Below are 57671 nucleotides of genomic sequence, written 5' to 3' on the forward strand. Positions count from 1 at the left end.
CCGAGGGCAGGGTTTTCCCAGACTTATTCACAGGTCCATCCACAGGGCTTGACCGCCGTCACCTGCGGTAAAGCGTCCGGGGAGTTGACCCGGCCGTGGAAGGCCCTATAGAATTGCCGGTTCTATTCGTCTCCATTCATGCAGAGGGCCCCATGGCCACCAAGCGTACTTTCCAACCCAGCAACCTCAAGCGAGCACGCGACCATGGCTTCCGCGCACGTATGGCAACCGCCGACGGCCGCAAGATCCTGGCTCGCCGCCGCGCCAAGGGCCGCAAGCGCCTGAGCGCTTGATTGCTGCGCCGCTCCCTGCGGCCGAGGCAGTCCCTAACGTGAACGCATCGAACCCGTGCAGGCGATTTCCTCGCTCTGCGCGGGTTCGTACGCGTGCGCAATATACGGTCGTTTTCGACACTGCACGTCGTACCTCGGACCCGTTGCTCAGCCTGCACTGGCGGACCGGCGATACGCCGCCGCGCCTGGGCATGGCGGTGTCGCGCAAGGTCGATACGCGTGCGGTGGGCCGTAACCGGATCAAACGCGTGTTGCGCGATGCCATGCGCCATCTGCTGCCCGAGCTTGCCGGCGGCGATTACGTGATTGTGGCGCGCTCGGCAGCCGCAAAAGCGAGCAATCCACAGATTCGCGACGCCTTCGTGCGTCTGCTGCGCCGTGCCGGCGCATTGCCCCTGCCTGCCGCGCCCGGCACAATGCCGCCCGCCAGGACGATGCACCCATCCTCCCTTTCCCCGACAGAGCCGGAACCCAGTTCCGACTGAGCGAGTTGCTGCCCGATGAACCAGACCCGTGTTTTCCTGATTTTTGCCTGGCTGATGGTCGCGGCGTTGCTGTGGATGGAGTGGGGCAAGGACAAGACGGCCGCCAACGCGCCGGCCGTCGCGACGGCCCAGTCGGTGCCGGCTGCGCGCGATCTGGACGCAGCCGCGCCGACGGCCAATGTGCCGTCGGCACAGGCCATTCCGCAGGCGGGCGTGCCCGGCGCGGTACCCGCGACCAGTACCACGGCCGCGACGCCGGCCGCTGCCGGTGCTGCGCCGGTGATCACCCTGACCTCGGACGTGCTGCGCCTGAAGCTGGACGGCCGCAGCGTGCTGGATGCCGAGCTGCTGCAGTTTCCGCAGACCAAGGACGGCTCCGCGCCGGTCAGCCTGCTGACCGAAGATGCCGCGCATCCGTATAACGCCACCAGCGGCTGGGCCAGCGAGCATTCGCCGGTACCGGGCGTGGGCGGCTTCCGCGCCGAACAGCCGGGCACCGCGTTCGAACTGGCCAAGGGCCAGAACACCCTGGTGGTGCCGTTCGTGTGGAATGGCCCCAACGGGGTGTCGATCCGCCGCACCTTCACCCTGGAACGCGGTCGCTACGCGATCTCGATCAAGGACGAGGTGATCAACAAGAGCGGTGCGCCGTGGAACGGCTACGTGTTCCGCAAGCTGAGCCGTGTGCCGACCATCCTCAGCCGCGGCATGACCAACCCGGATTCCTTCAGCTTCAACGGAGCGACCTGGTACAGCCCGCAGGAAGGCTACGAGCGTCGCGCGTTCAAGGACTACATGGACGATGGCGGCCTCAATCGCCAGATCACCGGCGGCTGGGTGGCGCTGCTGCAGCACCACTTCTTTACCGCGTGGATTCCGCAGAAGGACCAGGCCTCGCTGTATGTGCTGAACCAGGACGGCCCGCGTGACGTGGCCGAGCTGCGTGGCCCGGCCTTCACCGTGGCGCCGGGTCAGACCGCGACCACCGAGGCACGCCTGTGGGTCGGCCCGAAGCTGGTCAGCCTGATCGCCAAGGAAGACGTGAAGGGGCTGGACCGGGTGGTCGACTACAGCCGCTTCTCAATCATGGCCATCATCGGCCAGGGCCTGTTCTGGGTGCTGAGCCATCTGCACAGCTTCCTGCACAACTGGGGTTGGGCCATCATCGGCCTGGTGGTGCTGCTGCGTCTGGCGCTGTATCCGCTGTCGGCTGCGCAGTACAAGTCCGGCGCCAAGATGCGCCGCTTCCAGCCGCGCCTGGCGCAGCTGAAGGAGCGCTACGGCGACGATCGCGTCAAGTATCAGCAGGCGACGATGGAGCTGTTCAAGAAGGAAAAGATCAACCCGATGGGCGGCTGCCTGCCGCTGCTGATCCAGATGCCGATCTTCTTCGCGCTGTACTGGGTGCTGGTGGAATCGGTGGAACTGCGTCAGGCGCCGTGGCTGGGCTGGATCCAGGACCTGACCGCGCGCGATCCGTACTTCATCCTGCCGGTGCTCAACATCGCCATCATGTGGGCCACGCAGAAGCTGACCCCGACCCCGGGCATGGACCCGATGCAGGCCAAGATGATGCAGTTCATGCCGCTGGTGTTCGGCGTCATGATGGCCTTCATGCCGGCCGGCCTGGTGCTGTACTGGGTGGTCAACGGCGGGCTGGGTCTGCTGATTCAGTGGTGGATGATCCGCCAGCACGGCGAGAAGCCGAGCAAGATCATCCAGGCCAACGCCAAGTAAGCGCAGTTGCACAGAGCCCGCCGCAAGGCGGGCTTTGTGCATATGCGCCTGCAAGCCGCGTCTTTGACCACACGCCTTACCATCTGCCTATGTCTTCTTCGCCATCGACCATTGTTGCCATCGCCAGCGCCGCCGGAACCGGAGGCATCGGCATCGTGCGTCTGTCCGGGCCGCAGGCCGCGCAGATCGCCGCCGAGTTGGGTGTCCCGAATCTGCAACCACGGCATGCGAGATACGCACGCTTTCGCGATGCGCAGGGCGCGGTGATCGACGATGGCATCGCCTTGTGGTTTCCGGCGCCGCACAGCTTCACCGGCGAAGCGGTGGTGGAGTTGCAGAGCCATGGCAGCCCGGTGCTGCTGCGGCAGCTGGTGAACCGTTGCATTGCGCTGGGTGCGCGGCAGGCACGCGCGGGCGAGTTCAGCGAGCGCGCCTTTCTCAACGGCAAACTCGATCTGGCGCAGGCCGAAGCGATCGCCGATCTGATCGCCGCCGGCGATCTGCGCGCGGCACGTGCTGCACGTAGATCATTGGATGGTGTGTTTTCGCAGCGTGTCGATGCGGTCAACGACGGCCTCACCCGCCTGCGTATCCATGTGGAAGCGGCGATCGACTTTGCCGACGAGCCGCTGGATACGTTGGGCGGGGCGCAGGTGCGCGATGGATTGACCCAGGCACGCGGCCTGCTCGCGCAGTTGCTGCGCGATGCCGAACGCGGGCGCAAGTTGCGCGACGGCCTGCATGCGGTGCTGATCGGCCCGCCCAATGCAGGCAAGAGTTCGTTGCTCAATGCGCTGGCCGGCAGTGAGCGCGCCATCGTCACCGATGTCGCCGGCACCACGCGCGACACCTTGCAGGAAGCCATCCAGCTCGATGGCTTCGAACTCACCCTGGTCGACACCGCCGGCCTGCGCGAGGGCGGCGATGCGATCGAACGCGAGGGCATGCGTCGCGCACGCGTGGAACTGCAGCGCGCCGATCTGGCGCTGGTGGTGCTGGATGCACGCGACCCGCAGGCCGCACGCGATGCGATCGGCGATGCCATCAATGCGGTGCCGCGTCAGCTGTGGATCCACAATAAATGCGATCTGCTGGCCGAACCCGCAGCGCTCGATCGCAATGCGATCGCGGTATCGGCAGTGACCAGGCAGGGGCTGGAGCAGTTACACGCCCGGTTGCATGAGCTCGCACTGGGCGATGGAATGGAAAGCGTGGAAGGCGAATTCTCCGCACGCACGCGGCATGTCGAGGCACTGCGTCGTGCCGAACAACATGCAGACGCGGCGGATCTGGAGCTGGGGTTCGAACAACTCGAACTGGCCGCCGAAGAACTGCGTCTGGCACAGGAAGCCCTCGGCGAGATTACCGGCAAGCTGAGCGCCGACGAATTGCTGGGCAAGATCTTTTCGAGTTTTTGTATCGGCAAATAAACCACTGACCTGCCGCGACGCATGAAGATCCGATGCAGACGCTCGCTGTCAGTGTTCTGCATCAGGGACCAGTAGCGGTGACAAGCGCAAAGCTCGTACAGCACGGTCACATGCTGTGATATCGAAATTCAGAACCCGCGCCTGCGCCGCAAAACGAATCACATCACACCCGGCAGTACCGTCTGCAGCGCCGCGTTCTCGGCATCGCACGCCGGCGATGCCGCGGCAGCGGCAGGCTGCTTCGCACGCGACTTGTCGATCTCGCGGCGTGCGGCGCTGAGATCCTTCTGGAACTCGGCATTGTCGTGCAACGCGGCGACGGTGGCGGCGCCCATGATGCGGCCCTGGAGGACATCGCTCTGCCAGTGCACGTTGCAGACCAGGCGGCTGTCGCCGAAGGCGCGGCCGCGGGCGAGCAGGGCGTCGCGTTGTGCGGGGGCCAGCTCGGCCAGGATCAGGCCCCAGCTCCAGCCGATCGCGGTGTGGCCGGAGGGGTAGGAGCCGTTCTTGCGCAGCGCCGCGTCGTCGTCTGGTGTGCACAGCGGCTGGTCGTTGCGCATGAACGGGCGTGGCCGCTGGTAACGGGCCTTCGCTGCGCTGGTGCTGGTGCTGGCGTCGCGCATGCTGCGTTCGAGCAGACGCAGCAGGTGCGGGGTATGAGCCTGGTCGATCTGGATGCCGAGCGCGCAACTGAAGTGATTGGCGGCCGCCGGGAACGTCAGCGCAGCGTCCTGTGTGGCCAGGTCCCAGCGCGGTGTGCCGCGCAGGGTGAGCATGGAGGTGGCGATGGCTTGATCGTTGGCGAGCGCGGCGCTGCCGTCCTGCGGCGGTGGCGGTACCAGGCGCAGGCTGTCGGGCACCTGTGCTTTTTCCAGGTAGCCATGTGCATCGGTGGCGATCACCGAGCCCGTGGGAGCCACCTTGTCGCGCGCGCTTGCACTGCCGCATCCCACCACTGCCAACACCGCGATGGCGACGCTGGTCAGCGTCCGGGAACAAGCGCGAGCAATGCGATCGGACATGGAGCAACCCTCGGACAACACAGATGGATGAGGTCGCAGATTACGACGCGCAGATGACATCTGCATGCCAGCGCGGCGCAGCGCTGGCGCGGCATGCGCAGCGACTGTCGCGGCACTGTCACGTGGCAGTCGCATCGACGCAAGACAGCTGTCGCACGCTTGCCGTCATCTTTTGACTCGTCCCCTGCCGCTCATGCCCAAGACCCATCTCTTAAGTGCCGCCGTCCTTACCGCCCTCGTGCTGTCGCCGGCCGCCCATGCCGCCGATCCCGACGTGACTGCCGACACCGGCACGACCGTGCAGCAACTCGACGCGGTCTCGGTAATCGGCCAGGGCGAAACGCGTCAGGTGCAGCGCATCACCCAGCAGGACATCCCGGTGTTGCCGCCGGGTACCAGCATCCAGAAGCTGCTCAACCGCATGCCGGGCGTGAACGTGCAATCCAACGATGCCTTCGGTGCCAACGAGGAGTCGCAGACGATCAGCCTGCGCGGCTTCAACGGCACGCGCCTGGGCTATACGCTCGACGGCCTGCCGCTGGGCGACAACGCCTACGGCAACTACAACGGCCTCAACATCAGCCGCGCCCTGATTGCGGAAAACTTCGGCGGCGTGGAGCTGGCCTCGGGCATCGGCGCGCTGGGCACCGCATCCACCAGCAACCTGGGCGGCACGATCCAGTACTACTCGGCCGATCCATCCAGCGTGTTCGGCGGGCAGCTGTCGCAGACGGTGGGCTCGGACGCCAATCGCCGCACCTTCCTGCGTGTGGACACCGGCGACTACAACGGCTTTTCGGCGTATCTGTCCGGCATCAATGCCGAAGCCGACATGTGGGCGCGCCCGGACTCGCCGACCACCACGCGGCAGTTCAATGCCAAGGGCGTGTACCAGTTCGACGGCGGCAAGCTGACCGCGTTCGCCGACACCTCGCGGACCTCGCAGGCGGACTATGCGTATCTGTCCAAGAGCGGCATGGCACGCGGCCTGGGCTGGGACTGGAACCTGTACGCACCGGACTGGAACCGTGCGTTGGCCGCGGCGTACTGCGCACCGGCCACGCGCAATGCGGCGCGCTGCGGTTTCAGCGGTGGCGTGGACAATGTCGACGATGCCTATTACCAGAGCCGTGCGTTGCGCGACGACGATCTGTTCTATGTGGCCGGCGACTTCCAGCCCAACGATGCGATCAGCCTGCACACCCAGGTCTATCACCACGAAAACAAGGGGCAAGGCCACTGGTGGTCGCCGGGTCAGGCGTCCAATCCGGGCACGCCGCAGGCATTGCCGATCTCCATCCGCAGCACCAATTACTGGATCAACCGTACCGGCGGCATCGCGTCGCTCGGCTGGAACCTGGGCGCGCATCACCTCGAAGCCGGGCTATGGTACGAGCGCAATCACCACGATGTGGAGCGCAATTTCTACTGGATCGACGGGCCGGTCAGCGACGACAAGTTCCTGCAGGATCCAGACCGCCGGCTGTTCTCGCAGAACTACATCATCACCACGCGGCAGTTCTACGTGCAGGGCAACTTCAAGTTCCTCGACGAGCGCCTGAGCGTGGATCTGGGCATCAAGAGCCCGAGCACCGAAATGACCGCGCGCGAGACGCCGGGGCTGGCGGTGGAAGCACCGGTGGCGACCGGCGCGATCAAGGCCAGCGAGTCGGTGCTGCCGCAGGTCGGTCTGGGCTATCGCCTGGCCGAAGGGCAGGAAGTGTTCGCCTCGTATGCGGAAAACATCGCCGCGTTCCAGGGTGGCGGCGCTGGTGGTCCGTTGCTGGTGACGCAGGCCTCGTTCGATGCCAGTGTCGGGACCCTGGAGCCGGAGAAGTCGCGCACCGTGGAAGCCGGTTACCGCTTCGTGCGTGATCGCTTCGAAGCCTCGCTGGTCGGTTACGACGTGACCTTCGACAACCGGTTGCTCTCGCTCAACCCCTGCGCCAGCATCCAGCAGGGCACCACGCCGGCCTGCACCACGCGCTTCTTCAACGTGGGCTCGGTGAGCAGCCGCGGCGGTGAACTGACCGTGATCTGGAAGCCGACCAGCTACCTGCAGTGGTACAACTCGGCCTCGATCAACCGCTCGACCTACGACGACAACTACGTGCAGAACGGGGTGATCATTCCGACCGCCGGCAAGACCACCGTCGATACGCCCAAGCGCATGTTCGCCAGCGAAATCGCGTTCAACTACGCCAACTGGAACATCAATCTGCGCGGCAAGTACACCGGCCAGCGCTACTACACCTACACCAACGATCAGGGCTTTGGCGGCTACACCTCGTTCGACGCGGGCGCCGGGTACGATTTCGGCCAGGCCGGTGTGCTGCAGGGGCTCAAGCTCTCGCTCAACGTCACCAACCTCACCGACAAGCGGTACGCCTCCAACCTCACCGCGTTCGCCAACAGCGATCCGACTGGCCGCCAGCTGGCCTTCCATGCCAGCGCGCCGCGGCAGGTGTTTTTGACGCTGGATGCCAAGTTCTGAGGGCGGGAATTGGGAATTGGGATTCGGGAATCGTAACAGCGAGTCTTGTGGCTGCTGATTGATTTCCGGTGGCGATCGACGTGGATGGTTTTAGAGTGGTTGGCAAGACCTAGCGAGTGATTGTCGGGCGGGTGCGGACGATGCGGAGGAAGCGGGATGTACGGTCGTACACCCCGCCTCGATCATCGACCAAGCTCGCTTGGCAATGACGTAGTGGGTGTTGATGGCTGCTTCTTCGTTGGAGAAAGGCATGATGCAGTTCCACCGTATCTGGCTGTTGGGGGCGATGATGGTCGGCATGAGCGGGTCCGCGTTGGCAGAGGCGCCGTTGGCGAAGACGGTGCAGATCTTTGCGCACCGTGGCGCCAGCGCATTGCGCCCGGAACACACCTTGGCCGCGTATGCCAGGGCGATCGTCGATGGGGCCGATTTTGTCGAGCCGGACCTGGTGTCCACCAAGGATGGCGTGCTGGTGGCGCGCCATGAGAACGAGATCGGCGGCACTACCGATGTGGCCAGCCACCCGGAGTTCGCCTCGCGCAAGACCCGCAAGACCATCGATGGTCAGGCGATGGAAGGCTGGTTCACCGAAGATTTCACGCTAGCCGAGTTGAAGACGCTGCGCGCGCGCGAGCGTTTGCCGCAGTTGCGCGGCACGCGTTGGGATGGGCAGTTTCAGATCGTCAGCTTCGACGAGATCATCGATTTTGTCGCCGCCGAATCGGCGGCGACCGGGCGCAGCATCGGGCTGATTCCGGAGATCAAGCACCCGAGCTATTTCGGTGGGCTGCATCTGGCGATGGAAGACAAGGTGCTGGCGAGCCTGCGTGCGCATGCCTATACGCAGACCGCGCCGGTGGTGATCCAGTCGTTCGAGAGCGGCAACCTGCGTTACTTGCGCGGCAAAATCGGGCGTAGCAGCAATGTTCGCTTGCTGCAGTTGCTGGGCGGTGCGCAGATGGCGCTGCCCGATGCGGGCGTAGGCAACGCGCCGCGCACCTACGGGCAGATGATCACGCGCGAGGGGCTGAAGCAAGTCGCCAGCTATGCCGATGCGATCGGCCCGGACATCCGCAGCATCATTCCGTTGGATGCGCAGCAACGCCTGGGTACGCCGACCAGCCTGGTGCACGACGCGCATGCGGCAGGATTGCAGGTGCAGCCGTATACGTTCCGCCCGGAGAATTACTTTCTGGCCGCCAATAACCGCAGCAGCGGTGCGGTGACCGAGCGTAACGAGGCCGGTGCATTGGCCGAGTTGAAGGCGTATCTGGATGCCGGCATCGATGCGTTCTTTGCCGACGATCCGGGCCTGGCGCGGCGTGCGTTGAACGCGCATGCAACGCGTTAAACGCATCTGCGGTCCGTAGGAGCGCGCTTGCGCGCGATGAAGCGTTCCCGATGACGCCCCATCGCGCGCAAGCGCGCTCCTACGTTCCCGGTGGCCGCTCGCGCGGCGGGAAGTGCAGCACCATGTTGTGCGAGCCGTCTTCCTGGCGTTGCCACAGCACCGGCACCTGGCGTGGCGGCGGCGGTTCCAGCACGTCGTGCTCGCCATCGCTCACTTCCCACGCAGCCTCCTCGTCCTCGTCCTCCCAGCTGTAGCGCGGCCTGGCCTGTTGCGGGTCGCGCAGGCGCAGCAGCAACGCGGCGATCAGGCCGGCGACCGCGCCACCCAGATGCGATTGCCAGGACACGCCGGCTTCGTGCGGCAAGATGGTCAGCAACATGCCGCCGTAGAACAGGAAGGCGATCATGCTGGTGGCGATCGCCGGGCGGTCGCGGCGCAGCAGGCCCAGCACGAACACCAGGAACATCAGCCCGTGGGTGACGCCGCTGGCGCCAAGATGCCGGCTGCCGGGCTCGCCCAGCAACCACGCGCCCAGCCCCGAACCCAGCCACAGCAACGGCAACGCCAGGGCGGTGGCACGCGGATACACGCTGCCGGCCAGCGTGCCCAGGATCAGTAGCGCGGCGGCGTTGGCGCCCAGATGCGCGAGCGAGCCATGCAGCAGCGGTGCGGTGAGGATGCCGGGCAGGCCGTCGGCCTGCAGCGGTGCCACCGCCCAGGCGCGCCAGTCGAACATGCCCTGGGCGGCGAACACCGCCACCAGCAGCAGCACGGCGGCCAGGCTGAAGTTGAAGGCACGCAAGACCCGGGAACGATCCAGGCGGTCTTGCGAGGGGGCGTCGGCGGCGGCAACAGGAGGCGGTGTCATACCTTCACGGATGGCGTCTCGCCACTTTTTTACAAGCTATCCGCCTCGGGATAAGCAGGCCCGACGACGGGATAATCCAGTCCCGCCGCCGATCATTGGCGCAGCGGCTCGCGTGGCATCACGCAGGCGGCTGAGGCGCGACACCGAACATGCCGCAGCATTCAGCCCTTACCAGTTTGGCCTGGGCACGCCCCCAGCGACCTGGAGCCTGAATCCTGGCGGCCTTGAGAGGGGACTGAACGGTGTGGATACCTCGGTCGTAGGGCGGACGATCTGCGGCTTGGCTGCAGGGCCCTTGTCCGCCCACCCTCGCGGGACACGCCGTGAATCCGTCCATGGAGGCTCTTACGCGGCATCCATGCCGCGTAAGGTCCCGCGACGGTGAGCGGGCAAGGACCATTCGGGAGAGTCGGTGTGCGTAGTTGCCAGCAATGCACGTGTAGCTACCGTTCCGATTCCCGATTCCCGATTCCCGAATCCCCGCCCCTCAGTGCCTGGCCGGCTTGGGCGGTCGCAGCAGGCTCAGCACGATGGTGAAGACCAGGATCACGATCACCGCCGCCAGCGAGACCAGCACCGGGATCTTGTACAGATCGATGATCATCATCTTGGTGCCGATGAACACCAGGATCACCGCCAGGCCGTACGGCAGCAGGTGGAAGCGGTCGGCCATGCCGGCCAGCAGGAAGAACATCGCGCGCAGGCCCAGCACCGCGAACACGTTGGAGGTCAGCACGATGAACGGGTCGGTGGTGATCGCAAAGATCGCCGGAATGCTGTCCACTGCGAAGATCACATCGATCACCGCAATCAGGATCAACACCACGAACAGCGGCGTAAACCAGCGCTTGCCGTCCTTGATCACGCTCAGCGCATGGCCGTCGTACTGCGGGCTCAGGCGCAGATGGCCGCGCATCCAGCGCAGCACCGGGTTGGCTTCCAGGTCCGGCTCCTTGCCGGCGGAGAACCACATCTTGATGCCGGTCAGCAGCAGGAACGCGCCGAACACGTACAGCAGCCAGTGGAACTTGGTCAGCAGCACGGAGCCTGCAAAGATCATGATCGCGCGCAGCACGATCGCGCCCAGCACGCCGATGATCAGCACGCGCTGGCGCTGTTCCTCGGGCACGCCGAAGTAGGTCATCACCATCAGGAACACGAAGATGTTGTCGACCGCCAGCGATTTTTCGACCAGGTAGCCGGTCAGGAACTCCAGCCCGATGCGGTCGGCCGCCGCGTCGCCCATGCTGCCCTGCAGGTACCACCACAGGCCGGCGTTGAAGGCCAGCGCCAGCAGCACCCAGCCGATGCTCCACCAGGTGGCTTCCTTGAAGGTGACCTTGTGGGCACCGCCGTGGCGCATCAGCACCAGATCGACCAACAGCGCCACGATCACCACGATCGCGAAGCCGCCCCATAACCAGACATTGCCAATGGTTTGCATAAAAGAATCCCGAAAGTGAAACGACCTGGACAGCCGGTGGGCTGAGGCCTTGTGACACGGAAATCGTGGATTCCGGGTGACGGACCTTCGCCTGCGCGGCGAAGGTCTCGCTCACAACCGGCCTGGCCGGTTGCCGTTGCACCGGAGCCTGGCTGGCAGGACTCGTCATGACGGCGACAACGCTGGGAGCTACTCCCCTTCTGCGCCCGATTCTGCGTGGCCGGGGCAGGCACGTCAATCCAGCCGGATACAATGGGCGGATGAATACTCCAGTCCCCGTCGTCCGACTCAAGAATGCCTGGCGCTCCAGCCACCCGTGGATCTTCCAGAAATTGGTGGAAAAGCCCGCCGCCAAGCCCAAACCCGGCACCATCGTCGATGTGGTCGGCGTGGACGGGGAGTGGGTCGGCCGCGGCTTCTACAACGGCCACTCGCGCATCGCCGTGCGCATCCTGGAAACCGACCAGTCGGTGCCGGTGGATGCGGGCTGGTTCTCGCGCAAGATCGCCGCAGCGGTGAGTCTGCGCCGCGACTGGCTCAAGCTCGACGCGGTGTCCGATGCCTGGCGCGTGGTGCACAGCGAAGGCGACGGCCTGTCCGGCCTGGTGGTGGACCGCTATGGCGACCTGGTGGTGGTGGAGTTCTTTGCCGCCGGCATGTTCCGCCACCGCGAATGGATCTACGACGCGTTGCGCGAGCAGTTCCCGGGCTGCCGCTTCCACAGCTTTGCCGACGAACACGTGCAGAAGCAGGAAAGCTTCGATTTCCACGGCAACACCACCACCGAAGCGTCGGTGATCACCGAGTACGGCATCAGGTTCCGCGCCGACCCGGCCGGTGCGCACAAGACCGGCTTCTTCGCCGACCAGCGCGAGAACCGCCAGTGGCTGAGTGAGCAGGTCGAAGGCAAGAGCGTGCTGGACCTGTGCTGCAACACCGGCGGCTTTGCGGTGTATGCGGCCGCGCGCGGGGCGGCCGAGGTGCTGGGCGTGGACATCGACGAGGACGTGATCGCCATCGCCAAGGGCAACGCCAAGCTCAACAACGTGCGGCCGAAGTTCGTGCAGGCCGACATCTTCCCGTGGCTGCGCGATGCGTCCAATCGCGGCGAGCAGTTCGATGTGGTGATCCTGGACCCGGCCAAGATGACCCGCGACCGCGAGCAGGTGATCCCGGCGCTGAAGAAGTACCTGGACATGAACAAACTGGCGCTGGGCGTGGTCAAGCCCGGCGGCCTGTTCGCCACCTTCTCGTGCACCGGGCTGGTGGCCGAGCAGGAATTCCTGGACATGCTGCGGCGCGCCTCGTATTTCTCCGGGCGCACCATCCAGATCCTGAAGGTGGCCGGTGCCGGTCCGGACCATCCGTTCATGGCGCACGTACAGGAATCGCGCTACCTGAAGGCTGTTTTCTGCCGCGTGATCTAGCGCGGCGATCAATCCGTGGAGCGGCCAGTCGATGACACCGGACGATGAGGAACGCAAGGCGCTGACCCGGTTGCTGCGCGAGATCGAGCGGCCCCATGCCAGCCTGCTGGCCAGCAACTGGCCGGTGTTCGGCGTGTGGTTGCTGTTTGCCGGCGCCTTCATGTACCTGTTCCAGACCGGCAGCGGCTCGCCATTGCATCCGTTGCTGCTGGCGCTGGGCTCGACCTGCCTGGGCGTGCTCGGTGCATGGGTCGTGCTGCGCTCGGTATGGGCGCGGCAGTGGCTGCATCTGCGCGAGCACATCGATGTCGAGAGCGTGCGCACACGCCTGGCCGAACTGGGCGACTGAGTCCGCGCCTGACGCCGCACGCGAGCGTCAGGCGAGCATGGTCGCGATGGGCAGCGCGTGCATTCCTGCAGGCGGCTGCGACCTTTGCGTGGCCTGCGACCCTTGGATTGCTGATGCGGCGGCGTGTGAGCCGCCCGGCAGCCGTGCTGCACTGTGCGGCCATCCCTGGCCTGGGCCTTGTCGATCAGCGCTTGCTGTCGGCTCCGGTGCGCCCCATCACCAGCCGCCGGGCGCGCGGTGATTTCCAGCACGGCCTGGCGCAGGTCGGCAACGAACTCGGGATTGCGCATGGTCTGGCCATCGGCGTAGCCGTAGAACACGCCCTGCGTGGGCGTGGTGCCTTCGCGCAGTTCGAGATCACCGCGCACCTGCGTGGTGCCGGACACGTTGACCGCACCGAAGGCGCCTGGCCCCATGAAGACGGTACTGGCCTGCGCATCGGCGCCGGTCGTCGCGCCGGGATGCCACACGCTCAGGCCGCCAGGTACCGCGGTGCCCTGCACGGCGCCGCCCATCACCGTGGCAGCGCGCCCGTGTGCGCGGCGCGCCTGCATAACCCAAAGCAGTCAGGTCATTGCCAACGGCCATTTCGTTGGCCGCATCCGACCGGACATTGTCGATTTTCGGCGCGCGCTGCGCGGGTAGTGCCATCGCAGCGGGCCACCCGTCGAAGGGCATGGCGGAGTTGCGCCGCTGACGCATCGTGACTTCAAGAGCAGGTCCTTCGCTCGAATCCCCCGGAGAACGCAATGACTTCCTCACCTCGACGTGCGGGCACGTCAGCGGCCGCGTCCTAAATGCCGGCCATCGATTCCCAGCGCGCCGCCTGGCTGGCGACGCAGGTGCTGCCGCACGAGCCGGCGCTGCGGCGCTGGCTGCGCAAGCACGCCCCCGGCAACGTCGATTGCGATGATGTCATCCAGGAGACCTACGCCATTCTGGCCGGGCTGGGCGAGGTGGGTCATATCGCCAATCCGCGCGCCTATCTGTTCACCGCCGCGCAGTCGGTGCTGCTGCAGCAGGTGCGCCGCGCCAGGATCGTGTCGATCGAGAGCGTGGCGGAAATCGAGCGCCTGGACATCACACAGGACGAGCGCTCACCCGAGCGCCACGCCATTGCCGGTCAGGAGCTGCGCCGCATTGGCGAAGCGCTGGCGGCACTGCCGGACAAATGCCGCCAGGTGTTTCTGCTGCGCAAGGTCGATGGCCTGTCGCAGCGCGAGATCGCCGCGCGGCTCGGAATCAGCGAGAACACCGTGGAAAAACACATCGTGAAGGGATTGCGGCTGCTGATGGCGCGGATGGGCCGCACGCCTGCATCCGCACCGGCCGCCAGCCACGCGGCGCCGGCCACGCGCCTGGCCGATCCGCAGCGCGGCAGCTGAGCATGCGCAGCATCGACGACATTGCCGCCGCCTGGGTGGGACGCGAAGACGGCGACCGGCTCACGCCGGCCGAGCGGATGCAGCGCGACCGCTGGCTGGCCGAAGACGTGCGCCATCGCGGCGCCTATGCACGTGCGCACGCGGTGCACCTGCATTTCGATCGCGCGCGTGCGTTGGGGCAGGGCTTTGGCGCGGAAGCGACGCGTTCACGGCGCACGCATCGACGCGGCAGGTGGCTGGCCGCACTTGCCGCCTGTGTAATCGCTGCGGCCACCGGCATGCTGGCATTGCAGCAGGCCGTCCCCGACAACGGCGCGCCCGGCAGCGGCCATCACCTCACACGCATCGGCGAGGTGTTGCGTCTGCCGTTGGCAGACGGCTCGGCGGTGACGCTGAACTCCGGCTCGGAAGTGGTGGTGGAGTTCAGCGCCAACCGTCGCCAGATCCAGTTGCTGCGTGGCGAGGCCTTGTTCGATGTGGCCAAGGACCGTCATCGCCCGTTCGTGGTGATGGCGGCCGGCTCGGAAGTGCGCGCGGTCGGCACCAGTTTCAGCGTGCGTCGGCGGCAGGACGATGCCGTCAAGGTCGTCGTGCGCGAAGGCACCGTCGAAGTGGAGGCGGACCGGCGCGCACCGCAGCGGGTGAACGCCAACATGCTGGCCATGGTCAGCCCGACGCGGGCAGTACAGGTGCAGCCACTGCAAGCACGGCGCGTGCAGCAGTTGCTGGTCTGGCGCGAGGGAATGATCGCCTTCGACGGCGATACCTTGGCGCAGGCCGCTGCCGAATTCGCCCGCTACAACGACATGCGCATCCTGATCGACGACCCCGCGGTCGCGCGGCGCACCGTGGTCGGCCTGTACTCGGCCAACGATCCGGAAGGCTTTGCACGCTCCGTTGCGCTGAGCATGGGCCTGCAGATCGAACACACCCGTGGCGGCATCCACCTGCGCGGCGCACTCGCGCAGTGATGTGCACCGCTGCACGTCACCACCAGCGATGTCGATGGCGGAAAAGCGGCGGCCACGCATCCAACAGACAGGGGGCCACACAGCAACGGTGACGACGACCGGACAGCGGCGCACGCGCGCCAGCGGAGAGCAGTGATGCAGGCAGCAAGCAGGCGTTTGAGCAAGGCCATCGGCACGGCCGTGGCGATGATGGCAGCGGGAGCTGCCTTGGCAGCGTCGCCGCAGGGGCGCACGTTCTCGCTCCCCGAGAGCAATGCGGTGGTGGCGTTGCCGGAATTTGCGCGGCAGGCCGGCGTGCAGATCGTGGCACCCGGCGAATATCTGCAGCAGGTACGCACGCCGGCGGTGCAGGGCACGCTGGAATCGCGCGCGGCGTTGCGGCAGTTGCTGGCCGGCACCGGATTGAGCGTGGTCGAAGACGATGGCGAACGCATCACGCTGGCCTCGGCGCAGCCGATGACGGCCGCGTTGCACGGACATCCCGGTGTGGGCTACGCACAAGTGGACGCATCCGCACCAACGCCGCCAGTCGCCGCACCGCCAGCCGATGCCGCAGTCGGCAACCTGGATGCAGTGGTGGTCACCGGCGCGCGAGGCGTGCAGCGCACCGTCACCGAAAGCCCCACCCCGATCGATGTGATCGGCGCGGCGGAACTGGAAAAGACCGGTCGCCCGGGCCTGCTGTCGGCACTCAACGATCTGGTGCCCTCGTTCAATGCACCGGCCAAATCCGGCAACGGCACCTCGTATGTGATCGCCACCGGCGGGCTGCGCGGGCTCAATCCGGATCACACCCTGGTGCTGGTCAACGGCAAGCGGCGCCATCGCACCGCCAGCATCAACATCGCCGGCATTGTCGGCCGCGGCTCGGTGCCGGTGGACATGAGCCTGATCCCGGTCTCGGCGGTGGACCACATCGAGGTGCTGCGCGATGGCGCCGCCGCGCAATACGGTTCGGACGCAATCGCCGGCGTCATCAACATCCTGCTCAAGTCCGATGCCGAGGGCGGCAAGGCCGACCTGCTGTGGGGCCAGAACATCGACCGCGCCGACGGCGACAGCAGCAGCGCCGGCATCGGCAAGGGCCTGGCACTGGGCAGCGACGGCTTCGTCTATCTGGCCGCCGACGCCAGGTACCAACAGACCTCCAATCGCGCGGTGCCGGTGGCGGACGATTACCGGCTGTACTACCCGGTCAACGGCCAGCCGGACCCGCGCGAGGCCACCGCCAACCGGCTGATCACCCGCAACTTCGGCCAGCCCTGGCAGAAGGGCGCCAACCTGTCCTACAACGCCGAACTCGGCCTGGGCGGCGACCTGCGTGGTTATTCCTACGCCACTTACAGCCGCCGCCTGAGCGACCTGGAATGGTCGTTCCGCAATCCCAATGCCAACAACACCCTGCAGGAGATCTATCCGGACGGTTACAGCCCGCGCCTGCGCATCGACGAGACCGATTACGAGTTCACCGCCGGCATCAAGGGCCGATGGGGTGAGTGGGATTGGGACCTGGCCACCAGCTACGGCAGCAACGCCTCCGAACGCGACGGCCTGCACACGCTCAACGCCAGCCTGGGGCCGACCAGCCCCACCGAGTTCTATCTCGGCCAGCTGACCTCCACCGACTGGACCACCAGCCTGGACATCACCCGCGGCCTGCAACTGGCCGAGCGCCCGCTGCAGGTGTCGCTGGGTGTGCAGCATCGCTACGAAAAATACCAGATCCAGGCCGGCGAGCAGGCGGCCTATGCGGCCGGCGACTACGTGTTTCCGGCTAGCCATCCGCGTGCCGGGCAGGCACCGCCGCCCGGCGCACAGGGCGCGATTACCTTCCAGCCCGACGAGGCCGGCAGCCTGGATCGCAATAGCGGCGCGGCCTATGTCGATTTGACCTGGGACGTGGCCGACAGCGTGTCGCTGGGCCTGGCCGGCCGCTACGAGCGCTTCGACGATTCGGCCGGCGACACCGCGGTGGGCAAGTTCACCGCGCGCTGGGCCATCAGCCCCAGCTTCGCGCTGCGTGGCGCGGCCAGCACCGGTTTCCGCGCGCCCGCCCTGGCGCAGGCCCTGTACGCGGCCACCAACAGCAGCTGGCGCACGCTGGACAACGGCGATCGCGAACTGTTCCTGGCCAAGACGCTGCCGGTGGATTCCCCCGCCGCGCTGGCACTGGGCGCCGAACCGCTGAAGCCGGAGGAATCCACCAACGCCAGCATCGGCTTCACCTACAACCCCACCCGCGCGCTCAGCCTTACCGTGGACGCCTACCGCATCGATCTGGACGACCGCATCGGCATGACCGGCTACATCACCGGTGCGGCGATCACCGACCTGCTCACCCGCGCCGGCGTGTCCGGCGTCGACAGCGCGCAGTACTTCACCAATGCCATCGACACCCGCACCGACGGCGTGGACGTGGTGGCGACCTGGCGCATGGAGGTCGGCGACTGGGGCCGGGTCAACTGGAACCTGGGCTACAACTACAACAAAACCGAAATCACCCGCATCGCCGACAACCCGGCCGCACTGGACTCGCTGGGCGCCGGCTACGAATTGTTCGACCGTGCCTCGCGCGGCTACCTGTCGCGTACCCCGCGCAGCAAGCTGCTGCTGGGCGGCAACTGGGTGATCGGCGACTTCGCGCTCAACGTACGCGTCAACCGCTTCGGCAGATTCGACGTGCTGGAAAACAACCCGGCCAACGACGAACACGTTCCGGCCAAATGGATCACCGATCTGGAAGCGTCCTACGCACTGTCCGGGCGCATCACCTGGACGCTCGGCGCCAACAACCTGTTCAACCAGTACCCGAACAACATCGGCGCGGTCGCCAGCACCGGCAGCGGTTTCTATGTGACCAGCGTGCCGTACGGCTTCACCGGCGGCTCTTATTACACCAAGTTGACGTACACCTTTTGAGGAGCGATCCAGTGCCGCGACTTTCTTCGATGCGTGCGCATGCACGCAGCGCTTCCATCCGCGCAGGGCTGTTGATCGCGTTGGTGTGCGTCCCGCTGGCGGCGCTGGCCGGCGCCGGCAAGGACACCGGCGAGATCCTGTGGGACCGCTACGGCGTGCCGCATGTCTATGCCAGGACCGAAGCCGGCACCTTCTACGGCTTCGGTTGGGCGCAGACCCACAGCCATGGCAATCTGCTGCTGCATCTGTATGGTGAAGCGCGCGGACGCGCCGCCGAATACTGGGGCGAGCGCTACGCCGAACAGGATCGCTGGCTGGCCAGCAACGATGTCTACCCACGCGCGCGGCAGTGGTACCGACAACAGGCCCCAAGCTTTCGTGCCGACCTGGACGCATTCGCGCAAGGCATCAACGACTACGCGGCCGCACATCCGGATGCCTTGGACGCAGAGGTCAAGGTGGTGCTGCCGATCACCGGCGTGGACGTGGTGGCGCATGCGCACCGGCTGATGAATTACGTCTACATCGCCTCACCGGCCAAGGTGCTGGGCGAGCCGCCCAAGAACGGCCAGGCCCGCGATGGGTCCAACGCCTGGGCGCTGATGCCGAAGAAAACCCGCGACGGCCACGCCATGCTGCTGGCCAACCCGCACCTGCCCTGGGGCAGCGGCTTTTTCACCTATTACGAAGCGCATCTCAACGGACCGGGCGTGGATCTCTACGGCGCCACCCAGGTGGGCCTGCCGATCCTGCGTTTCGGTTTCAACAAGCGACTGGGTTTCACCAATACGGTGAACACGCTGCTGGGCCAGACCACCTACAAACTCACGCTGTCGGGCGAGGGCTATCTGCTGGATGGCAAGCTGCTGCCGTTCAAGCGAGAAACCAAGACCTTGAAGATCCGTCAGGCCGATGGCGCGCTGAAAGAACAGACCTTGCAAGTACGGCAGTCGGTGCACGGCCCGGTGTTCGAACGTTACGACGGCAGCACCGTGGCGCTGCGCGTGGCTGGTCTGGATCGCCCCGACATGCTCAAGCAGTACTGGGACATGGGCAAGGCGCAGGACTTTGCGCAGTTCCAGCGCGCGCTCAAGCAGCTGCAGGTGCCGATGTTCAACATCGTCTATGCCGACAACGCCGGCAATGTGCTGTTCCTGGACAACGGCATCCTGCCCAAGCATGCGCAAGGCGATTTGAAGTACTGGAGCGGTCTGGTGCCGGGCGATACCGCGTCCACGCTATGGAGCGATGTGCACAGCTACGAGGAGCTACCCAAGGTGATCAACCCGGCCGGCGGTTTCGTGCAGAACACCAACGATCCGCCATGGCTGGCAAGCTGGCCGCGCGTGCTGGACCCGAAAAAATTCCCGGCCTATGTCGCACCGCTAGGGCCGATGTCGTTGCGTGCGCAGAACTCGGTAAAGATGCTGGCCGAGCACGACAGGATCGATTTCGATCAGTTCGTGGCGCTCAAGCGCACCGCGCAGGCGCTGGCCGCCGATCGCACATTGCCGCAGTTGTACGCCGTTGCGGCGGACAGCACCGACCCTGATATTCTCGCCGCGATCGCCGTGCTCAAGGCCTGGGACCGCCACTTCGAAGCCGACAGCCGCGGGGCGTTGTTGTTCGAGGAATGGGCGCGTTTGTTCACTGGCGATGCGCGCTACCTCTCGCAGGCCGGTTATGCCACGCCGTGGTCGCTGGACGCTCCGCTGACCACACCCAGCGGCTTGAAGGACCCGGCGCTGGCGCTGCGTCAACTCAAGCAGGCCGTCGCCAGCACCAAGAAGACCTATGGCGCCATCGATCGGCCGTACGGCGAGGCGTCGCGCTTCCACCTGGGCGCTGTCGATGTGCCCGGCCGCGGCGGTTTCGGCAATCTCGGCGCATTCGACGTGATCACCTGGACCCCGCCCAACGCCGATGGCCAACGCCTGCCGCAGCACGGCGAAACCTGGGTGTCGCTGGTGGAGTTTTCCACGCCGCTCAAGGCCAAAGGCTTGATGAGCTACGGCAATGCCAGCCAGCCTGGTTCGGCGCACATCAGCGACCAGCTGCCACTGCTGTCCAAAGGCGAGTTCCGCACCTTGTGGACCACCCGCGAGCAGGTCGAACAGCACCTCGAGTCGCGCACCGACTTGTGATGCCCACCTTCCGACGATCGCCTCACCTGAAAGCAGCTACCCGACAGCACCGCCCAACATCCCAGCATCCAAGGACACAGACCATGCGTACCTTTCTGACCGCCGCCTTGTTCGCCGTCTCGGCGTTGACTGCCACGTTCACCGCATTGGCGGCCGATCCGCACGACGGCGCCTGGACCCTTGTGGAATCCAAATCCAACTGGAGCGACGGCAAGTTTCCCAAGGGCATGCGCCTGACCATCAACGTGCAGTTCTCCGACAACCGCATCGAATACCACTCCATCAACACCACCCGGCCGGACACGCCGTACAAGGTCGATTACGTCACCACGCTGGATGGCAAACCCAGCCCGCTCAACGAGCAGGCGCGCTTCAACCAGATCGCGGTGAGCAAGACCGGTGCCGACACCTACCAGATCCTCAAGATGAAGGACGACGACGTGATCGTCGGCGAGTTCTGGACCTTCTCTGCAGACGGCAAGACGCTGATCCGCAATGGGGTGGGCAAGTCGCCGGAAGGCAAATCCAAGGCGTATCACGAGTTCTTCGAACGCAAGTGACGCGTTGGTGCGTAGTCGCGGGCAGCAATGTCTGCGACCACGCGCCACGACAGCCAGTGATCGTGCAGCCGCTGATGCAAGCGCGGCTATGATCGATGCATCCCCCATCTTCTGCGAGCTGCCATGACCCTGCATCGCCTGTGCACCGCCATCCTGCTCAGTCTGGCCGTGGCCGCACCCGGCCACGCGCTGGAGTTTTCCAGGGCCGAGCTGGCGCGCGCCACCGCCTTGCAGCAACGGCTGGTCACGCTGGATTCGCATCTGGACACGCCGGCCAATCTGGAGCGCCCCGACTTCGACGTATTGCAGGCGCACGCGGGCAACCGGCTGTCGCAGGTGGATTACCCGCGTATGGTCGATGGCGCGCTGGATGGCGGCTTCTGGGCGGTCTATACCGGGCAGGGCAATCGCAGTGCGACCGCGCACCTGGACGATCGCGACGCCGGCCTGCAGCGATTGTTGAAGATCCACACGCTGCTGGCCGCGCAACCGCAGCGCTTCGCCTTCGCCACCACACCCGCCGATGCCGCGCGCATCAAGGCCGCTGGCAAGCGCGTGGTGTACATCAGCATGGAAAATGCCAGCCCGTTGGTGGCCGACCCCACGCTGCTGCGTTTCTATTACGCGCAAGGCCTGCGCCTGATGAGCACCGTGCATTTTCTCAACAACGAGTTCGCCGACTCGGCCACCGATCCCAAGGGGCCGGAATGGAAGGGCCTGAGTCCGGCCGGCCGGCAACTGGTGCAGCAGGCGCAGGCGCTGGGCATCGTGATCGACCAATCGCACGCCTCCGATGCGGTGTTCGACCAGTTGATCGCGCTGTCGCCGGTGCCGATCGTGCTCTCGCACAGCGGCGCGCGTGCGGTGTTTAACCATCCGCGCAATATTGACGACGCGCGGCTGAAGGTGCTGGCTCGGCACGGCGGCGTGATCCAGGTGAATTCCTACGGCGGCTATCTGGTCGACAGCGGCGCCAGCCCCGAGCGCAAGGCCGCCGAGAAGGCGCTGACCGAGCAATACGGCGGCTGGGAGCACATCAAGATGTCCGACGGCACGGCCCTGAGCGCCGCGCTCAAGGACCTGGATGCGCGCTACCCGATCAAGCGCGCCACCGAGGAGGATTTCTTCGCCCATCTGGAGCATGTGCTCAAGGTGGTCGGGCCGGAGCACGTGGGCATCGGCATGGATTGGGATGGCGGCGGTGGCGTGGTCGGCCTGGAAGATGTCTCCGACCTGCCGCGCATCACCGCCTGGCTGCTGCGCAAGGGCTACACCGAGCCGCAGATCGCCGGCATCTGGGGCGGCAACCTGCTGCGGGTGATGGGGCAGGCGCAGGCGTATGCGGCGGGGAATCGGGAATCGGGAGTGGGGAATCGGTAGAGCGCCTGGTGCCGGGATTTGGGATTCGCAAAGGCCAGGCGGTCCGTCGTGCGTGCGCTCCGAGTCCGGCATATGCCGGCCGTGCCTCCTGCGGAAGTTGGGCATTTGCACAAAAATCAGCGCTCACCTGCCCATAGACAGGCAGCAGCCTGACGATGCTTCCAGGAAAAAGCTCCAACTAGAATGCGCCGACCCCTGTGGTGCCGGTGCCAAGGCACGGCGTGCCGGCGGGCCCACCGACTGCTGGAGCGTGCGATGACCCAAGCCTCCCGGCCCCTGCCGCCCTCCGACGGCATGGGCCCGACCTACCGCAAGATCCTGTGGAGGCTGATCCCGTTCCTGTTCGTCTGCTACCTGTTCAATTACCTGGACCGGGTCAACGTGGGCTTCGCCAAGCTGCAGATGCTGGGCGATCTGGGCATGAGCGAGACCGTGTACGGGCTGGGCGCGGGCATCTTCTTCATCGGCTATCTGGCCTGCGGGGTGCCGAGCAACCTGATCCTGCAGCGCATCGGTGCGCGCCGCTGGGTGGCGATCATGATGGTCAGCTGGGGCCTGCTGTCGACCTGCCTGATGTTCGTGCGCACGCCGGCCGGCTTCTACACTCTGCGCCTGCTCACCGGCGCGGCCGAAGCCGGTTTTTTCCCCGGCATCGTGCTGTACCTGACGCGCTGGTTCCCGCGCGCCCAGCACGGCCGGGTCATGACCGTCTTCATGTCGGCCATTCCGATCTCCGGCGTGCTGGGCGGGCCGTTGTCGGGCTGGATCCTCGGCCATTTCTCGGCCGGGCAGGGCGGCCTGGCCGGCTGGCAATGGATGTTCCTGCTGCAGGGCCTGCCCACCGTGCTGCTGGGCATCGGGGTGTGGTTCCTGCTCAGCGATGGCGTGCAGCAGGCGACCTGGCTGGACCCGCAGGAGAAGCATGCACTGACCCGCGCGCTGGCCGCGGACGAAGCGGGCAAGCCGGCCGGCGCCTCCACCTCGCTGGGCGCGGTGCTGCGCAACCCGGCGGTGTGGATGCTGGGCACGGTGTACTTCTGCATCCAGAGCGGGGTGTATGCAATCAACTTCTGGCTGCCCTCGATCATCCAGGGCAGCGGCGTCACCGACCCGACCCGGATCGGCCTGATGAGCGCCATCCCGTACCTGGCCGCGGCGGTGTTCATGGTGCTGATGGGCCGCTCGGCCGACCGCCGCGGCGAGCGCCGCTGGCATCTGGTGATCCCGTTGCTGATGGGGGCGGCCGGCCTGTGCATCGCCGCCAGCGTCACCGACAACCTGGGTCTGGCCCTGTTCGGCATGACCCTGGCCACGATGGGCGCGGTCAGCGGCTTGCCGCTGTTCTGGCCGCTGACCAACGGCTTTCTCACCGCCGCCGCCGCCGCCGGTGGCTTGGCGCTGATCAACTCCACCGGCCAGGTCGCCGGTTTCGTCAGCCCGTACCTGGTGGGCTGGATCAAGGACGCCACCCACAGCACCGAGCTGGCGCTGTACGTGCTGGCCGGGGCCATGCTGCTGGGTGCCGCGCTGGTGCTGCGGGTGCCGGCACGCGCGGTGAACCAGTGATGTGTCCGTCCCAGCGAGTGTGCCCATGAAGATCGTTATCGCGCCCGATTCCTACAAGGAAAGCCTGTCCGCGCTGGAGGTGGCCACCCAGATCGAGGCCGGCTTCCGCGAGGTGTTTCCCGATTGGCAGTACCGCAAGGTGCCGGTCGCCGATGGCGGCGAAGGCACGGTCGACGCGCTGGTGGCGGCCACCGGGGGGCGGCTGATCGACTGCAGGGTCAGCGGCCCGCTCGGCGCCCCGGTGCAGGCGTTCTTCGGCCTGACCGGCGACGGCCGCACCGCGGTGATCGAAATGGCCGCCGCCAGCGGCCTGGCACTGGTGTCGCCGGCCGAGCGCGCGCCGCTGCGCACCAGCACCGCGGGCGTGGGCGAGTTGATCCTGGCCGCGCTGGATGCCGGCGCGCGCCGTTTCATCATCGGCATCGGCGGCAGCGCCACCAACGACGGCGGCGCGGGCCTGGCCCAGGCCTTAGGCGTGCGGCTGCTGGATGCGCAGGGCGAGTCGATCGGCCCCGGCGGCGGCGCACTGGCGACGCTGGCGCGCATCGACACGCAGGACCTGGACGTGCGGTTGCAGGACTGCCGGTTCGAAGTGGCCTGCGATGTGGACAACCCGCTGATCGGCCCGACCGGCGCCTCGGCGGTGTTCGGCCCGCAGAAGGGTGCCACCCCCAGCATGGTGCGCCAGCTCGACAGCAACCTGCAGCACTACGCCGATGTGCTGCAACGCGACTTGGGCGTGCGCCTGCACGATCTGCCCGGCGGCGGTGCGGCCGGGGGCCTGGGCGCGGCGCTGGTGGCGTACCTGGGCGCTCAGTTGCGGCCGGGCGTGGAGATCGTGGCGCAGGCGCTCGGGCTGGATGCACTGGTCGCCCAGGCCGATCTGGTCATCACCGGCGAAGGCCGTCTGGACAGCCAGAGCCTGCACGGCAAGACCCCGGTGGGCGTGGCGCGGGTGGCGCAGCGGCACGCCAAGCCGGTGATCGCCATCGCCGGTTGTCTGGGCAACGGCGCCGCGCTGCTGCATGGGCACGGCATCGATGCGATGTTTGCGGTGGTGCATCGCGCCTGCACGGTGGAGCAGGCGCTGGCCGAAGCCGCCAGCAACGTGCGCATCGCCGCACGCAATGTGGCCGCGGCGCTGCAGGTGGGCCGGGCCTTGGCGCAGCTGCCTGCGCGTGCAGACGTGCGCTGACGGCAGCGCGCGGGATGCTTCGCGCAGGCTGTGCTCGCGCAGCCGACACGTGATCCACTGGCGCTGCATGCCTGGTGCGTGAGCGCAGCACAGGACGCTGCACCGTCATGCAGCACCGAACATGCCATCGTGCCCTCCCTCGATTGCGTCAACAGAGCCCACACCCATGCTCACGCTCGACCGCACCCTGGCGCAGTCCATCGTCGACCGCGCCATGACCATCATCGACGGCAACGTCAATGTGATGGACCACACCGGCGTCATCATCGCCAGCGGCGAGCCGGCGCGCATCGGGCAGCTGCACGAGGGCGCGTTGCTGGTGCTGTCCAGGCAGGGCCGGGTGGAGATCGATGCGGCGCTGGCGCAGCAGTTGGACGCGGTGCGTCCGGGCGTCAATCTGCCGCTGATCGCCGACGGCTGCATCGTCGGCTGCGTCGGGCTGACCGGCGACCCGCAACGGATCGGGCAACAGGCCGAACTGGTGCGCATGGCCGCCGAAGCGATGCTGGAACAGGCCGGCCTGCTGCGCCTGCTCGCCCGTGATGCGCGCCTGCGCGAAGAAGTCACGCTCGGCCTGATCCGCGCCGACGGACCGATCCCGGCACTGGCCGGCTGGGCCGAACGGCTCGGCATCGCGCTCGACCTGCCACGCGTGGCGGCCGTGATCGAAGTGGAAAGCGACACCCTCCACCTGGACGCCATGCTGGTGGAACTGCAGCGCCTGCACACGCTGCTGTCCACGCCCGAACGCGGCAACCTGATCGCCGCCACCGCGCTCAACGAACTGGTGGTGCTCAAGCCCGCACTGGATCGCCGCGGCCACTGGGACGTAGACGAACAACGCCGTCGCGCCCACACCTTGCTCGAGCGCATGCGCGCCAGCAGCCCGCTGCGGATCCGCCTCGCGCTGGGGCAGTACTTCCCGCAGCCCAACAGGCTGGCCCTGTCGCACCAGATCGCACGCACCACCATGCGCATCGGCAAGGCGCGCGCGCCGCAGGCCGATGCGTTCTTCTACGACGACCACCGCCTGCCGGTGCTGGTGGACGACCTGCGTCAGGCCTGGCAGGCCGACGAATTGCGCAAGCCGCTGCAGGCACTGCTGGCACAGGACCGTCGCGGCGACCTGTTGCAGACCTTGTCGGTCTGGTTCGGCGCCGGCATGCGCATGGCGCCCACCGCCAAGGCACTGGCCATCCACCGCAATACGCTGGATTACCGCATGCAGCGCATCGAGGAACTCTGCGCCGTGGACCTGCGCAACACCGACGACTGCATGCGCCTGTATCTGGCCTTGCAGATGCGCGACGACACCGCAGCAAGCGGTACCGAGCCCGCCCAGTGACAGGGCGCGTAGGCTGCGCACTGCGCATCTTCTGTGCGATGGCGCGCGCAACGCTGCGTTAGCAGGTATGTTTGGTCCGCTAGACTGAACGAATTGCCGGGGAACAAGCGAGCATTCCATTGAGCCACTGCGACGCCGTCGTGTCATCCACCTCCCGCGAGGCCGAGCGGTTGTCGCGTCTGGCGCTGCTACAGGTCGTCGATACCGGTGCCGAGCCATTCTTCGACGCGCTGGCCGCCGCCGCGCAGGCGATTGCCGGCACGCCGATCGCGCTGGTGTCGTTGGTGGACGAACATCGCCAATGGTGGAAGGCCAATATCGGCCTGCCCGACGCCAGCGAAACCCCACGCGAACTCGCGTTCTGCACCTACACCATCCAGGACGATGCGGTGATGGAAGTACGCGATGCGCCGGCCGATCCGCGCTTTTGCGACAACACGCTGGTCACCGATGCGCCGGGGATCCGTTACTACGCCGGCGCGCCGATCGTGTTGTCCGACGGGTTGCGCATGGGCACCGTGTGCGTGATCGACCAGCGCCCGCGCGCGCTGGAGCCGGCGCAACTGGCCGCCTTGCAGCAGCTGGCCAGGGTGGCCGCCGAAGGGCTGGAGCAGCGCCGGCTGATGCTGGAGCGCGAAGCCGCCAACGCGCAACTGCAGCAACGCCTGCGCGAGAGCGAAGCGTTTCTGGAGCGCACCGGCCGGGTCGCCGGCGTCGGCGGCTGGGAAGTGGATGTGGCCAGCGGCACCGTGACCTGGTCGGACCAGACCTGCCGCCTGCACGATCTGCCGGCGGGCCACCGGCCGACCTTGGCTGAGGGGATCGGCTTCTACCCGCTCGATGCGCGCGCGGTGATCACCGAGGCGGTCGAGGCCTGCATGCGCGATGGCACGCCCTGGGACGTGGAGCTGCCGCTGGTCAGCGCCACCGGCCGGCAGCTGTGGGTGCACAGCACCGGCGCGATGGAGCATGTGGACGGACGCACCCGCCTGATCGGCGCGATCCAGGACGTCACCGAACGCCATCGCGCGGTGGATGCGCTGGCCGCCAGCGAGCGCAAGTTCCGCAACATGTTCCAGTACAGCCTGGGCCTGATCTGCACCCACGACATGGATGGCCGCCTGATCAGCATCAATCCGGCCGCGGCGCGCTCGCTGGGCCGCAGCGTGGACGACATGGAAGGCCGCTCGTTGCTGGAATTCATCCGCCCCGAGCGGCACGCCTCCTTCCAGGGCTATCTGTCGCGGATGGTGCTCGACGGCCAGGACGCCGGCGTGATCGAGCTGGTCGCCAGCGATGGCAGTCTGCGCCATTGGCAGTACCGCAACGTGCTGGACGTGGAGTCCGATGCCACCGTCGTGCTGGCGCACGCCCAGGACATCACCAACCAGTACCAGCAGGAGAAACAGCTGCTGGAATGGTCGTTCACCGACCCGCTCACCAACTGCTACAACCGCCGTTTCCTGGACGAACTGGACAAGCGCGACCCCAGCGTGCGCTGGGGCTGCATCGTGGTGGATCTGGACAAGTTCAAGCTGGTCAACGACACCCATGGCCACCAGCGCGGCGACGAGGTGCTGGTGCAGATGGCCTGGTTCCTCAACCAGCCGCTACGCACCCAGGACCGTCTGGTCCGCCTGGGCGGCGACGAGTTCCTGGTGCTGCTGCATCAACCCACCCAGTCGCAGCTGGCGGCATTGGCGCACGACTACGTGGCCGCCACCGACGACGCCCCGATCCAGTTCACCCTGGGCACCGCCCTGCGCGACGAGGGCGAGGCGCTGGCGGCAGTGGTCGATCGCGCCGACCGCTCGCTGTATGCGCTGCGCCGGGCGCGCCGCGGCACCGGCGTCAGCGACCAGCGCGAGTGACGCGCGCCGGTCCCGCAAGCGGCCACTGCCGAAACTGATCGGCGGCTGACCTTCCCCCTCTGGCCGGCGCCAAACAACGTGCCGATGAATACGCGATCGCCTATCATGTAACCGTTTTCAACTAAATGGTTTGGAATGGACACCTTCGATCGCACCCAACTCAGTCCCAAGTGGCAGTTCCGTTTCGATTTCTTCGACCGTCACGGTGGCCCCAAAGACCCCAGTTACAAGAACGCACTGAAGACCCTGAGCTTTGGTGAAAAGGTCAAGGTCGGCATGAATTTCTATGCCTTCTTCTTCGGCGTCATCTATTTCTTCATCATCGGCCTGTGGCGCAAGGCGTTGAGCCTGATCGGCATCAGCATCGTGGTGAGCATCGTGGCCTCGTTCCTGCCGGCCGCGTTTCAGAATGTGCTGTGGCTGCCGCTGTCGTTGTTGACCGGCATGATCGCCAACTACGCCTATTACCTGGACAAGGTGAAGGGCAGCACCAGCTGGAACCCGTTCGAAGGCATGCGCTGGATCTGAAGCAACCGCGTCACAGGCGCGTCGGCCCCTCCCGCCGCCACGCCAGCGTCGCCAAGCCCGGTCACTGACCGGGCTTTTTTTATGGGCCAACCAAGCCCCGGGGACCAAGCCCCTCTCCCCCCGGGGCGATAAGGCACAGCTTGCGCGCCACTGGCGCGCGTGCCTGGCAGCGCCCGCGCTGCTAGCGCGGGCCGGGGCGCGGAGCGTGGGTTGGGGTAAGGGGCCGGCCCCCCCGACGCGCAACACGCCAAAGAACGCCCCTCTCAACCAACTGCGCGCAACCCAGACAAATCGCTTCAAGCCAGCTCATCCGTCAGCGCAGCTGACACGCTTCAGAACTGCAGCACCAAGTGCCCGCAACAGACTGATTCAACACGCTTAAAACACCCGTAAATTGCTCGAGCCCGCACACTTTGCTGCGCCGCGGTGTGCAGCAGCTGGTCGAGAATGCTTAATCTTTGCCAACCGATGACACATGGCCGCACTGAATTTAGATCGATCCAACTAAGTAACTCCCCTGCAAGTGTTTGAAAAGACGAAGTCTTTCCGTCGTACCACCGCCCTCGACGAGACGCTTGAATGAACCATTACCGACGTTATCGCCTGCAGCTGCTGTCGCGCGCCGTGCTGCTCGCATTGCTGTCACCCCTGCCCGCACTGGCCCAGCAGGCCAGCGCCCCGCAACAACTCGATGCGGTCACCGTGACCGGTTCGCGCATCAAGCGCGTCCAGGCCGAAGGACCGGCGCCGGTGCAGATCATCGGCTCGGAGGAGATCCGTGCGCAGGGCTTCACCACCGTCTACGACATGCTCGGCACCCTCAACCAGGCCATCGGCACGGTGGAGGCCGATGTCAGCTGGGGCTCGCATACGCCCAACGCCAGCCCGCTCAACCTGCGCAACCTCGGCCCCAACCGCAGCCTGTTGCTGGTCAACGGCCGCCGCGTGGCCGACTACCCGCTGCCGTACAACGGCCAGAGCAACGTCTCCAACTACAGCAATATCCCGGCCGCCGCGGTGGACCGGGTCGAGGTGCTCACCGGCGGTGCCTCGGCCATCTACGGCTCGGACGCGATCGCCGGCGTGGTCAACGTGATCCTCAAGCAGAACTACAGCGGCGACCAGTTCCGCATGCGCGGCGGCACCTCCAGCGAGGGCGGCCGCGATACCGCCGATGTGTCCTGGGCCGGCGGGCGCACCGGCGACAACTGGAGCGTGACCTACGCGCTGCAATACACCAGCCGCGACCCGCTGTTCGGCCGCGACCGCCCGCAGATGGACGACGCCAGCGACGCGCCCTACAGCGCCTGGACCGCCGAGCAGCGCCGGGTGGGGTTTCGCCCCAGCAGCGGCATCGCCCTGATCGACAACGCCACCGGCACCCGCCAGGCGCCGCCGCCCGGTGCCTGCGACCAGTTCGGCGGCGAGTACTACCTGGCCGACCGGCTGCTCTACAACCGCAACACCGGCGTGACCAGCAACACCGGCCAGCTGTGCGGGCTGAGCGCCGACTACGGCAACTGGCTGCTGCGCAGCGGCAGCAAGGACCTGTCCGGCTATCTCTACGGCACCTGGGAGTTCGGCAATGGGGTGCAGGCCTGGACCAACCTGGCGGTGTTCGATTCCGAGGCGCAGTGGGGCACCTCGCCGCCCGCGGTGCAGTTGCCTGCCGGGCTCGATTTCCCGGCGTTCTACGATGTGACCAGCGGCCAGCAGCTGATCGGCGTACGCCAGTTCACCGCCAACGAGGTCGGCAGCCAGGCCGGGCTGCGCAACCGCAACCGCGAGCGTTCCTGGGACATCAGCGCCGGCTTGCGCGGCACCCTGGCCGACGGCCGCTTCGATTGGGAGGCCTCGCTGGGCCGGTCCTACTACCGCGTGCAGGAGCGCATCTCCACGGTGAACTGGCAGCGCGCCAACGCCTATTTCCTCGGCCCGCAGCTGGGCACCGTGGATGGGCTGCCGGCCTATGCGCTGGATCGCGCGCGCTGGTGGACGCCGCTGACGCCGGGGCAGTACGCGCAGATCGGCGCGCACTCGGTCAACCGCGCCGCCTCCTGGGTCAACCAGGGCGCGCTCAGCCTCAGCGGCACCCTGGCCGACGGCTGGGCCGGGCCGATCCAATTCGCTGCCGTGGCCGAAGCCGCGCAACAGGGCTACCGGCTCAACCCCGATCCACGCGCCAATCTCGATTACGAGGTGCAGAACGTCGACCGCGGCGGTGGCGAGCGCACCCGTTACTCCGGCGGGCTGGAGTTCAGCGTGCCGCTGACCACCACGCTCACCGCTACCCTGGCCGGCCGCTACGATCGCTACGGCGACTACACCGCCTATAGCGACGATGCCAACCTGCTCGACATCGGCACCCAGAAGGAATCCACCTGGAGCGCTGGCCTGCAGTGGCGGCCGATCGACAGCCTGCTGTTGCGCGGCAGCTACGCCACCAGCTTCCGCACCCCGGACATGCACTATCTGCTCGGCCAACCCAGCTCGGCCCAGGTGAGCACGCTCGACCAGTACCGCTGCATCGCCAGCGGCGCCTACCGGATCAACAACTGCACTGGCGACAACACCGCAGTGACCTATCCGTTCGCGATCAACCGCCGCGGCACCCCGGATCTGGACGCGGAGCTGGGCAATTCGTGGACGGTGGGGTTTGTCTGGGACGCGTTCGAGCATGTCTCGTTCACCGCCGACTTCTGGAGCATCCATCTGGAAGACGAGATCCGCGATATCGACGAGACCACCATCCTGCGCGACGAGGCCGGCTGCCGCACCGGGCTGACCATCACCCCTGGCCAGGCCTGGTCCAACCCCGGCGGTGCCGATTACTGCGCCTCGATCCTGGCCCGCGTGCAGCGCGATGCAGGCGGCGCGATCACCGCGATCGAGCGCGGGCCGATCAACCTGGCCCAGCGCGATGTGCGCGGCCTGGACCTGTCGGCGCGCTACCAGCTCACCACCGGCGTCGGCGATTTCCAGCTGGGTCTGGATTACACCAACCTGCGCTCGATGCGCGAGCAGACCTACCGCACCGACCCCAACCCCGAGCGCCGCGACCGCGACATCCGCAGCAAGCTGCGCGGCAGCGTGAGCTGGCTGTACGGCAACTGGAACGCCACCGTCTACGGCGACCGGGTCGGCGCGGTGCCCGGCGTGCGCTCGCACTGGGGCCTAGACCGGCTCGACAACCCCGGCGGCTGCGTGCCGTTTGCCGATGGCGGCGTGCCCGACGACCGCGCCAACTGCACCGACACCGATCCGGCCAGCCCCACTTTCGGCCAGAGCACCCGCAAATACTACGGCCGCATCGGCCCGGCGATCACCTGGAACGTCAATCTCGGCTACCGCATCACCCCGGCGATGAAGCTCAACCTCTACGTCAACAACGTCTTCAACAGCACCGGCTACAACCACAAGGATCCGTACAAGCTCGATTACGAGTTCTACAACAGCCGCCTGTTCAGCCCGGTCGGGCGCGAGATCGCGGCAGAATACGTGTTCGATTTCTGAGGCGGGCAAGCGCACCCGGCCAGATTGTCAGACGGCAGCGGGTGGCAGTCCCGGCGCCGGCCCTGCACGTGGGTGGCGGCCGGTGTCGGCCATCCTCCACTGCCGGAATTACGCATAGGCGTGCCGCCGGTCGTTCGAATGCGGTCGTTGTGCGTCGATCGCTGCGTGGTGCAGCGGTCGGCATGGATCCTCCACCTGCGGCTTCGGTCGCCCTCTCCCCCGAGGTGTCTTGCATGCTCTGCGCAGTTTCGTCCGACCGTTCCGTCTCGCGGCGTGCTGCGCTGCCATTCTGGCGCCGCGCCGCCGCCGGCCTGTGTCTGCTCGGCATGGCTGTGTGCGCGCCGCTGGCCGCGCAGGACCCGGCGCAGGTCAACACCTTCATCGGCAGCAAGGACGACGGCAACACCTTCCCCGGTGCCTCGGCCCCGTTCGGCCTGGTCCAGGTCAGCCCGATCGGCGCGCACTACGCCGGCTGGCGCTACGACGATCCCGGCATCCGCGGCTTCGGCCATTCGTTCCTGTCCGGGGCCGGCTGCTGGGAGCAGGGTGGGCAGGTCTCGGTGCTGCCGGTCACCGGCCGCATCGGCCCGGGGGGCGACTTCGACACCGCCGACGCCAAGGCCTTCGACCAGAAGCGCTATGCCGCCCGCTACACCCATGACGGCGAAGTGGGCCAGGCCGGTTACTACAAGGTGCGGCTGACCGACTACGGCGGCATCGACGCCGAAGCCACCGCGCTCACCCGCGCCGCCGCCGAGCGCTACAGCTTCGCACCAGGCGCCGACACCGGCCATGTGCTGGTCAACCTCGGCCAGGCCAACGACCGCCACGTGGTGATCGGCAGCCAGCTGCAGGTGGTCGGCGACCGCGTGGTCGAAGGCAAACTGACCACGCAGAGCTTCTGCGGCGGCCACGAATACACCACCTGGTTCCGGCTGGAATTCGACCGCCCGTTTACCGCGCACGGGGTCTGGGGTGAAGACGGCGGCGTACCCGACGCGCGCCACGGCATGGGCGGCGAACTTAAGCCCAACGGCGCCTGGCTCAGTTTCCCGTTGGGCAAGGACAAGCGCACACGGGCAGTGACCGTGGTCAGCGCCATCTCGCACGTGGATGCCGAAGGCGCGCGCAACAACCTGCGCGCAGACGGCATGCTCGGCGGCAAGCCGCTAGGTCTGGAGCAGATGCGCCAACGCGCGCAACAGGCCTGGCGCAAGGAACTGGCCAGCATGCAGCTGGACGGCGCCAGCGCCGACGATCGCAGCGTGGCCTATACCGCGCTGTATCACGCCCTGCTGCAGCCGTTGACCGGCAGCGATGCCGATGGCCGCTATCGCGGCTTCGACGATGCGATCCACCGCGCCGATGGCTGGACCTACTACGAATATTTTTCGCTGTGGGACACCTATCGCTCGCAGAACCAGTTGCTCGCCTTGCTGCAACCGGCGCGCGCGCGCGACATCGGCCGCTCGCTGCTGGCGATCCATCAGCAAGGCGGCTGGCTGCCGCGCTGGGGCTACGCCAACTTCGACACCAACATCATGACCGGCGACCCGGTGACCCCGTTCCTGGTCGACCTGTGGCGCTTCGGCGCGCTGCAGGGCAGTGAAACCGAGGCCTACGCCGCGCTGCGCCAGAACGCCTTCGGCCAGCCGCCCATCAATTCGCGCCACGCCGGGCGCTCGGGCAACGCCAGCTACCTGGCCAACGGCTACGTGCAATACGACCGTGCCTTCCCCTCCAAGGGCATGGACGTGGACCCGCACCACGGCGGCTCGGCCACGCTGGAATACGCGCTGGCCGACTGCGCGCTGGCGCAGATGGCGCACGCGCTCGGCCACACCGACGACAGCGCGCTGCTACGCAAACGCGGCGGCAACTGGCACCACGTCTGGGACGCCGGCGTGCGCGATGCCGACACCGGCTTCAGCGGGTTTCCGCGGCCCCGACTGGAAGACGGCAGCTGGTACGCCCCCTCGGACGATCGCTACAGCCCGCGTTCGCAGCATGGCTTCCACGAAGGCACCGCCTGGCAATACCAGTGGCTGGTGCAGCAGGACATCCCCGGCATGCTGCAGGCCATGCATGGCAGCGAGCAGGCCGGCAAGCGCCTGGACGCCTTCTTCGCCTACGACGACCTGCTGAAGGACCCGCTCAACGCCGCGCGCACGCACTGGGTGGTCGGCCCGTACAGCTATTACAACCAGTACCGCTACAACCCCAACAACGAACCGGACCTGCACGCCCCGTGGATGTACACGTTGATCGGCCAGCCGTGGAAGACCGCCACCGTGGTGCGCGCTGCGCAGCAGCTATTCACCAACGCGCCCAATGGCGTCACCGGTAACGACGATCTCGGCACCATGTCGGCCTGGTACCTGTTCAGCGCGCTGGGCCTGTATCCGGCGGTGCCGGGCAGCGGGCAGTTCCTGCTGCACGCCCCGCGCTTCAAGCGGGTCACGTTGAACCTGGGCAACGGCAAGCGCCTGCGCATCGACGCCCCCGGCGCCGACGGCCGCGCGCTGCAATACGTGGACAGCGTGCGTTTCAACGGCACACCGCAGCGGCAGGTGTTCCTGGACTGGGCCCAGCTGCAGCAGGGCGGCACCTTGTCGTTCGCATTGACCAAGCAGGCGCCGACCCAGGGCTGGGGCACGCAACCAGACGCATTGCCTACCTCGTTCTGCGCCACGCCTGCCGCCGCGCCGTGATTCAAGCGCCGGCATTGCGAGCGCGGGCCGGCGGCGCAGCCTGAAAGCCTGAAAACCCCTCTCCAGGTGGGAGAAAGAAGGGTACAGCGCACCTGTGTTGATTCATTCTTGAAGGCGCGTGGCGACGCGTTCGTCATTGCTGGTCATTGGTGGATATCCGACGCGTCCCTCATCCGCCCTACGGGCACCTTCTCCCGGTGGGAGAAGGGTACAGCGCACCTGTGTTGATTCATTCTTGAAGGCGCGTGGCGACGCGTTCGTCATTGCTGGTCATTGGTAGATATCCGAGGCGCCCCTCATCCGCCCTGCGGGCACCTTCTCCCGGTGGGAGAAGGGTACAGCGCACCTGTGTTGATTCATTCTTGAAGGCGCGTGGCGACGCGTTCGTCATTGCTGGTCATTGGTGGATATCCGAGGCGCCCCTCATCCACCCTGCGGGCACCTTCTCCCTAGGGGAGAAGAGAAGTCACCTCAACCAACCTTCCCCAACCGGCTATTCCGCCGCCCATAGGCCACATACACCACCACACCCAGCACGTTCCAGACCAGAAACCACCCCTGCGTCGTGCTTGGCAGACTCCAGAACAGATACAGGCAGCCCAGGATCGCCACCGGTCCCACCACCCACGCCAGCGGCGTCCGGAAGGAGCGCGCACGCGTCGGCTCGCGCACGCGCAGCACCAGCAGGCACGCCGCCACCGCAGTGAACGCCGCCAGGGTTCCGGCATTGGCCAGTGCGGCAATTTCATCCAGGCGTGCCACACCCGCCAACGCGGCTACCAGCACCGCCGTGAACAGGGTGATGGCCACCGGCGTGCCGGTGCGTGCGTTGACCTTGGACAAGCCGCGCGGCAACAGGCCATCGCGCGACATCACGAAGAAGATGCGGCTCTGCCCGTACAGAAACGCCAGCAGCACCGTCGGCAGCGCGATGATCGCCACCGCGCCGATCACCAACGCCGCCTTGCCGTGGCCGAGTTCGCGCATGATCAGCGCCAACGGCTCCGGGCTCTTGCCGAACACGGTGAAGCTCATCGCGCCCACCGCCGACAACGCCACCAGTACATAGATCAGCGTGCAGCCGATCATCGAGCCGACGATGCCGATCGACAGATCGCGCCCCGGGTTCTTGGTCTCTTCGGCCGCGGTGGAGATCGCATCGAAGCCGTAGAACGCGAAGAAGATGATCGCCGCCGCGGCCATTACCCCGCGCTCCACGCCATCGGCACCTTCGGTCTTGGGAAAGCCATACGGCATGAACGGCTGCAGGTTGGCGCTGTCGAACGCCGGCAACGCAATCGCCACGAACACGCCCAGCGCCACGATCTTCAGCACCACCAGCACCGCGTTGAGGGTGGCGCTTTCCTTGGTGCCGGCCATCAGCATGCCGGCGACCAGGAAGGTGATCACCACCGCCGGCAGGTTGACGATGCCGCCGGCATGCGGCCCGGCCACCAGGGCATGCGGCAGGTTGACCCCCAGCCACTGCAGGAAGCCGACGAAATAGCCCGACCAGCCTACCGCCACCGTGCTCACCACCAGCGAGTATTCCAGCACCAGGCTCCAGCCCACCACCCAGGCGATGCTCTCGCCAAGCGCGGTGTAGCTGTAGGTGTAGGCGCTGCCGGCAGCCGGCATCATCGTGGCCATCTCCGCATACGCCAGCGCCGCGCAGGCGCACACGATGCCGGCCGCCACGAACGACAGCAGCACCGCCGGGCCGGCCTTGTCCGCGCCCACGCCGATCAACGTGTAGATGCCGGTGCCGACGATCGCGCCGATGCCCAGCGCGACCAGATGCGGCCAACTCAGGCTGCGGACCAGCTGCCGGCCGGCCTCGTGCACGGTGACCTGATCGATGGATTTGCGCCTGAGCCAAGACGACATGCGGACCTCGCGGGAACAAAAGAAGGCGCGAGTGTCGCCCAACGCGCCGCAGCAAAGCTATCGGTCCAAGGTCATGCGTCGGCGCCAGCGTGGCCGCGCCCGCGCGCCCACCGCATCAGCCGGGTGCGGGCCGCCCGCCGGTCCCCGGCCAAGCGACCGCCACCCGCGATCCCGCTTTTACGAATCTCCAATCCCAAATCCCCAATCTCCGCTCACTCAACAGACGGGCGATGCGGTGGGCGCACGTTGCGATAGACCAGCTGTACCGCCCACGCGCCAACCAGGCCGACCGCGCCGGCGGCAAAGTGGGTCCAGTCGAGCACCCGTGGCGCCGCACCGTTGGCGTCATGCCCCCAGAAGTTGAACCACAGCAGTACCAAGGCGGTAACCCCGATCCCGATCCAGAACCACAGCCGCGTGCCCCCGATCGCATAGAACCCGAACGGCAAGGCTGCGCCGATCAAAAAGTGCACAGGGAAGAAATACGCCGTGCCGTACGGCCGCATCAGGTACCAGACGATCGCCGCAAAGCTGCCCAGAAAAACGAACAGGCCCAGCGCGAACAGACGGGTTTGGTTGGTGGCGGTGGTCATCAGCAGGCCTGGCAGGAACGAAGCCTCACCCTAGCGATGCGCAGGTCACGTTGAGGTCAATGCGGCGCGATCTGCCTGCAACTCCATGACCGCGGCGCTGTTTCGTTCGCTTTGCGCAGCGGCTGCAGGCCCGGTCTACGGCGCATTGCAGCCATGACGTTGAAAACCGGCACGCGTCTTCAGGCGGGCGTGGTACGCCGCCACCGCAGGCAACGCCGGCCGCTCGATCGGGCTGGCAAACCAGCGCTGCGCAGATAATCCCAACACGATATCGGCCAGGGTGAAATCCGCTCCGAGCACGAACGGGCCGCCGCGTTGCAGCTGTGCCTCCAGAATTCCCATGTGCCGATTCCACTCGCCCACGCTCGCCGCAATCGCCTGCGTATCGGTATGCGCCGCGCTGCGACGCACGCGGGCCATGAACGCGTAACGCCAGGCGTTGTTGAGCTCGGTGGCCTGCCAATCCATCCATTGCTCGACCAGCGCACGTACAGCGGGAGCTGTCGGCAACAGGTCGGTGCGACCTGCATGCGCGGCCAGGTACCGGCAGATCGTGTTCGACTCCCACAGCACCAGATCGCCGTCGCGGATCACCGGCACCAGTGCGTTGGGGTTGAGCGCGCGAAACGCCGGCGTCTCCACCGATGCAAACCCGCTGCCATACGCGTGCAGCGTGTAGTCCAGCGCCAGTTCCTCGCACAGCCACAGCACCTTGCGCACATTGATGGAGGTCGGCTTTCCGTAAAGTTCGAGCACGGTCGGTCGCGGGTTGGGCAGGTCGCTCACCTTAGCGCGCGTGCCTGCACCTGCGCAGCAATCCGGACCCTGGCGCGATGCCGCGCCGCTTCGTATCACCACCAGGCCCATTGCAGACTTCGCCCACCTGCCTCCGGCGCAGTGCGCGCGCCAACCAGCCGCACTCTGTGCCCTGCAGCCGCACCGACACCTCCGGCCGGCAAGCCGCTGACGCAGCCCCTGCGACCGGCCCGGCTACACTGCGCGCATGTCATCCGAATCCCTGATCCTTCTCGGACTGCTCGTCGCAGTCCTGGTGTTGCAGCTGATCGCGCTGCTGCGACGTCCTTCCACCAGCGGCCTGGAGCTGGCGCTGCGCGCCGAGCAACGCGACGGCCGCGGCGAATTGCGCGAGCAACTCGAAGGCTTGGCGCGGCAGCAGGACGGCCGCCTGGAAACCTTCGCGCGCAATCTCACCGAACTGTCCACGCGCACCGATCAGCGCCTGGACCTGTTGCGCGACGCACTCGGCGAAGACGCCCGCAAGGCGCGCGAAGAAAGCGCTCTTGCGCAACAACGCACCGGCGAGCTGCTCACGCTGCGGCTGACCGAATTGCGCACCCAGCTCGACGGCTTCGGCCAGCAGCAGGAAACCCGCATCCAGGTGTTCGGCCAGCAACTGACCGAGCTGATCGCACGCACCGACACCCATATGGCCGCCCTGCGCGACGCGCTGGCCGAAGATTCCCGCAAGGGCCGGCAAGAGGCCGGCGAGTCGCAGCAGCGCTTCACCGAGGCTTTAGGGCAACGTCTGACCGAACTCACCCAGCGCAACGAACTGCGCATCGGCGAAATGCGCGCCACGCTGGAACAACAGCTGGCCAACCTGCAGAACGACAACGCCAGCAAGCTCGAACTGATGCGCGCCACCGTCGACGAAAAACTGCAGACCACGCTCAACACGCGCCTGGATGCCTCCTTCAAGCTCGTCTCCGAACGCCTGGAGCAGGTGCAGCGCGGCCTGGGCGAAATGCAGCAGCTGGCCACCGGCGTGGGCGATCTCAAGCGCGTGCTGACCAACGTCAAGGACCGCGGCGGCTGGGGCGAAGTGCAGCTGGAGAACATCCTCGAGCAGACGTTGACGATGGAGCAGTACGCGCGCAGCGTGCGCATCAGGCCCGATAGCGCCGAAGCGGTGGATTTTGCGATCCGCCTGCCGGGGCGTGGCGACGACACCGTGGTGTGGCTGCCGGTCGATGCCAAGTTCCCGCGCGAGGACTACGAGCGCCTGATCGACGCCCAGGAAAAGGGCGACCTCGACGCGATCAAGACGTCGACCGCGCAGCTGGAACGCGCCATCCGCATCCAGGCCAAGTCGATCAGCGACAAGTACGTCTGCCCGCCGCACACGACCGACTTCGCGGTGATGTTCCTGCCCACCGAAGGCCTGTACGCCGAAGTGATCCGTCGCGCCGGCCTGGTCGATCTGCTGCAGCGCGAACATCGCGTGGTGCTGGCCGGCCCGACCACGTTCACCGCCCTGCTCAACAGCCTGCAGATGGGCTTCCGCACGCTGGCGATCGAAAAGCGCTCCAGCGAGGTCTGGCAGGTGCTGGGCGCGGTGAAGAGCGAGTTCGGCAAATTCGCCGGCATTCTCGAAAAGGCCGAGCGGCAGATCACCACGGTCGGCAAGAGTCTGGGCGAAGCCAGCCGCAAGACCCGCACCATCGAACGCCGCCTGCGAGGCGTGGAAACCCTGGCCAGCGAACATTCCCAAGCGCTGCTGGACGATGCCGGCAGCGACGACACCGGAAGCAGCGGCGAAGAAGACAGCAACGACGAGCAGGAGTGATCCGCTGCGGAAGGTGATGCCACACGCCATGACGTAGGAGCGCACCCGGGCGCGACCAGGCGTTACCGATAACGCCTCATCGCGCCCGGGTGCGCTCCTACGAACGCAGGTCTCTTCCTGCGCCCGATAGCGAGCACGCCACGCAGACATCGCCACCGCGATGCTTGCACCCACCTGATTCAAGAAGAGATGGTTCCCATGGCGACCCGATGGATCCACGCAGCGCTCTGCGCGCTGCTGCTGACCGCATGCAGCACTACCCCGGCTGCCAGGTCGGGCGCTGCCGCGAGCGCCCCGCAGCCACCGCACGCCGTCTCCGCCGACGCTGCCGAATGCACGGCAAAGGGCGGGCAGCTACGTCCGGTCGGCCGCATGCAGACGGTGCGTTGCGTGGTGCCGTATGCCGACGCCGGCAAGACCTGCAGCGACAACTCCGATTGCAGCGGCGATTGCCTGGCCACCAGTATCGTGCCGACCGGCACTGCGACATCCGGCACCTGCCAGCGCGACAGCGACCGCTTCGGTTGCCGCCAGGAAGTGGTCAGCGGCATGGGCCAGGCCGCGTTGTGCATCGATTGATGGCTTCGAATGTGGCGAACGTCGAGTCTTCGGTCTCGGTCCGTCGTACGAGGAACGTTCCGGCTCAATGGGTGCGTTCTTAGAGCGGAAGAAAGTACGCGCTTGCCCTGGCCGATCAGCCGATCGGCCAGTACGCGTCGCTGGAGACAGCTGCCAGCAGCCTGCGCCAGCGGCATCGCTCGCTCCACCCTGGCGGTTTATGCTCTCGACTCTACCTGTCCAGGACGTACCAATGAGCCAGCCCCTTTACGACATCCCCGTGGCCCGCATCGACGGTGAGCCCGCCACGCTGGCCGACTATCGCGGCAAGGTATTGCTGGTGGTCAACGTCGCCTCCAAGTGCGGACTGACCCCGCAGTACGAAGGTCTGGAAGCGCTGTATCGCGACAAGCAGGCACAGGGACTGGAAGTGCTGGGCTTTCCGGCCAACGACTTCAAGGGCCAGGAGCCCGGCAGCGAGGCGGAGATCGCCCAGTTCTGCCAGCTCACCTATGACGTGACCTTTCCGATGTTCTCCAAGATCGCAGTCACCGGCGCCCAGATCCATCCCGTGTATCAGGCATTGACCAGCGCCCGCCCGCAGGCCACCGGCGACGGCCCGATGCGCGAAAAGCTGGCCGGTTACGGCATCGCACCCAACCCGGCACCGGGCGTGCTGTGGAACTTCGAAAAATTCCTGATCGGCCGCGACGGCACCGTCATCGACCGCTTCGCGCCCGATGTCCCCGCCGCCGACGCACGCCTGCGTGCAGCGGTGGATGCGGCGCTGGCATCGGCTGCTTAAGGCTCTCTACCAGGGCGGGAAGCCACGCGTGCGCGCCAGCGGCGCGTGCGCCTTTCGACCGCACGCCGTCGATCAGGCCCGAACCCGCGTTGCGCTCAGGCGAGTGACATCGCAATTGCAATCCGCAGACGCAACCAAGTCTTCAGTGCCCACGTCGCATGATTGTTGCGGAAGACAAAAAGCCCGGGATCGCTCCCGGGCTTCGGTACTCATTCCAAACCGCACGCTCGATCGATCAACGAATCCACTGCGGGATCGGCATCGCATCCACCGGCACGGTGCTGTCCTTGTCCTCGCGCAGGTAGTCGGGCAGCTCGTTGTCCTTCTGGCGGTGGCTGCGCAGGTCGCGCACGATCTGGTAGTTGCGGCGCTGCATCCATGCATCACGGGTCAGCGCGTATTCGTCCGGTGCCTGGTCGCGCAGCGAATCCAGCGACATCAGCTGCGAGCGCGTATCCACCAGCTGCAAACCCTGCAGGGCGAAGCGCGCACCGCTGTCGTCGACCTGGCGCAACGGCGAGAGCGGAATGTCGCCGCCCAGGCCGAAGGTATCGCGCACGGTGCGTGGGCCAAACAGCGGCAACTCGAAGTAGCGCGAATTGCGCCAGCCCCACACACCCAGGGTCTGGCCGAAGTCTTCGCTGCGGCGCGGAATGCCGGCAGCGGAGGCCGGGTCGAACAGACCGGCCACGCCCAGCGTGGAATTCATCACGAAGCGGCCCAGGGACTGCACGGCATACACTGGGTGGCCCTGCAGCAGCTGATTGACCATGGTCAGCGGCGTGCCGAGGTTGTCGAAGAAGTTGGTCACGCCCAGGCGGGCCGGACGCGGCACCACCTTGGTATAGCCGGTGGCCAACGGACGCGCCACGCCGCGATCAACGGCCAGGTTGAAGCGGTGCATGCCGCGGTTGTAGCGCTCCCACGGATCGTAGGGCGGCGCGTCACCGGGCTGGCCCGGTGCACCGTTGGCGCGGGCCTGCGGGGTGGTGGGGCCGTAGAGCGCAGCGTAGTCGTCTTCGGCCGAGGTGGCGGCACCTGCGGTACCGGCGCTGGCATCGGCGCCGGTCTGGTCGGCAGGTGCCGCGGCGGTGGCCGGCAGGGCATCCGGTGCGGCAAAGCCGGCCGCGGCCGGCTGCGCCGTCACACCGGCATCGTCACGCACCGGCGCCGGGGTCGCGTCCGCGACGGTCTCGGCAGCGGACGCAGGCGGTGCGGACTTCGGAGCGTGGCTGGCGCAGGCACCAAGCAATAGGCAGGCGGCCAACAAGGAAAGGGGGCGAAGCTGGGTCATGGGGTGGCGCTCAGGCCTGGAAATCGAAAGTAGGGGACAAACGGTAGGCGGCACGCAATTCGTCCAGACCGGACGCTTCACCCACCACCGTGACGGGACCGGCACCGGTATTGCGCAGCCGCGCAGCCAGTTCGGCCAGCATCGCGACGCCGGCGCTGTCCAGGCGTTGTACACCCGACAGGTCCAGCGTGCGAATGCCGTCCAGCTGCGCGATCGCCTGCGGCCAGGCCGCAGTGATCGCGTCGCGGTCGAGCACGCCGGTCAGTGCCAGCGTCTGACCATTGCGTTGCACGGAGCTGTTACTTGCCATTGGCCGGTGCCGGAGCGACCTGCAGATTGCCGCTGCGCAGCTCTGCGGCGACCTTGGCGATGCCCTTCTCGCGCAGCGGGCCGTCGAACTGGGTCTTGAAGGTCTGCACGTAGGAGATGCCTTCGATCATCACGTCGAAGATCTTCCACTGGCCACCGACGTTACGCATCATGTAATCGACCGGGGTCGGGTCGTTGCCGGCGCGCAGCAGGTCGGTGGACACCTTGACGCCGCGGTTGCCCGGCAGCGCGCTCTCGGACTTGGCGCGGAAAGTCGGCTTGCCTTCGAAGTTCAGCAACGCGGTGCCGTAACGCTGCATCAGGTTGTCGGCCAGCGCATCGGCAAACAGCTTGACGTCCGCATCGGAGGCGCCACGGCCGTTGACGCCCAGCACCAGGCGGGCCGAGTAGTCGCGGTCGAAGGCCTTGTTCAATTCGCCATTGATGTACTGGCGCAGGGCGGCCGGGTTGCTGCGGAACTCGGCGCGGCGCTGATCCAGCGTGCCCAGGATGCGGGTGCTGCTGTCGATGACGGTCTTGGTCGCCGCGCCCTGCGCAGGCGCGCTGGCGGCAGCCGGCTGCGCCAGCACGGTGGCCGGTGCGCACACCAGTAGGGTCGAGGCCAGGATGGCGGAAAGCAGGGTGGTCTTCATTGGTGTGGTTCCGTAGAGGGAGGAGCGGTCTGGGCAGGCGCGGGGGCCTGGCCATCGGTGGCGGCCGGGGCATTGCTGCCGCCACCGCCACCACTGAACATGTATTTGCCGACCAGCTGCAGCAGATCCACTGCCGGCTGGGTGAAGCCGATTTCTTCGCCCGGTTTGAGCGTCTCCGGGTCGCCGCCCGGCTGCAGCCCGATATAACTCTCGCCCAGCAAACCGCTGGTGAAGATGCCGGCCGAAGTGTCGGCGGGCAGATCCTTGTATTTGTCGTCCAGCGACAGGGTCACCACCGAATCGAACTTGGTCGGGTCCAGGCTGATGTCGGACACCTTGCCGATGGTCACGCCGCCGATCTTCACCGGTGCCTGCGCACGCAGCTGGCCGATCTGGCTGAAGCGCGCGGTCAGCGTGTACTGGCTGGACCCGAAGCCCCAGCGCTGGTTGGTCGAGGCCACCGCCAGCACCAGCAGCGAGGCCAGGGTCAGCAGCAGAAAGGCGCCGACGGCGAATTCGAGGCGTGGTCCACGCATGGCCATAGTTATTCCACTCACCTAAACAACATTGCAGAAAGGACGAAGTTGAACATCAGCACCAGCAGCGAGGCGTTCACCACCGCACGGGTGGTGGCGATCGAGGTGCCTTCGATGGTCGGCTCGGCGTGGAAGCCCACGTAGGCGGCGACCAACGCGGCCGTGCCGCCGAAGATCGCCGACTTGAGCATCGCCACGCCGAAGTCGTCCCAGAAGTCCACGCTGTTGCTCAACCCCGACCAGAATGTGCCGTTGTCGATGCCCAACACGTGTACGGCCTCGAAGTAGCCGCCGGTGATGGCCAGCGAACAGAACACGCCGGTCAGCAACGGCACCGTCAGCACCGCCGCCCAGAAGCGCGGCGCCACCGCCTTGGCGACCGGATCGATGGCCATCAGCTCCAGCGCCTTGATCTGGTCGGTGGCGCGCATCAGGCCAAGCTCGGCCGCGATCGAACTGCCGGCCCGGCCAATGAACAACAGCGCGGTCAGCACCGGTGCCAGCTCGCGGTACAGCGACAACCCCAATAACGTGGACAGCGCATCCGACGCACCGTAGGTGGTCAGCGTGCGGTAGCCCTGCAGGGTCAGCACCAGGCCGACGAAGGCGCCGCCGACGGCGATGATCGGCAGCGAGCGCGCGCCGACCTTGTAGATCTCGCGCACCAGCTCGGCGATGAAGTCGCGCGTGGGCACCGAGCCGCGCAGCACGGTCAGCGAGAACAGCCCGGCGCGGCCGAAGGCGCGGATCGACTCGACCATGGCCATCAGGCAGCACTCCGGTCGCGCCGCGGCGCCGCATCGAAGGCGATCGGCCCATCCGGCTGGCCATGCAGGAACTGCTGCACCAGCGGATCGGTGCTGTCCTGCAATTGCTCCGGCGTGCCGGCGAACACGATGCCGCCATTGGCGATCACCACCGCCTGGTCGCTGATCGGCAGGGTTTCGTGCACGTGGTGGCTGACGATGATGCTGGTCAGGCCAAGGCTGTCGTTGAGGCGCTGGATCAGGCTCATGATCACGCCCGAGGCGATCGGGTCCAGCCCGGTCAGCGGTTCGTCGTAGATCATCAGCGGCGGGTCCAGTGCCAGCGCACGCGCCAGCGCCACACGCCGCGCCATGCCGCCGGACAACTCGCGCGGCCAGGCATCGGCGGCGGCCAGCAGACCCACCGCATGCAGCTTCATCTGCACCAGGCGCTGCAGCACCGGCGCCGGCAGGCGCGTATGCGTACGCAGCGGCAGCGCGACGTTGTCGGCCACGCTCAGGTCGGTCAACAGGCCATTGCCCTGCAGCAGCACGCCGACATTGCGACGCATCTCCAGCAGTGCACGGTTGCCGTGCGGGATCGCGTTGCCGAACAGGGTGACCGTGCCGGCGACCGGACGCAGCTCGCCGGTCAGCGCGGCCAGCAAGGTCGACTTGCCGCTACCGGAAGGACCGAGCACGGCCGTGATGCTGCCGCGTGGCACCTCGAGCGAGACGTCGCGCAGGATCGTGCGGCCGCCGCGATCGATGCGGACACCGGACAACTGCACGACAGGGGATGCGGACGCCGTCATCGAAGCCTTTAACAGAATTCCAACGCGATAGAGTAGCCGTCACACGGCTGAACATAACCGAACCGGCGCGTGCAGTATTGTCGCATGACGCCTATGCCGCGGCAGACGCGTTGCAGCCGATACGCATGCAACAAGCCGTCTCATGCATGACGCAACGCAATGTGCTGTTCCGCAACAGCTCGGCATTCCTGTTTCCGCAGCAGACCTATCAGCTGCGCCACACGTGGCTGGGCGAGTTCAGCGCGGCATTGCTGACCGTACAGGGCCTGTCGACGCGGTTGGAGCACCGCAGCATCACCGATGGCGACAACAACAACGATCCGGCATGGATGATCAATCTGGAACAGCAAAGACTGATCGTCTCCAGCGTCATGCACCAAGCCAACGCGATGGGCAGGGCGAATACCCCGGCCCATCGCGTGTGCGGTGCAGCCGCAGGTGTGTGTTGCATGGTTGCGCTGGCGCTGCGATGTGCGTTGGTCGACGGTGGCTTGCAGCGATACCGTCCAGCGCAGCGGCCGCATGGCATCGCAGGCGATCCGCAGCCCGGTCGCGCCTGCTGCGTTCGGGTGGAGTAGGTCCGCAGCGTGCCGGCCGTCGGTCGCCAAGGTCGGCCTCGCGTCTGCCCATTCCAGTACGGCCCGAACAACGACGCCACTTGCTGCGCGCCGGTCCTGGGCAAACAGCGCAGCACGGCCGCATCCGGCACAATGCACATACGCATGCACGCCACTTCCGCGCCCGATTTCCGCCTCTATCCGTCAAATGCGCTGGATACGCTGGCTGCCTTGCTCGCCCAGGAGCTGCGCCGGCCGGTGCCGGAGCAGCCGTTGCTGCAGCCGGAGGTGGTGCTGATTCCGCAGGTGGCGATGCGGCGCTGGTTGCAGTCCACGCTGGCGGCCGAGCACGGCGTGGCGGCGAATCTGGAATTCCTCACTCCCGGCGAATTCGTCGCGCGCGCGCTGGAGTGCAATCTCGGCCCGGCCGACGACGATCTGGACATGGCGACCACGCAGTGGCGCCTGTACGCCGCGTTGCAGGCCGATCTGGGCAGCGACGCGGCGTTGGCGCCATTGGCCGGCTATCTGTCCGATGGCGATGCGCTCAAACCCTGGGCGCTGGCCGGCGAGCTGGGCAACGTGTTCGAGAAGTACCAGGCCTGGCGACGCGACTGGTTGCTGCGCTGGGAAGGCGGCGCCGACCCCGATGATCCGCAGGCGCGGCTGTGGCGCAGCATCGCGTCCGGGCGGCAATACCGCGCGCGCCGCATCGGCCAGTATCTGGATCGCTACGCCCGCCCGGACGGTCCGCTGCCGCAAGGCTTGCCCAGGCGCCTGTTCGCCTTCGCCATCTTGAATATTTCGCCCGACGTGCTGCGCGTGCTGGCCACGCAGGCACGGGTGGGCACGCTGCATTTCTACCTGCCCACGCCCACGCAAGGTTACTGGGGCGATCTGCAGACCCTGTGGCAACGCCGTCGCGAAGACGGCGCGGTGCAGCTGTTCGCCGAGCAGGTGCAGGAAAACCCGCTGCTGCAGGCCTGGGGCGCGGCCGGGCGCGATTTCATGGCGTTGGTCGGCGACTACGAGGTGGTGCATCCGCTGGCCGAGATCGCCGCCTACGCCGATCCGCTGGAGTCCGGCCGCCGCGCACTGGCCGACGGCGGCCTGGGCGACAGCCTGCTGCGCCGCATGCAGAGCGACCTGTTCCATCGCCGCGCGCCAAGCGTGCCTGCCGTGCTGCCGGCTGTGAGTCTGCACGACCCCAGCCTGCAGGTGCATGCCTGCCATACGCGGTTGCGCGAGTTGCAGGTGCTGCACGACCAGCTGCGCGCCTTGCTCGACGACCCACGCTTCGACCCGCCACTGCAGCCGCGCGAGATCGCGGTGCTGTCGCCGGACATCGACCCGTATGTGCCGTACCTGGACGCGGTATTTGGCAGCCACGGCAACGACGACGCGCTGCCCTATGCGCTGGCCGATGCCAGCCCGTTGGCCAGCGAGCCGCTGGCCGAAGTGTTCCTCACCTTGCTCGGCCTGCCGATCGCACGCTTCGGCCTGCACGAGATCGTCGACCTGCTGGCCAGTGCGCCAATCGCCGAGGCCGCTGGCCTGGACGACGCCGGGCTGGAACGTCTGCGCGGCTGGCTGCATGCGGCCGGCGCGCGCTGGGGGCTGGATGCGGCGCACCGGCGCCAGCATCAGGCACCGAGCGACGACGCCTACACCTGGCGCTTCGCGCTGGACCGGCTGCTGCTCGGCCATGCCAGCGGCGCCGACGACGATATCGAGGGCGTGGCGCCATGGCCGCAGCTGGAAGGCAGCGCGCTGGCCGCACTGGATATCTTGTTGAAGCTGCTGCGCGTGCTCGAACGTCACCAATCTTTATTGGCCGACGCGATGACGCCGGTCGAGTGGCGCGAGCGTCTGCTCGGCCTGCTGGAGGCGCTGATTCCAAAAGCGCCCTCGGCACCGCGTGCGCAGCGCGCGCTGGATCGGCTGCGCACATTGATCGACCAATTCGCCCGCGATGCGGTGCGCGCCGACTACGCCGGCAAGGTGCCGGCCGAGGTGGTGCGTGCGCATTTCGCCGCGGTGCTGGGCGAGTCGGACACGCGCGCGCCGCTGCTTACCGGCGGCATCAGCTTCGGCCGCATGGTGCCGATGCGCTTGCTGCCGTTCCGCGCGATCTGCCTGCTCGGCATGAACGATGGCGACTTCCCGCGCCGCGACCCGGCCGCCGGGCTCAATCGCCTCACTGCCGAGCTGGGCACCGAGCGCCGCCGGCACGGCGACCGTTCGACGCGCGAGGACGACCGGTTCCTGTTCCTGCAATTGTTCGCCTCCGCGCAGGAAGTGTTCTACCTGAGCTATCTCGGTGCCGATGCGCGCGATGGCAGCGCGCGCGAACCGTCGGTACTGGTCAGCGAGCTGTTGGGCAGCGCCGCGCAGTATCACGCCGACCCAGCGGCAATCGACACGCTGGTGGTGCACCACCCGTTGCAGCCATTCGCCGCCGCCGCCTTCGGTGCGCCGGGCGATCACGGCGCCGACCCGCGCCGTTTCAGTTATCGCCGCCAATGGCGGCCGTCGGTGGACAGCCTGGTCGGCCAGCGCCAGCCGCTCGCGCCGTGGGTGGCCGGTGCGTTGCCGGCCGATGACAGCGCAGTGCCGGGCAGCATCTCGATCGACAACTTGCGCCGCCTGTTTTCCGACCCGGCCGGGCAGTTCCTGCGCCATCGTCTGGGCATGCGGTTGCCGGATCCGGCCGGCGAAGACAGCGACCTCGAGCCGCTGCTCGCGCCCACGCGCGGGCTGGACCAATACGGCCTGCAGCAGCATGTGTTCGATGCCGCACTGGCCGGCGACACCGATCGGCTTTACGAGCGCCTGCGCGCGCGCGCGCTGCTGCCGTCCGGGCCATTGGGGCGCCGCCAGCTCGATGAGCGAGTGGCGCAACTGCGCCCGTATGCCGAGGCATTCCGGCAATGGCGTGGCGAGGCGCCTGCCGAGTCGCGCCGGCTGCAGGTGCAGATCGGCCAGACCGAACTCCGCGGCCGCGTGCCCGGCTGGTATGCGAGCGGAGTAGGGCGCGTGCAGGTCGGTGCACTCAGCGGCCGCAGCGCGATCCGTCACGGCCTGGAATGGCTGCTGCTGCGTGCCGCTGGCGAGCACGCGCCGTATGTGCGCTTCTTCGAACACGACGACGGCCTGGGCCCGCATCCCATCGACCCCGAACCGCTTTCGCAGGCGCAGGCGCACACCGCGTTGGCCGCACTGCTGCAGGTGTATCGGCACGGCCTGCAGTCGCCGCTGGCGTTCGCGCCTTACAGCAGCTGGAAATATCACCAGGCCGCGCGCAGCGACGACCTGGACAAGGCCATCAAGGATGCCGCCGGGCAGTGGCAGTCCAGCTTCGGCTGGAGCGAATCGCACAGCCCGGAACTGCGCCTGGTCAACCGCGGCCGCGACCCGTTCGCCGATGCGCAGCGCTTCGCCGAGTTCGCCACCACCAGCCACCGCGTGTACGACCTGCTCGAGCGCGGCAACGCCGACGCCATGCTCGATCCGCAGCGTCTGGTCGAGAGCTGGCGCCACTGGCACGGCGCGCAGGAGGAGGCCGAATGAGCGCCAGCCCCGTCACCGACCCGTACCTGCACCTGCCGCTGCACGGCGTGCGCCTGATCGAGGCCAGCGCCGGCACCGGCAAGACCTTCACCCTGGCCACGCTGTTCACCCGGCTGGTGGTCGAGCGCGGCCTGCGCATCGGCCAGATCCTCGCCGTCACCTTCACCGAGGCCGCCACCCAGGAACTGCGCCGCCGCATCCGCGAGCGCCTGGTGCTGGCCGCAACGCTGGTCCCCGAGACCCCTTCCGCCGTCGTAGGAGCGGCCCAGGCCGCGACCGCGACCGAGCAAGGCCCAACGCAAGCACCCGGCGATCCATCTGCCTCTGTAGGAGCGGCCCCGGCCGCGACCGACCTCGCCGACGACCCGTCGCGGCCAGGTCCGCTCCTACAGGACGCGCCTGATGTCCTGCTCACCCGCGCCATCCTCGCCACCCACCTGGCCGCCGGCACCGAGACACCGGCCGCCCTGCGCCGCCGCCTGCAACAGGCGGTGGAAGAAATCGATCTGGCCGCCGTGTTCACCATCCACGGCTTCTGCGCGCGCGTGCTGCGCGAACATGCGCTGGAAAGCGGCCAGGCCTTCGCCGCAGCGGAACTGCTCGCCAACGACCGCGAACTGCTCGGCGAAGTCGCCGCCGATCTCTGGCGCCAACGCGCCGCCGATGCCGCAATGGCCGAAGACCTGATCGCGCTGTGGTCGGGCGGCCCCGAGGCATTGGCCAGCGATCTGCGCGCGCTGGTGCGCCATCCAACGCTGCTGCCGGCGGCCGCCACCACACCCGACGATTCCGCTGCGCTGCTGCAGGCCGTGCAGGACGCCAGTACCGCACTGGCCGCTGCATTCCAGGCGTATGGCACCGCGTTTTTCGACACCATCATGGCCGCCATCGACGGCGGCATCCTCAGCAAGGTCAGCTACAAACCCGAGTGGCTGGCATCGTTGTGGCATTGGTTCGACAGCTTCGCCGCCGCGCCATCGGTCAACATCGCCCCGCACGCCAAGCTGATCAAGTTGACCGCTGCGGAACTGGCCGCCGGCACCAACAAGAAGTTCGTCGATCGCACCCCGGCCTCGCCGCTGAGCCACGAAATCGACGGCTATCTCACCGCGCTGGCCCGTGTCGAAGAATGGCGCAGCCGTCGCCGTATCCGCCTGCTGCATGCCCTGCGCGACGATGCCATCGCACGGCTCGCGCTGCTCAAGCGCCAGCGCCGCGTGCAGACCTACGACGACCTGGTTGATGGCGTCGCGCACGCGCTGGAAGGCGCGCAGGCCCAGGCGCTGGTCACGCGGCTGCGCGCGCAATACGCCATCGCCCTGGTGGACGAATTCCAGGACACCGACGACCGCCAGTGGGCGATCTTCTCCAACGTGTTCGGCGAAGGCCCGCTCGCACGCGCCGCCGGCCTGGAACCGGCGCTGTTTTTGATCGGCGACCCCAAGCAGGCCATCTACGGCTTCCGTGGTGGCGACGTGCGCACCTATCTGGCCGCCGCGGTCACTGCCGAACTCGCCCCGCCGCTGAGCCACAACTTCCGCTCGCGCCCCGGCGTGCTGGCGGCCATCGACGCGCTATACGCACAGGCTGGCTATACCGACGCCTTCTTCACCGACGGCATCGCCTTCCATCCGGTGCGGCCCGGCACCAAGCGGGTGGATGCCGACCTGCAACGCGATGGCGCCACCGCCCCGGCGCTGACGCTGTGGCGCGCGCCGGAACCGCCGCCGCCTGCGAAAGGCAAGCCCAAACCCTGGAGCGCCAACCGCGCCCGCGAGCTGGCCACCGCCGCCTGCGTGGCGGCGATCCGCGGCTGGCTGGCCGGTGGCCGCGACGGCACCGCCACCATCAATGGCCACCCGGTGCAGGCCGGCGATATCGCCGTGCTGGTGCGCAGCCACGGCGAGGCCACGCGCATGCAGCAGGCGCTGGGCGCGGTGGGCATCCCCGCGGTGGCGGCCGGCAAGCAGAGCCTGTTCGCCACCGACGAAGCGCTGGAACTGCTGGCCCTGTTGCAGGCCTTGCTCGACCCGGGCGACGACAGCCGCCTGCGCGCCGCGCTGGCCACCGTGCTGATCGGCACGGATGCCGCCGCCATCGCCGCGCTCGCACACGATGGCGAGCGTCACCGCCGCTGGCAGCAACAGGCGCTGGACTGGCGCGAGCGCTGGCAACGCGGCGGCCCGCTGGCTCTGATCGGCGAGCTGGGCGCCGCGCACGGGCAACGCCTGCTCGCCCTGGTCGATGGCGAACGCCGCCTCACCAACTACCTGCAACTGGCCGAATTGCTGCAGGAAGCCGACGCCCGCGCGCTCGGCCCGCATGGCCTGGTCGACTGGCTGTCGCGCCGCATCGCCAATGCCGACGACAACGACGAAGCTCAGCAGCTGCGGCTGGAATCGGACGCGCGCCGCGTGCAGATCGTCACCCTGCACAAGAGCAAGGGCCTGGAATATCCGCTGGTGTTTCTGCCGTACATCGGCATCGGCCGCAGCGACAAGGGCGCCGGCCACCATTGCGTGGTGCATGCGCCCGAGCTCGGCCGCCAGCTGCACTGGAAGACAGACAAGGAAGATCCCACCTGGAGCGCCGCCGAAGCCGCATGGAAGCAGGAACAACGTGCCGAAGACGCCCGCCTGCTCTATGTCGGCCTCACCCGCGCCGAGCACGCGCTGTGGATCGCCAGCGGCCCGTTCCACCAGCACGAACGTACCGCCCTGTCCGGCATGCTGCGCGCGCTCGACGCGTTGCAAGGCGCGGCCGGCGAGGGCGCGGTGGTGGTCGACACGTCCACGCCACCGGCCACCCTGCCGCGCCTGCCGCCACCGCTCGAGGCGCAGGTGCCGCCCGCGCGCGCGCCGCAGCGGCATATCGCCCCCGAGTGGTGGGTCTACAGCTTCACCCAGCTGGCCAATGCCGATGCCGGCGCTGCCACCGACCCGATGGCCAGCGCCACGGTGGTCGGCAGTGGCGGCAGCGACGAGCCGTCCGGCAGCGAGGCGATCGCGGTGGCTGCCGAGGTCGACGCCTTCGACCCGCGCTTTGCCGGCAACCGCTTCGGCGTGGTGATGCACGACGTGTTCGAGCGCTGCGACTTCGCCGCCTGGCAGGCCTGGCGCCCCGGCCTGCCCGCACCCGAGGGCCAGGCCGCCGCCATCCTCGAGGCGCTGCAACGCGGCGGCTACGCCGAGAAGGAATGGGACGACGGCCTGGCCATGCTCACCGCACTGATCGGCCACACCCTCACCGTGATGTTGCCCGAAGGCACCCCCCTGGCCGCCGTACCCGCGCCGCAGCGCCGCAATGAGATGGAATTCCACTTCGCCATGCGGCCCACCCGCGTCGAGGCACTGCTGGCACTGCTGCACCGGTTTGGCGTGGTCGGCGAGCGCCAGGCCTTCGGCGCGCGCCAGCGGCTGGAAGGCCTGATGACCGGCCTGATCGACCTCACCTACACCGTGGACGGCCGCTGGTACGTGCTCGACTACAAGTCTAACCGCCTGCCCAGCTACGACGCCGACGCCCTGGCCCGCGCCATGGCCCACAGCGAGTACGAGCTGCAGGCGCTGATCTACACCGTCGCCCTGCACCGCTGGCTGCGTTTCCGCCTGGGCGAGGCTTACGACTACGCCCGCGACTTCGGCGGCGTGCGCTACCTGTTCTGCCGCGGCCTGGACGCCAGCCGTAATCCGGCATCAGACCCCGGCTTCAACCCTGCCCGCAGCGCCGAGGCCAACCCCGGCTCCGACCCCGCCAGCAGCGCTGCAACCGACCCCGGCGCCGATCCCTCCAGCAACGCCGCAGCCGACCCTGGCGCCGACCGCGCCCGCGATGCCGAGGCCAACCCCGGCGCCAACTGCGCCCGCAATGCCGTAGCCAGTTCCGGCTCCGGCTCCGACCCTGCACGCGACGCCGTCGCCAGCGACGCCATGTCCGACGCGCCCGCACCCGGCATCCAAGCGGCATCCGTCTGCGTTGCGCCCGGCATCCACGCCTGGCGCTTCGACCCGGCCCTGGTCCAGGCCCTGGATGCCCTGTTCGCCGGCAATCCCACTGAGCCCCTGTCCAGCAACGCAGCAGCGCCCCTTTCCCCCGACGGGCAAGCGCCCCTCTCCCCCCGGGAGAGGGGTTGGGGTGAGGGCAGGTCCGCCGCCGAAGCATCCGAACCATGACCCAACAGACCGCACTCCCGCCCAGCGCTGTGCGCAAGCCGCGCGCCCCTCGGGGCGAGCACACACCGCTTGCGCGCCATGGCGCGCGTGCCTGGCAATGCCTGCGCCACGCCGCGCGGGCCGGGATGCGGAGCGGAGGTTGGGGTGAGGGTGTCGTGCAGGGTCAGAAATGTGCCGATCGACAACTCGCCCGAGGCGCCTCCGCCCAGCAGGCGTCCACCCCATGAACCAGCCAAACCTCTTCAGCGCGCTGATCAAGGCCGAAGCGCTACGCCCGCTGGATCTGGCGCTCGCGCAAAGCCTGCAACGCCTGGCCCCGGACACCGACCCCCAGGTCCTGGCCGGTGCCGCGCTCGCCTCGCTGGCCGTCACCAGCGGCCACGCAGGGCTGGACCCCGCCCGCGCCGCCATGCTGCTGGACGCGCGCGAGGGCCCATTGCCCGCAATGCCCGACCCCACCGACTGGCAACGCGCCCTGGCCGCCTCGCGCTGGGTCGACCAACCGAATCCGCAGGACCCCGCCGCCGCCGACTGCCCGCTGGTCCTGGAACACGGCCTGCTCTACCTGCGCCGCTACCGCGAGTACGAACGCCGCCTGGCGCTGGGTCTGCAACGCATCGCCGCCCAGTCGCCGCCGCCCTTCGACGCCGCCACGCTGGCCCCGCTATTCGCACAGCTATTCCCAAACCCGGCGATCCCTCTCCCGCAGGCGGGAGAGGGTGCCCGAAGGGCGGGTGAGGGCACGGCCCCGCCCGCGCCATCCGTCTACCAAGACGGCACACATCCACCCGCCCCATCCCACTCCCAAGACCGCCAGGCCCAGGCCGCCGCCCTGGCCCTGCGCCGCACCCTGCTGCTGGTCACCGGCGGCCCCGGCACCGGCAAGACCACCACCATCGCCCGCCTGCTGTTGCTGCGCATCGCCCAGGCACACGCAGCCAACACCCCGGCCCCGCGCATCGCCCTGGCCGCGCCCACCGGCCGCGCCGCCGAGCGCATGGCCGAGAGCCTGCGCTTTGCGGTCGCGCGCGCCATCGCCGACGGCATCCAGCTCCCACCCACTCCCGGTGCAGCCGCGCCCGGGCAAGCGAAGCAGTCACCGCACCCCGTCGCTTCCCCTCTCCATCAAGCGACAAAGCCACCGAACCCCGATGTTTCCCCTCTCCCGCCTGCGGGAGAGGGTGCCCGAAGGGCGGGTGAGGGCCAACCGTCCACGTGGAACTCCCTCCTCCCCACCGGCGCCAGCACCCTCCATCGCCTGCTCGGCGTCATTCCCGATTCCCCGAACTTCCGCCATAACGCCGACAATCCGCTCCCTTTCGACCTGATCGTGGTCGACGAAGCCTCCATGGTCGACCTGCCGCTGATGTGCAAGCTGGTCGAAGCCGTCGCCGACGGCACCCAGCTGATCCTGCTCGGCGATGCCGACCAGTTGCCCTCGGTGGAAGCCGGCGACGTGCTCGCCGCCATCCTGCAGGCCGCCGGCCCCGGCGACACCCTGCAGCCGCAGGACGCACAGGCGCTGCAAGCGCTGCTCGGCAACGCGCCCGGCGACACCACGCCCACCGCCAGCCACAGCGGCGGCTTGGCCGGCCACCGCGTGCACCTGCTGCGCGGCTACCGCCAGGCGCACGACTTCGCACTCGCCCCATTGGCCGACGCCGTGCGCTCCGGCGACGCCGACACCGCCCTGGCCCTGCTGCGCAGCGGCGAACTGGCCGGCGTGCACTTCCACGAAGACGGCGAAGACCCGCTCACCCTGGGTCGCGACGCACTGCTCGCGCACTGGCGCGCGCTGGCCGACGCGCACGACCCTGCCGCGGCCCTGCGCGATGCCGCGCGCCTGCGCTTGCTCACCGCCGTGCGCGCCGGTCCGCAGGGCGCACGCGGCCTCAACGCCCGTATCGAACAACTGCTGGCCGAAACCGGCTCCGGCGCCCGCCGTCTCGGCAGCGCCTCGCCCTGGTTCCAGGGCCGCCTGCTGCTGATCACCGAAAACAGCTACCGCCACGGCCTGTTCAACGGCGACGTCGGCATCTGCCTGCGAAGCGATGCGAGTCCCTCTTCGGGGCGCAGCGGCGAAAGCCCGCCTTCAGGGCCAGGCCAGTCCGGCGGCACCGCCAACCGCCACGACCCAGGCACCGCCAGCCGTGCCCAAGGCCCGTTGGTCGCCTGGTTCGAAGGCGACGGCGACGGCCAGGTGCGCGGCTTCCACCCCGCCGCACTCCCCGCGCACGAAAGCGCCTTCGCCATGACCGTGCACAAGGCCCAGGGCAGCGAGTTCGACACCGTCTGGCTGCAACTGCCCACCCGCGACGCCCGCGTGCTCAGCCGCGAACTGCTCTACACCGGCATCACCCGCGCCCGCCGCGCCCTGCACCTGGCCGGCAGCGAAGCGGTCATCCGCAGCGCACTCGCCCGGCACGCCGCACGCATCTCCGGTTTGGCATGGCGGTTGGGTGCGCAGCAGCAGGCGGCACCCGCCAAGCCAGCAACAGACCCATCTACTGCGTTGCCTGTGCAGGGGTCGTTGTTCTGATTAAGGGTGTTCAACGAAAGTGGAGTGACAGCAAGCGTCAGTTATCCGAAATCTTCGGATGACTGCTGCCCACGGCACTTGACTGACCACTCAGCCATGACGGCTTGCGTCATATAACGAGTCGCGTTATGGTTACAGCATGATCAGGAGCTTTGTCGACAAGGAAGCCGAAAAGATCTGGCTGGGTGAGCGCTCCCGCCGGTTGCCGGCCGACATCCAGTCGGTCGCGCGCCGCAAGTTGCGCATGCTCAACGCTGCCGCGCACCTCGACGATCTGCGCATTCCGCCCGCCAACCGGCTGGAAGCGTTGAAGGGCGAGCGGCGCGGGCAGTACAGCATCCGGATCAACGACCAGTGGCGCATCTGCTTCCGATGGATGGAGGGCGATGTCGCCGAGGTCGAAATTGTCGATTACCACTGAGCACGAGGCATCTGTCCATGACAGTCCTACCCAACATCCACCCCGGCGAAATCCTGCTTGAGGAGTTCCTCGAGCCGATGGGCATTAGCCAGAACGCACTGGCGCGGGCTACCGATGTACCGCCGCGCCGCATCAACGAGATCGTGCTGGGCAAGCGCGGCATCACCGCCGACACCGCCGTGCGCCTGGCCGCAGCGCTGGGCACGACCGAGCGCTTCTGGCTGAGCCTGCAAGCCGATTACGAGCTGGAACAGGCGCACCGCGCGCTGGGCGATCTGCCGTCGCGGATCAAGCGGCTGGCGGCTTGAGGGGAAGGGTGTCTCGCACGTCACGCTGACAACAGAGCAGGCCCAGTGACCTGTAAGGCCTGTCGATCGCGGAGCAGCGCAGCGTGATCGTGCACAGGCAGGAATGCGCACACTGATGCTTGGTGTCATCCAAAAACCGCGAGGCCAGGCCTGCGCCTGACCTCGTCTGCCGTCTGGCAGGCCGGGCGGCTTACTTGCCCTTCTTTTCCTGCTTGGCCGCGCGCTTTTCCTTCAGCGTCTTGGTCGGCTCTTTCTTCTGGCTCTTCTTCTGGTCCATCCCCTTGCTCATGACACCCTCGTAGTTGCTGGATTGATCGGTCGGGCAGCGCCATG

At 67.4% G+C, this 57671-nt stretch carries 41 protein-coding genes, 1 other RNA gene and 2 pseudogenes; 31 read left to right on the forward strand and 13 right to left on the reverse strand.

The annotated features are described in order from the left end of the window. Positions 1–152: 152 nt before the first annotated feature. The 4 genes from rpmH (at position 153) to mnmE (ending at position 3945) form a co-directional block, all read left to right on the forward strand. Positions 153–293 carry a 50S ribosomal protein L34 gene (gene rpmH, locus XaplCFBP3123_RS18565; RefSeq protein WP_002805908.1) on the forward strand — a complete coding sequence of 47 codons (141 nt, stop codon included), beginning with the start codon at positions 153–155 and terminating at the stop codon, positions 291–293. A 38-nt stretch (positions 294–331) separates the two neighbouring features. Further along, on the forward strand, positions 332–778 hold the full coding sequence (gene rnpA / locus XaplCFBP3123_RS18570; RefSeq protein ID WP_104535363.1) for a ribonuclease P protein component: 447 nt from the start codon (positions 332–334) through the stop codon (positions 776–778). A 15-nt stretch (positions 779–793) separates the two neighbouring features. Further along, entirely contained in the window at positions 794–2515 is a 1722-nt protein-coding gene (yidC, locus tag XaplCFBP3123_RS18575) for a membrane protein insertase YidC (protein ID WP_104535364.1), read from the forward strand. Positions 2516–2604: 89 nt separating this feature from the next. Continuing rightward, positions 2605–3945: a tRNA uridine-5-carboxymethylaminomethyl(34) synthesis GTPase MnmE gene (gene mnmE / locus XaplCFBP3123_RS18580; RefSeq protein WP_104535365.1), complete on the forward strand. Its 1341-nt coding sequence runs from the start codon at positions 2605–2607 to the stop codon at positions 3943–3945. A gap of 158 nt (positions 3946–4103) precedes the next feature. Here mnmE and XaplCFBP3123_RS18585 read toward each other — a convergent pair whose 3' ends face one another. After that, positions 4104–4967: an acid phosphatase gene (locus XaplCFBP3123_RS18585; RefSeq protein ID WP_104535366.1), complete on the reverse strand. Its 864-nt coding sequence runs from the start codon at positions 4965–4967 to the stop codon at positions 4104–4106. A gap of 193 nt (positions 4968–5160) precedes the next feature. On the opposite strand from XaplCFBP3123_RS18585, the gene XaplCFBP3123_RS18590 reads away from it, so the two are divergent. Continuing rightward, complete coding sequence (locus tag XaplCFBP3123_RS18590; RefSeq protein WP_104535367.1) at positions 5161–7461, forward strand: TonB-dependent receptor; 2301 nt, start codon at positions 5161–5163, stop codon at positions 7459–7461. 97 nt (positions 7462–7558) lie between these two features. On the opposite strand, the gene XaplCFBP3123_RS18595 is transcribed toward XaplCFBP3123_RS18590, so the two are convergent. Continuing rightward, positions 7559–7633, reverse strand: a non-coding RNA gene (locus XaplCFBP3123_RS18595) — sX9 sRNA. 78 nt (positions 7634–7711) lie between these two features. On the opposite strand from XaplCFBP3123_RS18595, the gene XaplCFBP3123_RS18600 reads away from it, so the two are divergent. Next, complete coding sequence (locus XaplCFBP3123_RS18600; protein ID WP_104535368.1) at positions 7712–8812, forward strand: glycerophosphodiester phosphodiesterase; 1101 nt, start codon at positions 7712–7714, stop codon at positions 8810–8812. A gap of 79 nt (positions 8813–8891) precedes the next feature. Here XaplCFBP3123_RS18600 and XaplCFBP3123_RS18605 read toward each other — a convergent pair whose 3' ends face one another. After that, the gene (locus XaplCFBP3123_RS18605) at positions 8892–9680 is read right to left on the reverse strand and encodes a rhomboid family intramembrane serine protease (RefSeq protein WP_104535369.1); all 789 of its coding nucleotides are present in this window, start codon (positions 9678–9680) and stop codon (positions 8892–8894) included. Between the two features lie 487 nt (positions 9681–10167). Then, positions 10168–11124, reverse strand: a complete 957-nt coding sequence (locus tag XaplCFBP3123_RS18610) for a TerC family protein (protein WP_104535370.1) — start codon at positions 11122–11124, stop codon at positions 10168–10170. A gap of 260 nt (positions 11125–11384) precedes the next feature. Here XaplCFBP3123_RS18610 and XaplCFBP3123_RS18620 point away from each other — a divergent pair, with 260 nt between their 5' ends. The 15 genes from XaplCFBP3123_RS18620 to XaplCFBP3123_RS18695 all read left to right on the forward strand — a co-directional run bounded on the left by XaplCFBP3123_RS18620 (position 11385) and on the right by XaplCFBP3123_RS18695 (position 34988). Next, positions 11385–12551 (forward strand): class I SAM-dependent rRNA methyltransferase, encoded by a 1167-nt coding sequence (locus XaplCFBP3123_RS18620; protein WP_104535371.1) that lies wholly within the window; start codon positions 11385–11387, stop codon positions 12549–12551. Positions 12552–12582: 31 nt separating this feature from the next. Next, the gene (locus XaplCFBP3123_RS18625) at positions 12583–12900 is read left to right on the forward strand and encodes a hypothetical protein (protein WP_104535372.1); all 318 of its coding nucleotides are present in this window, start codon (positions 12583–12585) and stop codon (positions 12898–12900) included. 797 nt (positions 12901–13697) lie between these two features. Beyond that, on the forward strand, positions 13698–14285 hold the full coding sequence (locus XaplCFBP3123_RS18635) for an RNA polymerase sigma factor (RefSeq protein ID WP_104535373.1): 588 nt from the start codon (positions 13698–13700) through the stop codon (positions 14283–14285). A 2-nt stretch (positions 14286–14287) separates the two neighbouring features. Beyond that, the gene (locus XaplCFBP3123_RS18640) at positions 14288–15256 is read left to right on the forward strand and encodes a FecR family protein (RefSeq protein WP_104535374.1); all 969 of its coding nucleotides are present in this window, start codon (positions 14288–14290) and stop codon (positions 15254–15256) included. A 156-nt stretch (positions 15257–15412) separates the two neighbouring features. Beyond that, positions 15413–18175 (forward strand): TonB-dependent receptor, encoded by a 2763-nt coding sequence (locus XaplCFBP3123_RS18645; protein ID WP_216361747.1) that lies wholly within the window; start codon positions 15413–15415, stop codon positions 18173–18175. 11 nt (positions 18176–18186) lie between these two features. Then, positions 18187–20319 (forward strand): penicillin acylase family protein, encoded by a 2133-nt coding sequence (locus XaplCFBP3123_RS18650; protein WP_253254253.1) that lies wholly within the window; start codon positions 18187–18189, stop codon positions 20317–20319. Positions 20320–20402: 83 nt separating this feature from the next. Continuing rightward, positions 20403–20879, forward strand: a complete 477-nt coding sequence (locus XaplCFBP3123_RS18655) for a hypothetical protein (RefSeq protein WP_104535377.1) — start codon at positions 20403–20405, stop codon at positions 20877–20879. Between the two features lie 123 nt (positions 20880–21002). Continuing rightward, complete coding sequence (locus XaplCFBP3123_RS18660; RefSeq protein ID WP_104535378.1) at positions 21003–22259, forward strand: dipeptidase; 1257 nt, start codon at positions 21003–21005, stop codon at positions 22257–22259. A 255-nt stretch (positions 22260–22514) separates the two neighbouring features. Then, complete coding sequence (locus XaplCFBP3123_RS18665; protein ID WP_104535379.1) at positions 22515–23825, forward strand: MFS transporter; 1311 nt, start codon at positions 22515–22517, stop codon at positions 23823–23825. Positions 23826–23850: 25 nt separating this feature from the next. Further along, positions 23851–25020: a glycerate kinase gene (locus XaplCFBP3123_RS18670; protein ID WP_104535380.1), complete on the forward strand. Its 1170-nt coding sequence runs from the start codon at positions 23851–23853 to the stop codon at positions 25018–25020. Between the two features lie 166 nt (positions 25021–25186). After that, positions 25187–26365, forward strand: a complete 1179-nt coding sequence (locus tag XaplCFBP3123_RS18675; RefSeq protein WP_104535381.1) for a sugar diacid recognition domain-containing protein — start codon at positions 25187–25189, stop codon at positions 26363–26365. A gap of 119 nt (positions 26366–26484) precedes the next feature. Beyond that, a complete protein-coding gene (locus XaplCFBP3123_RS18680) occupies positions 26485–28236 on the forward strand; it encodes a sensor domain-containing diguanylate cyclase (RefSeq protein ID WP_104535382.1) in 1752 nt (583 codons plus the stop codon). Between the two features lie 135 nt (positions 28237–28371). Then, the gene (locus XaplCFBP3123_RS18685) at positions 28372–28764 is read left to right on the forward strand and encodes a DUF2628 domain-containing protein (RefSeq protein WP_104535383.1); all 393 of its coding nucleotides are present in this window, start codon (positions 28372–28374) and stop codon (positions 28762–28764) included. Positions 28765–29343: 579 nt separating this feature from the next. Continuing rightward, positions 29344–32277, forward strand: a complete 2934-nt coding sequence (locus XaplCFBP3123_RS18690; protein WP_104535384.1) for a TonB-dependent receptor domain-containing protein — start codon at positions 29344–29346, stop codon at positions 32275–32277. A 233-nt stretch (positions 32278–32510) separates the two neighbouring features. After that, on the forward strand, positions 32511–34988 hold the full coding sequence (locus XaplCFBP3123_RS18695; protein WP_104535385.1) for a GH92 family glycosyl hydrolase: 2478 nt from the start codon (positions 32511–32513) through the stop codon (positions 34986–34988). 471 nt (positions 34989–35459) lie between these two features. Here XaplCFBP3123_RS18695 and XaplCFBP3123_RS18700 read toward each other — a convergent pair whose 3' ends face one another. The 3 genes from XaplCFBP3123_RS18700 to XaplCFBP3123_RS18710 form a co-directional block, all read right to left on the reverse strand. Next, a complete protein-coding gene (locus tag XaplCFBP3123_RS18700) occupies positions 35460–36875 on the reverse strand; it encodes an amino acid permease (protein WP_104535386.1) in 1416 nt (471 codons plus the stop codon). 212 nt (positions 36876–37087) lie between these two features. Continuing rightward, positions 37088–37468 (reverse strand): hypothetical protein, encoded by a 381-nt coding sequence (locus XaplCFBP3123_RS18705; protein WP_104535387.1) that lies wholly within the window; start codon positions 37466–37468, stop codon positions 37088–37090. 135 nt (positions 37469–37603) lie between these two features. Then, on the reverse strand, positions 37604–38224 hold the full coding sequence (locus XaplCFBP3123_RS18710; RefSeq protein ID WP_104535418.1) for a glutathione S-transferase family protein: 621 nt from the start codon (positions 38222–38224) through the stop codon (positions 37604–37606). A 247-nt stretch (positions 38225–38471) separates the two neighbouring features. On the opposite strand from XaplCFBP3123_RS18710, the gene XaplCFBP3123_RS18715 reads away from it, so the two are divergent. The 3 genes from XaplCFBP3123_RS18715 (at position 38472) to XaplCFBP3123_RS18725 (ending at position 41418) form a co-directional block, all read left to right on the forward strand. Continuing rightward, complete coding sequence (locus XaplCFBP3123_RS18715) at positions 38472–40055, forward strand: DNA recombination protein RmuC (protein ID WP_104535388.1); 1584 nt, start codon at positions 38472–38474, stop codon at positions 40053–40055. Between the two features lie 174 nt (positions 40056–40229). Then, positions 40230–40634, forward strand: a complete 405-nt coding sequence (locus tag XaplCFBP3123_RS18720) for a hypothetical protein (RefSeq protein ID WP_172453378.1) — start codon at positions 40230–40232, stop codon at positions 40632–40634. Positions 40635–40866: 232 nt separating this feature from the next. Continuing rightward, on the forward strand, positions 40867–41418 hold the full coding sequence (locus XaplCFBP3123_RS18725) for a glutathione peroxidase (protein ID WP_104535390.1): 552 nt from the start codon (positions 40867–40869) through the stop codon (positions 41416–41418). Between the two features lie 235 nt (positions 41419–41653). Here the strand turns inward: XaplCFBP3123_RS18725 and XaplCFBP3123_RS18730 are convergent, their stop codons facing one another. The 6 genes from XaplCFBP3123_RS18730 to XaplCFBP3123_RS18755 are packed head-to-tail and all read right to left on the reverse strand — an operon-like array spanning position 41654 to position 45771. Then, the gene (locus tag XaplCFBP3123_RS18730) at positions 41654–42712 is read right to left on the reverse strand and encodes an MlaA family lipoprotein (RefSeq protein WP_104535391.1); all 1059 of its coding nucleotides are present in this window, start codon (positions 42710–42712) and stop codon (positions 41654–41656) included. 10 nt (positions 42713–42722) lie between these two features. Continuing rightward, positions 42723–43022, reverse strand: coding sequence for an STAS domain-containing protein (locus XaplCFBP3123_RS18735; RefSeq protein WP_104535392.1), 300 nt, complete (start codon positions 43020–43022; stop codon positions 42723–42725). After that, positions 43012–43674, reverse strand: coding sequence for an MlaC/ttg2D family ABC transporter substrate-binding protein (locus tag XaplCFBP3123_RS18740; protein WP_104535393.1), 663 nt, complete (start codon positions 43672–43674; stop codon positions 43012–43014). Before XaplCFBP3123_RS18740 ends, XaplCFBP3123_RS18735 begins: the two co-directional genes overlap by 11 nt. Then, positions 43671–44216 carry an outer membrane lipid asymmetry maintenance protein MlaD gene (mlaD, locus tag XaplCFBP3123_RS18745; RefSeq protein ID WP_104535394.1) on the reverse strand — a complete coding sequence of 182 codons (546 nt, stop codon included), beginning with the start codon at positions 44214–44216 and terminating at the stop codon, positions 43671–43673. Before mlaD ends, XaplCFBP3123_RS18740 begins: the two co-directional genes overlap by 4 nt. Positions 44217–44227: 11 nt before the next feature. Beyond that, a complete protein-coding gene (locus XaplCFBP3123_RS18750; RefSeq protein WP_104535395.1) occupies positions 44228–44977 on the reverse strand; it encodes an MlaE family lipid ABC transporter permease subunit in 750 nt (249 codons plus the stop codon). Then, positions 44977–45771 (reverse strand): ABC transporter ATP-binding protein, encoded by a 795-nt coding sequence (locus XaplCFBP3123_RS18755; protein WP_104535396.1) that lies wholly within the window; start codon positions 45769–45771, stop codon positions 44977–44979. The genes XaplCFBP3123_RS18750 and XaplCFBP3123_RS18755 overlap by 1 nt, the downstream gene beginning before the upstream one ends. Before the next feature lie 158 nt (positions 45772–45929). Between XaplCFBP3123_RS18755 and XaplCFBP3123_RS21920 the strand changes: the two are divergent. The 7 genes and pseudogenes from XaplCFBP3123_RS21920 to XaplCFBP3123_RS18785 form a co-directional block, all read left to right on the forward strand. After that, positions 45930–46031 (forward strand): annotated as a pseudogene (locus XaplCFBP3123_RS21920) (DUF6916 family protein); the annotation flags it as partial. Then, positions 46014–46121: pseudogene (locus XaplCFBP3123_RS21925) on the forward strand (autotransporter outer membrane beta-barrel domain-containing protein); the annotation flags it as partial. The pseudogenes XaplCFBP3123_RS21920 and XaplCFBP3123_RS21925, both read left to right, overlap by 18 nt. Positions 46122–46493: 372 nt before the next feature. Next, the gene (gene recC / locus XaplCFBP3123_RS18765) at positions 46494–49898 is read left to right on the forward strand and encodes an exodeoxyribonuclease V subunit gamma (RefSeq protein ID WP_104535398.1); all 3405 of its coding nucleotides are present in this window, start codon (positions 46494–46496) and stop codon (positions 49896–49898) included. After that, a complete protein-coding gene (recB, locus tag XaplCFBP3123_RS18770; RefSeq protein ID WP_104535399.1) occupies positions 49895–54070 on the forward strand; it encodes an exodeoxyribonuclease V subunit beta in 4176 nt (1391 codons plus the stop codon). The genes recC and recB overlap by 4 nt, the downstream gene beginning before the upstream one ends. Before the next feature lie 223 nt (positions 54071–54293). Beyond that, positions 54294–56609: an exodeoxyribonuclease V subunit alpha gene (gene recD, locus XaplCFBP3123_RS18775; RefSeq protein WP_104535400.1), complete on the forward strand. Its 2316-nt coding sequence runs from the start codon at positions 54294–54296 to the stop codon at positions 56607–56609. 139 nt (positions 56610–56748) lie between these two features. Continuing rightward, positions 56749–57030, forward strand: a complete 282-nt coding sequence (locus XaplCFBP3123_RS18780) for a type II toxin-antitoxin system RelE/ParE family toxin (RefSeq protein ID WP_039429225.1) — start codon at positions 56749–56751, stop codon at positions 57028–57030. A 17-nt stretch (positions 57031–57047) separates the two neighbouring features. Further along, positions 57048–57338, forward strand: coding sequence for a HigA family addiction module antitoxin (locus XaplCFBP3123_RS18785; protein ID WP_104535401.1), 291 nt, complete (start codon positions 57048–57050; stop codon positions 57336–57338). Positions 57339–57671: the final 333 nt, after the last annotated feature.

It is taken from the genome of Xanthomonas arboricola pv. populi, assembly GCF_002939945.1.
Classification (GTDB): domain Bacteria; phylum Pseudomonadota; class Gammaproteobacteria; order Xanthomonadales; family Xanthomonadaceae; genus Xanthomonas; species Xanthomonas arboricola_A.

What these genes read in the sequence shown, in the direction of transcription:
- XaplCFBP3123_RS18750 (WP_104535395.1), bottom strand. Translation starts at nt 44,977, where the DNA reads ATGGCCATGGTCGAGTCGATCCGCGCCTTCGGCCGCGCCGGGCTGTTC.
- yidC (WP_104535364.1), top strand. Translation starts at nt 794, where the DNA reads ATGAACCAGACCCGTGTTTTCCTGATTTTTGCCTGGCTGATGGTCGCG.
- XaplCFBP3123_RS18695 (WP_104535385.1), top strand. Translation starts at nt 32,511, where the DNA reads ATGCTCTGCGCAGTTTCGTCCGACCGTTCCGTCTCGCGGCGTGCTGCG.
- mnmE (WP_104535365.1), top strand. Translation starts at nt 2,605, where the DNA reads ATGTCTTCTTCGCCATCGACCATTGTTGCCATCGCCAGCGCCGCCGGA.
- XaplCFBP3123_RS18675 (WP_104535381.1), top strand. Translation starts at nt 25,187, where the DNA reads ATGCTCACGCTCGACCGCACCCTGGCGCAGTCCATCGTCGACCGCGCC.
- recB (WP_104535399.1), top strand. Translation starts at nt 49,895, where the DNA reads ATGAGCGCCAGCCCCGTCACCGACCCGTACCTGCACCTGCCGCTGCAC.
- XaplCFBP3123_RS18690 (WP_104535384.1), top strand. Translation starts at nt 29,344, where the DNA reads ATGAACCATTACCGACGTTATCGCCTGCAGCTGCTGTCGCGCGCCGTG.
- XaplCFBP3123_RS18635 (WP_104535373.1), top strand. Translation starts at nt 13,698, where the DNA reads ATGCCGGCCATCGATTCCCAGCGCGCCGCCTGGCTGGCGACGCAGGTG.
- recC (WP_104535398.1), top strand. Translation starts at nt 46,494, where the DNA reads ATGCACGCCACTTCCGCGCCCGATTTCCGCCTCTATCCGTCAAATGCG.
- XaplCFBP3123_RS18600 (WP_104535368.1), top strand. Translation starts at nt 7,712, where the DNA reads ATGATGCAGTTCCACCGTATCTGGCTGTTGGGGGCGATGATGGTCGGC.
- XaplCFBP3123_RS18660 (WP_104535378.1), top strand. Translation starts at nt 21,003, where the DNA reads ATGACCCTGCATCGCCTGTGCACCGCCATCCTGCTCAGTCTGGCCGTG.
- XaplCFBP3123_RS18785 (WP_104535401.1), top strand. Translation starts at nt 57,048, where the DNA reads ATGACAGTCCTACCCAACATCCACCCCGGCGAAATCCTGCTTGAGGAG.
- XaplCFBP3123_RS18685 (WP_104535383.1), top strand. Translation starts at nt 28,372, where the DNA reads ATGGACACCTTCGATCGCACCCAACTCAGTCCCAAGTGGCAGTTCCGT.
- XaplCFBP3123_RS18620 (WP_104535371.1), top strand. Translation starts at nt 11,385, where the DNA reads ATGAATACTCCAGTCCCCGTCGTCCGACTCAAGAATGCCTGGCGCTCC.
- XaplCFBP3123_RS18590 (WP_104535367.1), top strand. Translation starts at nt 5,161, where the DNA reads ATGCCCAAGACCCATCTCTTAAGTGCCGCCGTCCTTACCGCCCTCGTG.
- XaplCFBP3123_RS18780 (WP_039429225.1), top strand. Translation starts at nt 56,749, where the DNA reads ATGATCAGGAGCTTTGTCGACAAGGAAGCCGAAAAGATCTGGCTGGGT.
- XaplCFBP3123_RS18715 (WP_104535388.1), top strand. Translation starts at nt 38,472, where the DNA reads ATGTCATCCGAATCCCTGATCCTTCTCGGACTGCTCGTCGCAGTCCTG.
- XaplCFBP3123_RS18670 (WP_104535380.1), top strand. Translation starts at nt 23,851, where the DNA reads ATGAAGATCGTTATCGCGCCCGATTCCTACAAGGAAAGCCTGTCCGCG.
- XaplCFBP3123_RS18735 (WP_104535392.1), bottom strand. Translation starts at nt 43,022, where the DNA reads ATGGCAAGTAACAGCTCCGTGCAACGCAATGGTCAGACGCTGGCACTG.
- XaplCFBP3123_RS18665 (WP_104535379.1), top strand. Translation starts at nt 22,515, where the DNA reads ATGACCCAAGCCTCCCGGCCCCTGCCGCCCTCCGACGGCATGGGCCCG.
- rpmH (WP_002805908.1), top strand. Translation starts at nt 153, where the DNA reads ATGGCCACCAAGCGTACTTTCCAACCCAGCAACCTCAAGCGAGCACGC.
- XaplCFBP3123_RS18700 (WP_104535386.1), bottom strand. Translation starts at nt 36,875, where the DNA reads ATGTCGTCTTGGCTCAGGCGCAAATCCATCGATCAGGTCACCGTGCAC.
- XaplCFBP3123_RS18625 (WP_104535372.1), top strand. Translation starts at nt 12,583, where the DNA reads ATGACACCGGACGATGAGGAACGCAAGGCGCTGACCCGGTTGCTGCGC.
- XaplCFBP3123_RS18640 (WP_104535374.1), top strand. Translation starts at nt 14,288, where the DNA reads ATGCGCAGCATCGACGACATTGCCGCCGCCTGGGTGGGACGCGAAGAC.
- XaplCFBP3123_RS18730 (WP_104535391.1), bottom strand. Translation starts at nt 42,712, where the DNA reads ATGACCCAGCTTCGCCCCCTTTCCTTGTTGGCCGCCTGCCTATTGCTT.
- XaplCFBP3123_RS18655 (WP_104535377.1), top strand. Translation starts at nt 20,403, where the DNA reads ATGCGTACCTTTCTGACCGCCGCCTTGTTCGCCGTCTCGGCGTTGACT.
- XaplCFBP3123_RS18705 (WP_104535387.1), bottom strand. Translation starts at nt 37,468, where the DNA reads ATGACCACCGCCACCAACCAAACCCGTCTGTTCGCGCTGGGCCTGTTC.
- recD (WP_104535400.1), top strand. Translation starts at nt 54,294, where the DNA reads ATGAACCAGCCAAACCTCTTCAGCGCGCTGATCAAGGCCGAAGCGCTA.
- XaplCFBP3123_RS18740 (WP_104535393.1), bottom strand. Translation starts at nt 43,674, where the DNA reads ATGAAGACCACCCTGCTTTCCGCCATCCTGGCCTCGACCCTACTGGTG.
- XaplCFBP3123_RS18725 (WP_104535390.1), top strand. Translation starts at nt 40,867, where the DNA reads ATGAGCCAGCCCCTTTACGACATCCCCGTGGCCCGCATCGACGGTGAG.
- XaplCFBP3123_RS18610 (WP_104535370.1), bottom strand. Translation starts at nt 11,124, where the DNA reads ATGCAAACCATTGGCAATGTCTGGTTATGGGGCGGCTTCGCGATCGTG.
- XaplCFBP3123_RS18605 (WP_104535369.1), bottom strand. Translation starts at nt 9,680, where the DNA reads ATGACACCGCCTCCTGTTGCCGCCGCCGACGCCCCCTCGCAAGACCGC.
- XaplCFBP3123_RS18585 (WP_104535366.1), bottom strand. Translation starts at nt 4,967, where the DNA reads ATGTCCGATCGCATTGCTCGCGCTTGTTCCCGGACGCTGACCAGCGTC.
- XaplCFBP3123_RS18755 (WP_104535396.1), bottom strand. Translation starts at nt 45,771, where the DNA reads ATGACGGCGTCCGCATCCCCTGTCGTGCAGTTGTCCGGTGTCCGCATC.
- mlaD (WP_104535394.1), bottom strand. Translation starts at nt 44,216, where the DNA reads ATGGCCATGCGTGGACCACGCCTCGAATTCGCCGTCGGCGCCTTTCTG.